Here is a 54751-nt window from a genome sequence, read left to right on the forward strand (position 1 = left end):
CGCCCATGTTCCGACCGATGCCGTAACCGGCTTTTGCGCGGCGACATCAGTACTTTCGTTCGTCTCACACCTCATGCTTGAACAGACGATTTGGCCGGAGGGCGCGGTTCAGTGGCTGGCGGTCCTCGGCCTTGGCCTCTTCCCGGTCGGCGCCGCCTTCTACGTCTGGGATTACGGCGTCAAGCACGGCAACATCCAGGTGCTGGGCGCAGCAAGCTATGCCGCGCCGTTGCTTTCGACCCTTGTCCTCATCATTGCCGGGGTGACCGAGCCGACCACGCGTGTCATGCTCGCCTGCCTGCTCATCACGCTCGGCGCGGTGCTGGCAGCCAAGGAAATGCTGTTCAAGCGCCGATAAAACGCATCAGGGTTCCCAGCCGGGCTCCGCAAGCTCGAACTGGGCAAAATCAAAGCCCGGTGCGACGGTGCAGCCGACGAGCGTCCACTCGCCGGTTGTTTGTGCACTCTGCCATTGTCCGGCCGGAACGACGGCTTGCGGCCGTTCTCCCGCGGCAAGATCAAGACCAAGGCGGTGGGTTTCGCGCGCTCCATCGGCAGATGCAATCGCCAGCGACAAGGGCGCGCCGCCATACCAGTGCCAGACTTCGGCGGCGTCCTTGACCCGGTGCCAGGCCGACACCTCGCCCTTTTCGAGGAGGAAATAGATTGCCGTCGAATGGCCGCGACCGCCAACCGGCCATTCGTTATTGTCGCGAAAAGTCTGCACGTAGGAGCCTCCCTCGGGATGCGGCGAAAGTCCAAGGTAGCTGCGGATGGCCTCGGGCGTCAGCGTCATCAGAACACGTCCTTGCGCTTGCGGATTTCGGCGAACGCCTCCTCGTCGCTGGCGTTTTCCATCTTCAGGTTCTTGCGGATAACGGGATCATGGGCGCGCAGGAATGGGTTGGTCGCCATCTCGCGCAAGATCGTCGTCGGCAAGGTCGGCAGGCTCGACTCGCGCAAGGCCATGATCTCCTTGGCCCGCTCCTTCAGCGCCGAATTGTCCGGATCGATTGTCAGGGCGAAGCGCGCATTGCTTTCGCTATACTCGTGTCCGCAATAGACCTGTGTGTCGCCGGGTAGCGCCATCAAGCGCTGCAGCGACTGAAACATCGTCGATGGTGTTCCCTCGAAAAGCCTGCCGCAGCCGAGCGAAAACAGCGTATCTCCCGTGAACACGACCTTGCCGTTTGGTATGTAATAGGAAATCTCGCCTGCCGTGTGCCCGGGCGTCGAAATGACCTCGACCTCGAAGTTGCCGAACGCAAAGCGCTCGCCATGCTTCAAGGCGCGATCGATCCCCGGTATTTTCGATCGCTCATCGGCTGGTCCGATGATTTCGGACCCGAAACGCTTCTTGAGGGCAAGGTTCGCCTCGACGTGGTCGCCATGATGGTGCGTCGTAAAGATGTGGGTCAGTTTCCAGCCACGCCGCTTCAGGGCATCGAGGATCGCCGCTTCTTCAGGCGCATCGATCGAAGCAGTGAGGCCGGCGTCCGGATCGTGGATCAACACGCCGAAATTATCGCTGCGTGCCGTGAATTGTTCGATTTGGAGATTGGACATGATCGTTCTCTTGGAGAAAGGGGAGCAGAAACAGGATAGCCTTGCTGCACAGCGGCGCAACCCACCTGTCCCTCTAAGTTTTATGTTCATGTTGGCGATAGTCGTATCTGCTTCTATTTAAGGTAGGAACGCTTTAGGTTGCCCGCATGCATCTCGACATTATCGATCTCCGCGCATTCTACGCATCGACGCTCGGGCACCTGACCGAGCGTTCGATTACGATGGCACTCGCTTCGATCTGGCCGAAACTGCCTGGAGAAAGGCTCGTCGGCCTTGGCTATGCCGTCCCCTATCTCGACCGGTTCCGCGGCGATACGGAGCGTACGTTTGCCTTCATGCCCGCGGGGCAAGGCGCCGCGAGCTGGCCGCCTGCGGAGCCTTCCGCCACGGCATTGATCTTCGAAGAGGAATTGCCGCTGCCCGATTCTTCCGTCGACCGGATTTTAATGGTGCATGCGCTGGAGCATGCGGAAGACCCGCGCGAAACGCTCAAGGAAATGTGGCGCGTGCTGGCGCCCAACGGCAGGCTGGTCATTGTCGTGCCGAACCGGCGCGGCCTGTGGGCGCGCTTCGAGCATACGCCCTTCGGCAGCGGCAGGCCCTATAGCGGCGGGCAGCTGACGCGGCTCCTGCGCGAGGCCAACTTCACGCCGGGTCCCTGGGCCGAGGCGTTGTTTTTTCCGCCGTCGTCAAGGCGCTCCGTCATGCGGCCGTCGCCGCTGTTCGAGCGGGCGGGCCGGCGCTTCTGGCCGATGTTCTCGGGCGTTCACATCGTCGAAGCGCAGAAGCGAATCTACCAGGGCCTGCCGGTTGCGCAGCGTTCCTCGCGGCGCGTTTTCGTTCCGGTACTGTCACCGTCAGGTACCGCCAGTGCCCGGCGGGATGGGATCTAACGCTTGAGCAGAAACACGGCCTGCTGGCCGAATAGGTTCCAGAATCCCCACGGCATGTTGAAGCCGAGCCGCTGGCCGAACGCATTGAGCGCGACGGCGGATTCGACCTCGGCCCCGACTTCCCTGGTCATATCGACAAAGTCGCTGATCGTGCAGAAATGGATGTTCGGCGTGTCATACCAGCTATAGGGAAGATCCTTGGTGACCGGCATGCGCCCGTTAAGGGCAAGCGAAGTTCGCACGCGCCAGTGGCCGAAATTGGGGAAGGATACGATTGCCCGCTCGCCGATGCGCAGGAGTTCGGTGAGGACGTTTTTCGGATTGCGGGTCGCCTGCAGGGTCTGTGACAGGATGACGTAGTCGAAGCCGGAATCCGGGTAATATTTGAGGTCGCTGTCGGCGTCGCCCTGGATGACGGAAAGGCCGCGGGCCACCGATTCATTGACGCCCTTTTGCGATAGCTCGACGCCACGGCCATCGACATTTTTTGCGCTCTGCAGCAGTTCGAGGAGTTCGCCATCGCCGCATCCTACATCGAGGACGCGGGAACCGGGTTTGACCAGCGAGGCGATCACTTCGAAATCGACGCGGGCATTGGTGTTGACACTCATTGGGCCAGGAGCCCCTTGGCGCGGGCCGCCGAGCGAATGAAACCGTTGATGGCCGAAAACATCTCCGGCTCATCGAGCAGGAAGGCATCATGGCCGCGATCGGATTCGATCTCGACGAAAGACACCGAAGCACCTGCGGCATTCAAGGCATGGGCGACAGTGCGGCTCTCGCTCGTTGGAAACAGCCAGTCGCTGGTAAACGATACGATGCAGAAACGTGTTTTCGACCCGGCAAAGGCGTCCGCAAGCCGCCCCTCGTGCTCGGCCGCCAGATCGAAATAGTCCATGGCGCGGGTCATGTAGAGATAGGAGTTCGGATCGAAGCGATCGACGAAGCTCATGCCCTGATAGCGCAGATAGCTTTCGATCTGGAAATCCGCATCAAAGCCGAACGTGACGTTTTGCCGGTCCTGAAGATTGCGGCCGAACTTTCGATGCAGGGCAACTTCCGAAAGATAGGTGATGTGCGCAGCCATGCGGGCAACGGAGAGACCCTTGCGGGGCACTGTACCGGCTTCAAGATAACGCCCTTCCTTCCACTCGGGATCGGCCATGACCGCCTGGCGGCCGACTTCGTGAAAGGCGATGTTCTGCGACGAATGCCGCGCGCCTGTCGCAATCGCCACTGCGGCAAACACCCGGTCTGATTGGCTCGATGCCCATTCGAGCACCTGCATGCCGCCCATCGACCCGCCAATGACGGCAAAGAGTTGCGTGATGCCGAAATGGTCGATGAGCATGGCCTGAGCCCGTACCATATCGGCAATGGTTATGACGGGCAGATCGAGCGCATAGGGCTTGCCTGTCTCTGGATTGATCGATGCGGGACCAGTCGATCCGAGGCAGCCGCCAAGGACGTTGGAGCAAAGCACGAAATAGCGGTCGGTATCGACCGGCTTTCCCGGCCCGACGAGCGTCTCCCACCAGCCGGGCTTTCCTGTCACCGGGTGCACGTTGGCAACATGCTGATCGCCGGTGAGCGCGTGGCAGATCAAAATGGCATTGGACTTGTCGGCGTTGAGTTCGCCGTAGGACTGGTAGGCCAGGCGGAACGGAGACAGCGACACGCCGCTATCAAGATGCAAGGGCTTGTCCGCCCCGAAATCCACCACAGGACTATGGGGATTGGTCGCCTCCTGAATCTTCTGATCGGTCGATGCTGATGCTCGGCTGGCTTTGGTCATCTTTACGCGAAAATTGAGCAAGATGCCGGTAGCTATGGTTGCGGTAGAGACAAAGTCAATGGTTACTTTGGGGCCAGCCATCATCCTCAGCGATCAAGGCCAAGAAGGAGAAATGCCATTTTTCTCGACATCGGCCCCGTGTGCGGCTATGTCCGCACGGTTGCTTTCCAGTGAACGACGAGCATTGCCCTCGAAACGTACGATGCCACGGAACATAGAATCATGACGACGACGCTTAAAGACCTACGCCCAACCCCCAAAGCCGGTGTGCTCGACATCGAGGCCTATGTGCCCGGCAAGGAACATGCGCCGGGTGTCGCAAAGGTCCACAAGCTCTCGTCCAACGAAACTCCGCTTGGCGCCAGCCGGCACGCGATCGAAGCCTATGGCGCCGCGGCGGAACGGCTGGAAATCTATCCGGACGGGCAGGCGACCGCACTGAAGAAGGCGATCGCCGAAATGCACGGCCTCAATGCCGGCAATATCCTGTGTGGCAATGGCTCCGACGAACTGCTCGGACTGCTCTGCCAGACCTATCTCGCGCCCGGCGATGAGGCGGTTTATACCGAGCACGGCTTCATGGTGTACAAGATCTACATCATGGCGGCTGGCGCAACGCCTGTCGTCGCCCAGGAAAAGACCGAGCAGGCGCATGTCGATTCCATTCTTGCCGCAGTGACGCCGCGCACCAGGATCGTATTCGTGGCCAATCCGAATAACCCGACCGGCACCTACGTGCCATTCGAGGAAGTACGCCGGCTGCATGCCGGGCTACCGAAGAATGTTCTTCTCGTGCTTGATGCCGCCTATGCCGAATATGTGCGTCGCAACGATTATGAAGCCGGGGTCGAACTCGTCTCGAACTTTGAAAACGTGGTGATGACCCGAACATTCTCGAAGATTCACGGGCTTGCCGGCCTGCGCATCGGCTGGATGTTCGCGCCCGCCCATGTCATCGATGCGGTCAACCGCATTCGTGGTCCTTTCAACTTAAACTCGGCGGCGATCGCCGCCGGCGCCGCAGCCATTCGTGACCGCGCGCATGTCGATGCGGCCGTCGCATTCAACGAGAAGTGGCTGCCGTGGCTGACCGAGCAACTCACGGCTCTGGGGCTGCGGGTCACGCCGTCAGTCGGCAATTTCCTGCTTGTGCACTTCCCGGACGATCCGGCAAAGTCGGCCGAAAAAGCCGACGCCTACCTGACGAGCAAGGGCTATATTTTGCGCCGCGTCGGCGGATACGGATTCCCCAACGCGCTGCGCCTTACCATCGGATCCGAGGAAGCCAATCGCGGCGTAGTCGCCGCACTCTCCGAATTTCTGAAGTAGACCATGTCCAAAATCCACTTTGACACAATCGCACTGATCGGCATCGGCCTCATCGGTTCTTCCCTTGCGCGCGTCATCAAGCGCGAGGGCCTTGCCGATCATGTCGTCATCTCCACACGCAGCGCCTCTACGCTTGCCCGGGCCAAGGAATTGGGGCTGGGTGACAGCTACACGCTCGACAGCGCCGATGCGGTGAAGCAGGCCGACCTGGTGATCATTTCCGTGCCGGTCGGGTCCTCCGGCGATGTGGCGCGCCAGATTGCCGGGTCGCTTAAGCCCGGCGCCATCGTCACGGATGTCGGCTCGACCAAGGGTTCCGTCATTGCACAGATGCAGCCGGAACTTCCCGCAAGCGTACATTTCATTCCCGGCCATCCGCTGGCGGGTACGGAGTATTCCGGACCGGATTCAGGCTTTGCCGAACTCTTCAACAATCGTTGGTGCATTCTGACGCCGCTCGAAGGCACCGACCGGGACGCGCTCGACCGGCTGACGAAGTTCTGGGAAGCGTGCGGGTCGCGGCTCGATACGATGGATCCTGTGCACCACGACCGGGTGCTCGCCATTGTCTCGCACCTGCCGCACATCATCGCCTACAATATTGTCGGCACCGCCAGCGACCTTGAGGAAGTGACGAATTCCGAAGTCATCAAATACTCGGCCTCGGGCTTTCGCGACTTCACGCGCCTTGCCGCTTCCGACCCGACAATGTGGCGCGACGTTTGCCTCCACAACAAGGAGGCGATCCTCGAAATGCTCGCACGCTTTTCCGAGGATCTATCCTCGTTGCAGCGGTCGATCCGTTGGGGCGACGGCGACGCCCTCTTCAGCCTGTTTACGCGCACCCGCGCGGTGCGCCGCGGCATTATCGACGCAGGGCAGGAAATCGATGCCCCCGATTTCGGCCGCCAGAAGGCAAGCCAGCCGGGGAGTTGATCGCCGGAATAGGTTATCGACAGCTAAGGCGCCAGGAAGACGAGAGACTCGTAGTCCTGGGCCCCGTTCAAGATACGTAGCACCTTAACGCTGGCCTCGTCGACGCGATAGAAAATCAGATATTCGCCATGCGGTCGACGGCGAACGCCAGTGTGCTCATAGCGGGTTACGATGGGAAATCGGCGCGGCATATCGCCTAGGCGCCGGCATCGTTCGACCAGTTCATTCACGAAGGTTGCTGCTCGCGCAGGATTATCGCGGGCGATGTAGTCGCCAATACGCTCAAGGTCGTCTTCGGCCTCCTGCGTAATAACAACGATCACTTCTGAGTTTCATCAATCATACGTTGGTATTTCGCGTTAAGCCTGTCGGCGACTTCTTGCAAAGGCCGGACGCGTCCCGCTTCAACGTCGGCGAGGCCCCGGGCAATAGCAGCATCCAGTGCCGCCAGGCGCTTTTCGCGCTCCTCTATCAAACGAACACCTTCCCGCAGAACTTCGCTGCGCGAGTTATAGCGCCCGGTCTTCACCAGGTCGTCTACGTAGGCCTCGAGCTTTTGTCCCAGATTTGCGCTACTGGCCATGGATATATCTCCTCCCAGAAACTAACATTGCTGATAACTGTTAGCAATGCGACTTTAGCTGCATGGAATGCGTAGTCACAGCGCCGGCAGGCGCCCAATACTAATGAAGCCGACGGACATTTTTCCGTTCTTCACGCTGATTGGCAGTGTCGGTGCACCGTCAGCGTCGCGCGGCGCAAAGGCAAGCGCCTGCAGCACGGTGGAAATCGTATTGCCGGCCTCGGGAACGATGCCCTGGACGGCCTTGGCGAAGCCCTCCGCATTGCGCAAAGTCACCCGGAATTCGCCGGTGATGCGCCCGTCTTCAGCCACCGAGAACGGCCCGGTAATGCCGACGCCGCTGCCGTCTTCAAAGGAGAGATCGACCTTGCGCAAAGTGCCCGATTGCCCGCGCAGGACAGTCAGGTTGCGCTCGCTTTTGCCGAGCAGCGCGAATCCATTGGCAAGTCCGATGTCCGCGGCGCCGGTAAGTTCAGGCAGCGAACGGTTGGGTACGACGTTATCGGCGAGTTTGAGCTTGTTGAAATTGAGCGTGACATCCATCTGCGGATCATTGGCGCGAAAGTCGAGCTGCCCGCTTCCCACGACGGCGATTGGCGCCGCGCCCGGATCACGCCCGCTCACGACGACATTCTTCCCGTCAATCGTGATTTCCTTCGGAAGCGGCCGGTCGAGGCGGATACTGGACGTCAGGCCGTCCCACTTGGCGTCAAGTGGAATAATCCCCGGCAGATCCAGCGCCGCAGGCCCCTCGATGACGCTGTTGATACGCATTGGATCGTAAAGCTGTGCCGCCGAGCGGAAGCTTCCGGCTGTCACCGAAAGATTTTTCGCCTTGTCGGCCCAGCCGACCTTGTCGCAATCGAGCCCGACGCGCAGGGGGAAGCCGCTGGCCCTTGCGTTCTCGCAAGTCGCGTCGATGCCTCTTTCCTTGAAGGCGGCGATGTTCGTCGCAACACGGGCCTCGAGCTCGCGGGCGAGGTAGTACCAGCCAGCCGTGTAGATCACGCCAAGCACGACAAGCCCGCCGATCAGAAATTTCAGCAGCCTGCGCGGTTTCTTGACAGTTTCGGGGGTGCTTGACGGCATGGTCCGGCTATCGCTATCGATCATGGGGAAGCTCCGCTGGGTGGGAGTACAGCTATCAGGATGGATATGGGCGATTTTTGGGTCTTTGGCTACGGATCTTTAATGTGGAAACCCGGCTTCGCTCATGTGGAGACCACTCATGCCCGCCTCCACGGCTATCGGCGCGCGCTTTGCGTGCGTTCTTATGTTCACCGTGGCACGCCGGAGCGGCCGGGCCTCGTCCTCGGGCTTGATCGAGGTGGGTCATGTCTCGGCATGGCGTTTCGCGTACCGGGAGAGCTAGAGGATGAGGTTGTGGCGTATCTGCGCGAGCGCGAGCTCGTGACGCATGTTTATCTCGAACGCCGGCTCGGCGTGCGCCTTGCGGATGGCCGCAAGGTCGAGGCGCTAACCTACATCGTGGACCGCGACCATGTGCAATATGCAGGGGCACTGTCCGTTGAAGATGCGGCAATGGCGGTTCGCGGTTCGGTCGGAAAATCCGGCCGCAACGAAGACTATGTGCACAGTACGCTTGAACATATGCGCAAGATGGATATTCGCGATCATTGGATGGAGGCAGTCGCTGCTGCTGTCGACCAGGGCTAACGCTGGTCCTCAGGCGAGGCTCGAGGACGTGGCAACCGCAATATGAATAATCAAACCTCGACGCCGAGTTCCTTCAGCCGCTGGACCGCCGTTGGCGGCATTGGCGGCGGATTGTCGGATTTCGCCGTTGCGATCAATAGCTCGTCGCATGCGGCTTCCGTGACCTCTTCCAGCTTTTTGAGGAAGGCGTCGTTGTCGAGACCCGGCTGGATCGGCGGCAGGATACGGCAGCGGATTAGGCCGGGGTAGCGCAAGAATTTGCGGCGCGGCCAGAAAAGCCCGGCATTATGGGCAATTGGCACCACAGGAACGCCGAGTTCGCCATAGATGTGGGCAACCCCGTATTTGTAGTGCGGCGGAGCACCAGGAGCCGTTCGGGTACCCTCTGGATAGATCATCAACTGCCGGTTGTCGGCAATGGCATCGCGAGCGCCACGTACGGCGGCTTTCATCGCCGCGGAACGCCTGCCACGGTCGATCGGCACCATTTTCATCTTGGCGATATACCAGCCGAAAAGCGGGATCCACGTCAGTTCGCGCTTGAGGATATAGACCGGGTCGGCGATGTGCGGCAGGAAGGCATAGGTATCCCAGAACGACTGGTGCTTCGGCGCGCAGATATAGGGGCCGTCCGGGAGGTTTTCCAACCCTTCGATCAGCGGCTCGGCGCCCGCAATGACCTTCTGCAGCCAGAGATTGGATCTTGCCCAGTTCTTGGGGATGATCCAGGCCTGCTTGCGCGGGCTGAGGAAGTAGAAGGGCGTGAAGATGATCATCTGGATGATCAGGTTGAGATAGAAGGCGGTGTTGAAGAGAAGTGACCGGATGATCGTCATGAGGGTCTCTGGTGCTGTCGGCTTGCGGTCTTCGTTATACCAATTCAGCGTGGCCGTGAACCGGCAAACCGGCGCCCGTGAAATTACCCCTTGAAACGGTGCAGAAGTGACGCGGTGGCATCGGACAGACTGTCGGGCAGATTGGAGCGCAGGACAGCGCCGAGATATTTGACGTATTCGACGAAGAGTACGCGCACGATCAGGCCGCGCGATATCCAGTCGCCATCACGCAGATTGGTGTTGATGATCGGATAGGGAATGAATTCAATATCCTGCGAGGCATGGGTGAGTTCGACCATGGTGCGCGGGATATGGTAATTGTTGGTAACGACGATCACCCGCTTGTAGTTGTTCGCATTGGCCCATTTGACGCTCTCTTCCGCATTGCCGATCGTGTCGAGTGCCGATCGGTCCAGATCGACGCAGCAGTCGAACAGTTCCGCATCGCCGCCCGTGACCCTCTGCAATTCAGCGCGGTTGGCCGAGGCGTGAACGCCGCTGATGAAAAGCCGCTTGCCGCGCTTGTTCTTGAGCAGGTCGAGCGCCCCCTCGATACGCGAATAACCGCCCGTGAGAACGACGATCCCATCGGCCGGCTCGGTCAAATCGGGCGGTTCCATCATCGTCACCCGATCGCTGAAAATGATGAAGCCGCCGATGAACAGTCCGAGAGCAAGAATTGCGAGGACGAACAAAGGCAAGACGATGCGATTGCGGACGAATGTCACGACCCGCCCATCACGTCTCATATCGTCGGAATCCTGGTTGCCGTTGCTGTCGTTCACGCCGTTCATCTTGCGCGCAAATTGCCTTGTCTGAGATATGTCTTTCAAAATGGAGGTCAACCGCGGCCTTGCAGGGGCCTTTTGCCAAATCCATGTTACTGAAACTAAATTAACAAAGTTAGGTTTCGTCGCGTCTGTCCACCTGTCTTAAATGTGCAATGACCGTCATTCGCGTTGTAATCATCGTGAGGACGCTGACCGCCAGAATAATAAGGACAACACCGGTATAGCCGCTCGATCCGATGGAAAAATTGCCGAAAAGCGCGGTCGCCTGATCTGCCTCAGGCGTGGCGAGATTGCGCGACGACCACCACGCAATCATCAGGAAAATGGCTATCGCGAGCGCGCCGCCACAGAGTGCTCCCTTGAGCGCGGTCCAGAAGAAATGCCGCTCGAACTGGCGGGCAACGAACTTCTGCTCAGCGCCGATGAAATGCAGCACCTCGATGATATGGCCGTTGCCCGCCATGGCGCCGCGCGTTGCGAAAATAACCGTAAGTACCGTCGCCGCCACGACGAGGGCAAGGACCGCGGTGCCGATGAGCACGGTCGAGCGGGCCATTGAGACGAGGCGGTCCACCCAGTTGCGGTGATCGTCGAAGCTTGCCCCCGGCACATCCTTGACGAGCGCGGCGCGGATGGCGGCAAAATCGGGCAGGGCGGCCTCGTCGAGCGTCACGACAACGAGGCGCGGCACCGGGAGTTCATCAATGTCGAGCCCGGTGCCGAGCCACGGCTCAAGCAGCCGCGCCGTCGCTGCCCTGTCGATGATCCGCGTTGCCTTCACGCCGGCGAAGCCTTGCGCAATGCCGCTTGCCTTGGCGAGCAGCGCTTCCATGTCCTCGCCCTCGACGGGGCGTATCTGGATGGTGGCTTCAGTCGAAATCTGGCTCTGCCAGGTGGCCGCCGTCGATTGGACAAGGCTGACGGCGCCTATTGTGAGGCAGGCAAGAAAGGTCATGATGGCAATCACGATCATCAGGGCATGTCCGACGACATTGCCTGCCGGAACGATCGGCGCCTGCCCATTGCCGCCGCGCACACGCGCGACAAGGACGCCGATGGCGGAGAAAGCCTGTTCCTTGAGGCGGGCGGCGTCAATCATAGACGTCGAGCCTCCCCTGATCGAGGATCATGCGCCGCGCATTGATCTGGTCCATCAGCGTGAGATCGTGGGTGGCGATGACAACGGCGGTGCCGGACCGATTGAGCTCGCCAAAGAGCCGCAGCAGCCGCCGCGCCAGCGGCGGATCGACATTGCCGGTCGGCTCGTCGGCAAGCAGAATCTCGGGCTGGTCGATGAGGGCGCGGGCGATTGCCGCGCGCTGCTTCTCACCGCCGGAAAGGACAGGCGGGAGCACGTGCATGCGCTCGCCAAGGCCGACCCAGTGCAAGAGTTCCTCGACTTCGGCGCGGTATGTCGCCTCTTCCTTGCCGCGCACACGCAGCGGCAGCGCGACATTCTGATAGGTCGTCATGTGATCGAGCAGGCGGAAATCCTGGAAGACGACGCCGATGCGGCGGCGCAGCAGTGGCATTTCCTTCGATGAGATGGTGGCAATGTCCTTGCCGAAAACCGTAATCAGACCGCGTGTCGGCTTCAGTGTCATGAAGAGGAGACGAAGCAGCGAGGTCTTGCCGGCGCCAGAGGGACCGGTCAGAAACTGGAACGAGCGGGGCGAGATATGGAGGCTGACATCACGCAGCACCTCCGGGCCCATCCCGTATCGCAGTCCGACATTCTCAAAGCGAATCAAGCGTAGTTTTCCAATCTCAAATCCATGCCCGTTTTATTTGGCGCGGACAGATTTGACCACCCATCAACATGCCTGAACAACAGCCGAAACGTTAATTTTTGCGCGCTAGGCTCCTGCGCATGATTCGGACAAACATGACTGCAACATGGCAGGGTGAGCGGAAAACCGGATGAATGCACAATCAGCAGGACCGCTTGCGAACGATGCCGTGAATATTTCGTCGGCGCAGGCCTTCGCCATGCCCGAAATCGAAGACGCTTCGTTCGAGACGATAATGCCAGGTGGAAGCGCGATCGACGCACATGCTGAGGTGCCTGCAACAGCAGGCGGCTTTGCGATATTCACTCCTGGGGTTTCGCGCCGTCCAACCCTTCCCGGCTTTGGCTATTGGCTCGTCGTCGCCTTGGCGGCCCTGTCGGCATTCTGGATCGCTGGCGGGCACGTGCTATTCATCGGACAGTAGCCGCCCGCACATGTTCAACTTTGCTTTTTGCCTCAGGATCAGGCTATAGAGCGCATCTGCGCAACCAGCCCGTATATGAAACTGGAAAGACACGCATGCCAAAGGTCAGCGGAAGAAACATCGACGTTCTATTCAGCGCCGAAACGATCGCGGAGCGGAACCTCGAACTGGCAAAGGCCATTGTCGGGCGCAACTTCCAGAACCTCCTCGTCATTTCGATCCTCAAGGGATCGTTCATCTTTGCAGCCGACCTTATCCGCGCCATGCACGATGCGGGCGCGGAACCCGATGTCGAATTCATAACCGTGTCGAGCTACGGCAAGGGAACCGAGAGCGGCGAAGTGCATCTTTTGCGCGATATCGACAGCGATGTGCATGGACGCGATGTGCTGTTGATCGATGATATTCTGGAATCGGGCAAGACTCTGAAATTCACGCGCGAACTGATGCTGGAGCGCGGCGCCCGCAGCGTTTCCATTGCCGTGCTTCTCGACAAAAGCGTCAAGCGCAAGACCGATATCGAGGCCGACTTCAAGGGTTTTGAATGCCCGGACTATTTCGTCGTCGGCTATGGCATGGATGTCGGCCACTCATACCGGCAACTGCCCTATGTCGGCGTCGTGACTGATGACGCTTAATCGAACTTCAATAGCCGCTCGAGATAGTCCTTTTCCATCTGCGGGCTCAGCGCATTGCCAAGCCTGCGGCGGATGGCGTCCAGGATTTCGCGCGCCCGCTGAATATCGATTTCGCCGGGGACCTTTGTGCTGGTGCCGTCGTCGATGCCGCCGGTGCGGCGCTCGCGGCCGAGCGGATCGAGCCGGCCGTTTTGCTGGCGGCCTTCCGGTCCGGTCTGGCCCTCTTGGCCCATCGCCTGCTGCATCTGTTTCATCATGTCCTGGCCGCCGCGGCGCAAGGCGTCGAGTGCATTGCTTTGCTGGTCGAGCGCCTGACCCCCATCAGCTTCGCCGAGCGACTTGCCGGCGTCGCCCATGGATTTGCCGGCATCGCCGAAGTCCTTGCCCGGATTGATGCCGAGGCCCTTAAGATCGTCCATCATCTGATCGAGATCGGACCTGAGCTTGTTCTGCCCTTCCTGCAGTCCGCGCAAGGCGTTCTCGATCTCCTGATCTGACATCTGGCCCTGGTTGCCCTGCTGGCCATTTTGCCCTTGTTGACCATTCTGGCCGTAATCCTGCTGCATGCCGTTCTGGCGCTGCTGCTCAAGCCGGTGGGTCTGGTTCATCATGTCCTGCTGGCGCCGCATCAACTCGCCGAGCTTGTCCATCTGCTGGCGCATCTGACCTTGCTGGCCGTTCTGACCACGCTGGTTCTGCCCCATCTGCAGGTTGTTGAGCATGTTCTCCAATTCGGAGAGCAACTGTTGCGCCTGATCGCGCGAACCCTGCTTGGCAAGATCCTCGATCTGGTCGAGCATGCGGTCGAGGTCTTCCTGGCGCAGTTCCTGCATGTTCTGGTTCGGTGTTTGCGCCATGTTGGGATTTTTCTGCGCCTTTTCAGCAAATTCGCGCAGATACTGGTTCATCGCCTGGCGCAGTTCGGCCATGCGGCGTTCGATTTCTTCCTGGCTCGCGCCCCGTTCCAGCGCCTGTTTCAACGCTTCCTGCGCTTCACGCAGCCGCCGTTCAGCGTCCGAAAGGGCGCCATCCTCTATGCCGCGCGCGACCTGCCACATATAGGCGACAACATCGCGCAACTGGTCATCGGTGCGGGCAATGTCGAGCCGTGTGTGGACGCTGCGCAAGGCCAGGTAATGCGAGGCGTTCTTGATGGTTTCTTCCGGCCACATCGTGATCGCGTCCAGCGTGTTGAGCACATCCTGCCGCGCGTTGGCATTCAGCGCCAGGTTGCGGCGCTGCTCGATTACCGCACGGGCCAGCGGATTGGCGAACGGCCGCTCCGGCATAATGAGGGTCTTCGTTTCGCTGCGCGCCTCCTGCTTGGCGTCATCGGTGGCGACAAGGGTCATGCGGATTTCGGAGCCCGCCCATGGATGCTCCGTAAGGTCCTTGGTAGTCTTGCTCTCCTTAGCCGGTTCGCCGCGGCGGGGCAGGGCAAGCGGAAGATCCGGCGCATTGTAGAGCGAACGGGCGTCATTGTCGGCAGGCTGTGCCTGTTCCATCTTGGCGACGGCACTTACCGCGCCGTAATCATCCTTGATTTCGTAGGTCACCTCCATCGTCCCGTTTGCCGCGCTCGACGGGTCCTTGGTGAAGCGGATCGAAGGCGGCTCATCCGGGATGACGGAGAAAGTCCATTCGGCGTTGCCGCGGCCATCGACGAATAGCGCGACGTTGCTGGTAGCGCCGAGCGACATTTCGAAATTGCGCGGCCTGTCTTTCACGGCTTCGCCTTCAGGCTGCTTGCCTTCCTGCTTGGCAGCAACGTCCGCGGCAATTCCGCCCTGTGGTCGCAGTGTCACCTTCTCCGTACCGTTTCCGCCAATGACGCGGATAGTGAGGATGCTGCCTTCCGGAACCGTGAACTGTTTCTCGGCGGTATTGGCTGCCGACGTCAGGAACAGCGGCGCGCGCCCGGTATAACGCGGCGGCGTGACCCAGGCATCGATGCGCGGCGGCGCCACGTTGCTACCGCCATGGCTGCGGAAAGCATCGCTGATATGGCCGCCCAAAGGCCCGCCAGAGAAGGCAAAAGCAATCACCAGAAACAGGCCGACGATCGCGCGTAAACCCCACGGGTCGATTTCGGGAACACGTGTCTGGGGTAGGTCGCTCTTGAGATTGCGAATGCGTTCCGCCATCCGCCGGCGGTGCTCGTCCCAGAGTGCGCGGGCGAAGGGGTCGGAGCTGCTCGTCGCCAGTTCTTCCGATTGCACGGTGATTGGCTGATGGTCGAGGGCATTGACCTTTTCGAGCCGTGCATCGATCTCCTCCTGATCCGGCAGGCGGAACTTCAAAAGGAAATAGAAGCACGGCATGAGTGCGATAAGGAAAAGCGCCAGCGTACCGAGGCGCAAGAGATCCGGCATCAGCCGGAAAATTCCAAACCAGGAAAGGCAGAGAAACACGCCGCCGAGCAGCAGGAACGGTAGCAAAAGCGGCCACAGGCGCTCAAAACTGATCGCGACCCATGTGGACAAACGGAGGCGATCGATACTCCTGAAAATATCGAACCTGACCCCTTCAGCGTCCCGTTGGTCGGGGTGTTGATCGGTCATACGCACTCCATCTCGGCAACATCGACGATGATGGCCCTAAAGAACAATAACATCCATCATGGCAAAGGCGAGGCCTTGGCCGAAAAAACCGATCATAGTTTTGTGTTTAGGTCTTTAAAAAACTCACAACCATTCAGGGATCGAATCAAGCCCGATCAGTTCCTCATAGCTCGTGCGTCGGCGGACAACATGGAATTGATCGCCACTGACAAGGACTTCCGGCACGAGCAGGCGCGTGTTGTAGGTGCCGGCTTGCACGGCTCCGTAGGCACCGGCCGTACCGATGGCGATGAGATCGCCTGGCGCCGGCCGCGGCAGGTCGCGGTCCAGCCCAAGATAATCGCCCGTCTCGCAAACGGGCCCGACAATGTCGGCGCGGATACGCGGCTGCGAAGCCGAAGCCTCCCTGACAGGCCGGATGATATGGAAAGCATCGTACAAGGTCGGGCGGATCAGATCGTTCATTGCCGCATCGACGATGACGAAGTTGCGCGCGTCGCCTTCCTTAACGAAGATTACCTCGCTGACGAGGATACCGGCATTGCCGACAATGAGCCGCCCTGGCTCGAAGATCGTCTTCAGGCCCAGCGGCTTGATGTGCCTCGCAACGATCTCGGCATAGGCATCCGGCAGCGGCGGCGGGTTGTTGTCGAAATGATAGGGGATGCCGAGGCCACCGCCGAGATCGACATGCTGGATGTCGTGCCCATCGGCCTTGAGCTGGGCGACCAGCTGGGCGAGGAGACGGAAGGCATTGTCAAAGGGTTCGAGATCGGTGATCTGGCTGCCGATATGCATGTCGACGCCGATGACCTTAAGTCCCGGGAGTTTTGCGGCCCGGGCGTAGACCTCACTTGCCCTTGCAAGCGGAATGCCGAACTTGTTTTCCGATTTGCCCGTCGAGATCTTCTTATGGGTCTTGGCATCGACATCTGGGTTGATGCGGAGTGATACCGGTGCAACCTTGCCCGCGGCCACGGCCCTGCTCGAAAGCAGTTCGAGTTCAGGCTCGGATTCGACGTTGAAGCAGTGGATGCCGGCAGCGAGGGCATAGTCCATCTCGCCGGGCTTCTTGCCGACGCCGGAAAAGACGATCTTTCCGGCGGGAATGCCGGCGGCAAGGGCGCGGCGCAGTTCGCCTTCCGAGACGACATCGGCGCCTGAACCCAGCTTTGCCAGTGTTTTCAGCACAGCCTGGTTGGAATTGGCCTTGAGCGCGTAACAGACGAGCGCATCCATTTCGGCAAAAGCGGAGGAAAAGACCTTGAAATGCCGTTCGATCGTTGCAGTCGAATAGCAATAGAACGGCGTGCCCACGACCCGCGCGATATCGGGGATGCTGACGCCTTCGGCGTGTAGAACGCCGTCCTTGTATTCGAAATGGTTCACGGCAATGGCCTAGATCAATGGGTCGAGTATGAAACGCTTGTCCTGGGCGGGAGGGGCGGCCGTTTTCGGCTCGCCCGGCGCGGAGGTTACGGAGGCTGGCGGCAATTCGAGCGGGCCCTTGCGGCCGCAAGCCGAAACGGCGCTCGCAATCGCCAGTGTGACCAGAATTGTCGTCAGAATGGAACGGCTTGCCATAGGTCTTGATCCTGTCGTCCGGAAGGGCGGTTGTCCTTGTCTAGTGCATGATGGCGACTTAGGGAAGGGTCACCCGCTACCTAGAGTTTTGCAATTCGCTTTTGCCAGAACTTGATCTGCTTGCGAACCTGTTCCGGGGCTGTTCCGCCATAGGATTTGCGGCTGCGCACGGATTTGTCGACGGTCAGAAAGCCGAACACAGCCTCAGTAATCCCCGGGTTAATGCCCTGAAGCTCGGCGAGCGACAATTTACCGAGATCGGATTTCTTCTGCTCGGCGAGGGCGACAGCGCGTCCGGTGACGTGATGCGCCTCGCGAAACGGCAGGCCGAGCTCGCGCACCAGCCAATCCGCGAGGTCCGTCGCGGTGGAATAGCCCGAGCCCGCGGCCTTCTTCATCGCCGCCACATTGATCGTCATGTCGCCGACCATGCCGGTCATCGCCGCAAGGGCAAGCTCGAGGGTTTCCGCGGCGTCAAACACTGCCTCCTTGTCCTCCTGCATGTCCTTCGAATAGGTGAGCGGCAGACCCTTCATGACGGTCAGGAGACCGACCAAAGAACCGGTGATGCGGCCGGTCTTGGCCCGCACAAGTTCCGCGGCATCGGGATTCTTCTTCTGCGGCATGATCGACGAGCCGGTCGAAAAGGAATCCGACAGGCGCACGAAACCGAACTGCGGCGTCGACCAGATTACGATCTCCTCGGCGAGGCGCGATAGATGCGTCGCGGCTATTGCCGCCACCGAGAGAAATTCGAGCGCGTAGTCGCGATCGGAAACGCTGTCGAGCGAGTTCCTGGTCGGTTCGCGAAAGCCGAGCGCCTTCGCGGTCATGTGACGGTCGATGGGAAAGCCGGTACCGGCAAGGGCCGCGGCGCCGAGCGGCGATTCGTCCAGGCGTTCAATCGCATCCTTGACGCGGCTGAGGTCGCGTCCGAACATTTCGACATAGGCCATGCAATGGTGGCCGAAGGTGACGGGCTGGGCAGTTTGAAGATGGGTGAAGCCCGGCATCAGCGTTGCCGCATGTTCTTCGGCGCGGCGAAGAAACGCTTCGATGAGCTTTTTCAAGGCGGACGCGACCTTTTCGAATTCCGCCTTTACCCACAGGCGAAAATCGACGGCGACCTGATCATTGCGCGAACGCGCCGTGTGCAGGCGGCCCGCCGCTGCACCGATGAGTTCGGCCAGCCTCGACTCGACATTCATGTGAATGTCTTCAAGTTTGCGTGAGAAATTGAACTTTCCGCTCTCGATCTCTGACAAAATCGTGTTCAGGCCGCCCGCGATCTTGTCGTAATCCTCTGCCGCGATTATGCCGGTTTTCGCAAGCATGGCAGCATGGGCAAGTGAACCTTGAATGTCCTGGGCGTAGAGTTTCTGGTCGAAACCGATGGAAGCGTTGATCTCTTCCATGATTGCGGCGGGACCGGAGGCAAAACGGCCGCCCCACATTTCATTGCTGTTCTTCTTGTCGGACATGATGCGCCTTGGTGAGTAGCGAAAAGAGTAGAAAATGGCAGGCAGCGACGAGACAGGCAAAACCCAACGGAGCAGCAGCAGGAGGATCATTTCCCTTGCCGCGCTCGCAGGCATCCTTGCCGGTGCGGTTGCGGTATACGTGATGGAGCGGCCCTCTGGCAATATTGCCACCGCGACAAACACCGGCGATCAATGTGCGCTGAAAACGGCCAATGCAAAGACGATCGACAAGTCGGCAACCGGTGCCGTGGCGGCGATGCGCGGCGCCGATACGCCGCAATCGATGACGTCGCTCAGCTTCACCGGTCCCGACGGGAAGCCGGTACGGCTCGAGGATTTCAACGGCAAGACGCTGCTGGTCAATCTTTGGGCTACCTGGTGCCTGCCCTGCCGCGAGGAAATGCCGGCGCTCGACGCGCTACAGGCGAAGAAAGGTGGCGACGACTTCAAGGTCTTGACGATCAATATCGATACGGGCGACGAAACGAAGCCGAGGACGTTCCTGACTGAAATCGGCGTCAAATCGCTGGAACTCTATCGCGATCCGTCGATGGGCGTCTTCAACGATCTGAAGCGCAAGAACCTCGCCTTCGGCCTTCCCGTAACAATGCTTGTCGACAAGGAAGGCTGCCAGATCGCCGCCATGAACGGCCCCGCCGAATGGTCGGGCGAAGATGCCGCCCGCTTTATCGACGCGGCAAAGGCTCTCTAAGTCAGGGCAGGGATGCTAGATGCTTTCCCAATATCCGCTAGCGCTGCCCTCGGGCTTGACCCAAGGTTCTATAAAGGCGGTGCGCCTGAATCCTCGGGCCAAGCGCCCGAGGATGACGGTGAGGGTGATGTTTTAGGATGTTGGCGTGGAGCGCAGAGCCCGATTTCGCCTCCACACCCATTGTTGTTTAAGGCAACTTTGGAATAGCGCGGCAATCCCCGCCTAGGGAATGGTGCCGAGACATCCGTGAGCATGTCAATAGCATCGCTCATGCTCCGCCCATGGCATTATTCCGCGAAGGCTGACGAAGACCGAAGACTGACGAACAAGGCAGCCCCGGCGTATCGCGTTATTATTCGCTGCCGCCAGCGGCGGCCTTGCGTGCCTTCTTGGCCTTGTACTTGTCAAAGCCATGCAACTCGCCGGGCTTGCGCTCCTTCGGCTGCTTTTTCGGCTTTTCGGTCGTCCAGCCTTCGGGCTTCGCCTTGGCCGGCTTGGCTGACCAATCGCCTTTCGGCTTGTCGTCGCGGCTGCGCGGCTTGTCATCCCAATCGCGCTTTTCGCCGAAGCTCTTCTTGCTCTTGTACTCGCCGCTATCGCTGCGGCGCGCACCAGCAGAGCCAGGGCCCTCGCTGCGGGTAATGTTCACACCCTTTTCGCCGCTGCCGTACTGCTTGATACGGGCGAGGAAATCGTCGGCCTTGCTTGCAGTAATCTCGAAACGCGTTTCGGTGTCGAGAATCTTGATCGATCCCACATCGGTCTTGGTTATATCGCCGGCCTTGCAGATCAGCGGCAGGAGCCAGCGCGGTTCGGCGCGCTGCTTGCGCCCGACGCTGACGGAAAACCACGCGCCACTTTCAAACTCCGTATTGCGCGCCGAGCGCGTTCCACGGTCAGCGCGTTCGCCGCGCTCCGGATGCTCGTCGAAACGGCTGCCCTTGCGCATTGGTTCGAGCACATGCGACGGCGTCGAAGACAGTTCCTCAGGGGCAGGGCGTGCGGCCATCTGCTGGCGCAGATAGGCGGCCGCAATCTGCTCCGGCGAATGCTTTTCAAGGAGTTCGCGCACGAAATCCGCCTCGTCCTCAGCGACGGTTTCGGTCAGTGACGGATCGTTGAGGATACGTTCGCGATTACGCTTGTTGATGGCTGCAGCATCCGGCGGCGGGACCATGGACGTCGCCAGCTTGGCACCCTGCAGCAGGCGTTCCGCCGTACGGCGGCGTGATGGCGGCACGATCAGGACGCAGACGCCCTTGCGTCCGGCGCGTCCCGTGCGGCCGCTGCGATGGAGCAAGGTCTCGGAATTATTGGGAAGGTCGGCGTGGATGACGAGGTCGAGATTGGGCAGGTCGATACCGCGGGCGGCGACATCGGTCGCAACGCAAACGCGGGCGCGACCGTCGCGCATCGCCTGCAAGGCGTTGGTGCGCTCGGCCTGGCTGAGTTCGCCAGAAAGCGACACAACGTTGAAGCCGCGATTGGAAAGGCGGCTCGTCAGGTGCTTGACCGCTTCACGGGTCGAACCGAAGATGATCGTGTTCTGCGCATCATAGTAGAGCAATGCGTTTATGATGGCGTTTTCGCGCTCGCGCGGCGCCACCGGCATGATGTGGTATTCGATGTCGCTATGCTGTTCCTTTTCGCTCGTGGCGGAAATGCGCAGCGCATTGTTCTGGAACTGCTTGGCCAACTGGGCGATGGGCTTCGGCACCGTCGCCGAGAACATCAATGTCCGGCGGTCTTCCGGCGCCTCGCCGAGGATGAATTCGAGATCTTCGCGAAAGCCGAGATCGAGCATCTCGTCGGCTTCGTCGAGAACGACGGCGCGCAGGTCCGCCATGTCGAGCGAGCCGCGGGTAATGTGATCGCGCAGACGGCCGGGGGTGCCGACGACGATATGGGCGCCGCCCTGTAGGGCGCGGCGTTCCTTGGTCATGTCCATGCCGCCGACGCAGGAGGCGATGCGCGCGCCGGTCTGCTCGTAGAGCCATTCGAGCTCGCGCCGCACCTGCAGCGCGAGCTCGCGCGTCGGTGCTATGACCAGCGCATAGGGCGCGCCGATGGATTCGAAGCGCTCAGCGCCATCGAGCAGCGTCGGTGCGATGGCGATGCCGAAGGCAACGGTCTTGCCGGAGCCGGTCTGGGCGGAGACGAGAAGGTCTGCGCCTTCTGCCTCGGGGGCGAGCACGGCGGTCTGGACCGGGGTCAGTGTCTCATAGCCACGGGCTGCCAATGCACCGGACAACGCCGGGGCGATAGAATCGAAGATGGTCATTTATGAACTTTCAAGTATGGGTTTGGGCTGGTGTCTGGGCTCGGCGTCAATGGGAGCACGAGCGGCACGCATATAGCTTTGTTGCGTCCTCGTAGAACTTATCGCGCATTTCGTCAATGGCGGGAGGCTCGCCGCGCGGACAATCCGCCTCGGCCATCTCAGGAAATCCTGCGATGATCAAGTTTTTTGCGTTGATGCCGTCCGCCTAAATATTGACCTGAGCGATGGTTTCTGCATTATCGCAAATGCATTTTCGCATATTTTTTTAGAGAAGATATTTTCATGAAACCTTTTTATCTCGTGGCGCTTGCCGCGCTGGCTCTCTCCGCCTGTGACAATTCGGATCCAGCCGCGCCTGAAAGTCAGAATACTACTGGCACATTTGTCGATGATGGCAGGCCGCCGCAAGTAGCCGTCGTGCCCGATCCTGGCCCAGCAGTTCAGGCTCCAACGGTCGAACCGTCGCAGATCGTTGTCGGACAACCTGAGTTGCCGCCCATTGCACCGCCGGTGCCATTGCCGGAAGTCGGCAAGCAGTTCGGGGTGTCGCCGACCGGTATCCCCTATCCGAAGCTGGCGTCGCTTTATCCCGGCCATAAAGGACCGGTGGTCGAAGACGGCATGATCCTCCCCTGGCTGTCGAAGCGCCCTCCCATCAAGTCGGAGGTGAAAATTGCGACGGCTGTAGATACCGATGCGGATGGCGAGCCGGACCGCATCGCATTGCGCATCGTGCAACCGGCCGAAGTTGCCGAAGGCCTGAAGACGCCGGTTATCGTACGCCCTTCGATTTATTATGAAGATCCTAACTACGCGATCAGAGATCGAGCCCCGTTCCTCGGCGAAGACCAATATCTGCGCATGGGCTACACAATCGTCTATGCAGATTCGCTCGGTTCAAACCAATCGGATGGTTGCCCGATGATCATGGACGGAACAGAGCGCCAGGTCATGGCCGATGTGGTCGCATGGCTCGTCAATGATCCTAAAAGCGTTGGGCTGAATGAAAAGGGTGAGGCAGCGCAGGCTCCTTGGTCGACAGGCCATATCGCCATGGAAGGCGTTTCCTATGGAGGAACTTTGGCCATTATGGCGGCGGCAACGGGCGCTGTTGGTCTGGAAGCGATCGTCCCGGTAGCCAGCATCAGCAGCGCTTACGACTACTTCCAGCGCTATAATGGCACTCAAATTACAGACACAGTAAGCGTTCCTGGGTTTGCGGAGGGCTACGTTACCAAGGCCAGGAAGGATATCTGCGCAAGCAACGTGAAGAAACTGAAGGAGGCTTCCGATGAAGTTTCGTTCGCCTACAACGATTTCTGGAAAGAACGAAATACGCTTCTTCTGGCGGACGATATCAAGGCCGCAACCCTGATCTCTCACGGTCAAGCCGACGATAACGTCAAAACACAAAATTCCGTTCAATTATACAACACGCTGTTGCAGAAAAAGAAGCCGGTTCAATTCTGGTTTCATAGCCGCGACCATGACGATCCCGCGTGGCAAAAGGAATGGCAGAAGCAAATCCTCCTTTGGTACACGCGTTATTTGTTCGGGGTTAACAATGGCGTCGAAAAGCAGCCAACCTACGTGCGAGAGACACCCGCCGGCGATTTGACGGTCGGTAAAGCATTCCACAAGGACAGTACGGAGTACACCTTGGTCGCGCACTGCCAGTCCGGGCATTCTGATGGGGACTGCATCCAGGAGGGCGAGCTCCTGGTAAAGGAAGACGCGTGGCCGGCCGTTGACGCCGTTTCCTATTACTTCCGTCGGGACGCGGCCAATGATGGCTTGTTGCTTACGCCGGATGCGACGGCTGGAGCTCTGCAAGCGCCGGTCACCTTTGATATCGGCGATGACAGTGGTGAATTCGTTACGCAGCCCTTTGCGGATGCGGTGCGCATTGCCGGTACCATCAAGGTCAACATCAATGCAAGTTTTAAAGGCGCTGCGACGGTTCTGAAAGCTACTTTAAAAGTGGACGATCAATTGATTACTTGGGGGTGGGCTAACCCGGTCTTCTACAAGGGACTGGAGAAAGCCGAGCCTATAGCCAAGGATACCAACTATGAGTTTACCCTGGAAATGATGCCGCGTGACTTCACTGTCATGCCCGGCAGCAAAATCACCCTCTGGGTCGAGCCCTATAAAGTTGGCACCAAACCCGTAGATCCAACAACGGTCGACGTCTCAAAAATGAAGGTCGAGTTGCCGGTCGTGCGCAGAACCGAGCCTATGGCGGTGATGATGCTGCGCTAGAAGCGCTGTTGCGGCGCGGGTTCGTTGGCTAAACGAACCCCGCCCGCTTCAGACGCACGATGGCAAGGTCGAGCGCTGAAAGAAAAGCCGAGCGGTCCTTCGGCGAGAAGGGCCGCGGGCCACCGGTGATCTGTCCCGCCTGGCGCAATTCCTCCATGAGGTTGCGGGTCGCCAGCGTATTGCCGATCGAGGCCTCGGTGAAGGCTCGCCCCGTCGGCGAAATCGCGTCGGCGCCGGCCTTGACGCAGCGGCTGGCGAGCGGAATATCCGCCGTGACAACAATATCGCCCCGGTGGACGCGCTCCGCAATCCAGTCGTCTGCGGCATCGAATCCGTCGCTGACAATGACGCGCTCGATCATCGGATCGCGCGGGATCGCCATGAAGGAATTCGACACGACATAGACCTTGACGCCATGGCGCTCGGCCACACGGTATATCTCCGCCTTGACCGGACAGGCGTCAGCATCAACGTAGATCGTGATCTTCGTGGTCTCTGTCATGGTTCAGCCGAAAATATGCAAGGCGGCAAGGCCCACGGAGGCGCCAAGGCCGATGGCAATGCCGGCAGCAAGCGCCGCAACGAGCAGGCCGGTGCCGAGCCACAATCCGTCCTGTTCGCCAAGCCCGATCGAAAGCAGAACGATACTCAGTGCCGGCATCTGGTTGATCAGGGGAAACGGCAAAATCACGATCAGCGACATCGCCAGCGCGACAATACTGACGACACGCTCGACAATGATCTGCGGCACCAGCCAGTAGCGGGGGCGAGCCAGCTTTTCAAACCGCAGCAGAATGGGCTGTATCCGGCCGATGAAGGCGCGGTAGGTTTCGATACGCATCGATTTGCGGCGGATGAAGGCGGGGAACCACGGGTTCTCGAAACCGATCAGCATCTGGATCGAGAGCAGCACGAGGGGAATGCCGAAGATTGTCGATGTTCCGGGGGGAAGCGGCACCAGGTTGAGCGCCGAAAACAAGATCAGGAGCGCGCCGAAGCTGCGCTCCGAAAGTGCGGACAGGATATCGTCGAGCGATATCCTGTCCGCCTGTCTGTCGCCAAGATGGACAAGAACGCTAGAGAGGCGCCGTTCGTCAGCAGACCCGGTCGGGTCCCAGTCGGACGGTGTTCCGTCAGCGTTCATCGCGTCCTCCCGCTCGATGGTTCAGACTTTCCCCGACGTGTCAGCGGCAGCTGCGGCTGGGGAGGGTTTTCCATCATGTGACAATCCGGCCTTATGCTCGTGCCGGGTGCTCCAAAGCGAACCGAGGATACCCGCGAGCAGTATGCCAAGCGTGATCGACAGTGACCACATCGGCGGTATCTTTGCCAGCCCCAATGCGTCGGCGACGAAAATCTTTCCGCCGATGAAAACGAGCACGAGCGAGAGCGCGTATTTCAGGTAAACGAAACGGTGGATGAGGCTCGCCAGCGCGAAATAGAGCGCCCGCAGGCCAAGAATTGCGAAGATGTTCGACGTAAAGACAAGGTAGGGGTCGGTGGTGATGGCGAAAATCGCCGGGATCGAGTCGACCGCGAAGATCACGTCGGCGAGTTCGACCATGACCAGTGCTAGAAGCAGCGGTGTGATCCAGGTCTGGCGTTTCATCGTCAGCGGGTCCGTGCGGCGCACGATGAACTTCTCGCCGTGCAGTTCCGGCGTGACGCGGAAGCGCTTGCTCATGAACTTGAAGACCGGGTTGGCCGAGACGTCATACGCCTCGTCGCCGGAAACCAGCATCTTGATGCCGGTAAAAACAAGGAAGGCCGCGAAGAGATAAAGGACCCAGTGGTATTCCTGGACGATGGCAGCGCCGGCTGCGATCATGATGCCGCGTAGGACGACGACGCCAAGGATGCCGTAAACGAGGACGCGGTGCTGATACTGCTTTGGAATGGCGAAATAGCCGAAGATCATCGCTATGACGAAGATATTGTCCATCGCCAGGCTTTTTTCGACGACGAAGCCGGTGAGATATTGCATGCCGGCCTCGGGGCCGAGTTCCCACCAGATGAACCCGCCAAAGGCGAGGCCGAGACTGATGTAAAAGGCCGAGAGCAAAAGGCTCTGGCTCATGCCTATGTCGTGATTTTTACGGTTGAGAACGCCCAGATCGAGGACGAGAAGAACGAGAACGAGGGTGAGAAAGCCAAGCCACATCCACAGGGGCTGGCCCATGGCGTCGGTAAATAGAAGCTCCATGTTGAAAAAGATCCGCCGGCATCGGTTCCAGATTACAGCTCCGACATCACGAGAGAGCCGGTAACTCCCGCCAGAGGGGCCCGGTGCTGCAATTCTGCCTCAGTTGGGAAGAGGCGGAGACCAATGCAAGGGTTTGATCGAAATATACTTTTGCGGCAGGCGGCTGGCGGACGATCAGCGTGTCGGCACGGGGTGTTCGCCGCGATAGTCGTAAAAGCCGCGTCCCGCCTTGCGGCCGAGCCAGCCGGCTTCGACATATTTGACGAGGAGCGGGCAGGGGCGGTACTTCGAATCTGCGAGGCCGTCATAGAGGACCTGCATGATCGACAGGCAGGTGTCGAGACCGATGAAATCGGCAAGTTGCAGCGGGCCCATTGGATGGTTGGCGCCGAGCTTCATCGCCGTGTCGATCGCCTCTACCGAACCGACGCCCTCATAAAGTACATAGATCGCCTCGTTGATCATCGGCAGCAGAATGCGATTGACGATAAAGGCGGGAAAGTCTTCGGCGACTGTAATCGTCTTGTCGAGGCTGGCGACGAATTCCCGCGCCGTCTCGAAGGTCACGTTTTCGGTGGCGATCCCACGAATGAGTTCGACGAGCTTCATCACCGGCACCGGATTCATGAAATGAATGCCAATGAAGCGCTCGGGCCGGTCCGTGGTTGCGGCAAGTCGGGTGATCGAAATCGACGATGTATTGGTGGCGAGGATCGCTTCCGGATTGAGATTGGGGCAAAGCTGGGCAAAAATCTTGCGCTTGACCGTTTCGTCTTCGGTCGCCGCTTCAATGGCGAGATCGACGCCGGCCAGATCCTCCATGCTCAGGGCAGGGCGAATATGCGACAGCGCCTTGACGCGGGCGGATTCCTCGAGTTTGCCATGGGAAACCGAGCGAGCCATGTTGCCGTTGACCGTGGCGATGCCCTTCTCGATCTGTTCGGCAGACTGGTCATGGATCAAAACATTGTAACCGGCGACTGCGCAAACCTGGGCAATGCCCGAACCCATTTGCCCTGCGCCAATAATGCCTACAGTCTTGATCGTGCCAGCCATGTTTCCATCCGATTGTTATATGTACCATACAAACTAAATGGCCGGGGTAGTATCGTCTACCCCGGCCAGATAATTTCATTTCAAATTTTGAAGGATCTCAAAGCGCTTTTTCGAGTTCCGGCAGGATGGTGAAGAGGTCGCCGACGAGGCCGTAATCCGCCACCTGGAAGATCGGGGCTTCTTCGTCCTTGTTGATGGCGACGATGACCTTCGAATCCTTCATGCCGGCAAGGTGCTGGATCGCACCGGAAATGCCAACGGCGATATAGAGGTCAGGAGCGACGACCTTGCCGGTCTGGCCGACCTGCCAGTCGTTGGGGGCGTAGCCGGCATCGACGGCCGCGCGCGATGCACCCACCGCTGCGCCGAGCTTGTCGGCAACAGGCAGGATCACTTCCTTGAACTTCTCGTTGGAGCCGAGCGCGCGGCCACCCGAGATGATGATCTTCGCCGAGGTCAGTTCCGGACGGTCGCCGCCCGAAAGCTTGGCTTCGATGAATTTCGACAGGCCGGGATCAGCAGCGGCGTTGACGCTTTCGACCGGTGCCGAACCACCTTCACCGGCGGCTGCAAACGTTGCGGTGCGCACGGTGATGACCTTCGTGGCATCGGTGGCCTGCACGGTCTGGATGGCGTTGCCGGCATAGATCGGACGCTTGAAGGTGTCGGGCGATACGACTTCGATGATGTCGGAGACCTGCATGACATCAAGGAGGGCTGCAACGCGCGGCAGGATGTTCTTGCCGTTGGTGGTGGCAGCGGCAATGATCGTGTCGTAGTTGCCGGCAAGCGAAACGATAAGCGCGGCGCTTGCCTCGGCAAGGCGGTTGGCAAGGTCGTCGCTGTCGGCGAGAAGAACCTTCTTGACACCGCCAAGCTTTGACGCCTGCTCGGCAACGCCCTTGGCGCCTTTGCCGGCGACGAGCACATGCACGTCGGGGCCGATGGCGAGGGCGGCCGTCAACGCCTTGGCGGTCTGGTCGGAAAGGGTCTCGTTGTCGTGTTCGGCAAACAGAAGAATAGCCATTTTATGTTCCTTTCCTAAATCCTAGAGAACGCCGGCTTCGTTCTTCAGCCTGGAGACGAGTTCAGCGACGTCCTTGACTTTGACGCCGGCCTTGCGACCGCCCGGTTCCTCGGTCTTGATGACCTTGAGGCGGGGCTTGGTGTCGACGCCGTAGTCGGCGGCCGACTTCTCGTCGAGCGGCTTCTTCTTCGCCTTCATGATGTTCGGGAGCGAGGCATAGCGCGGCTGGTTCAGGCGCAGGTCCGTGGTCACGATCGCCGGCAGCTTGATCTCGATGGTCTGGAGGCCGCCATCGACTTCGCGGGTCACCTTGGCGTCGTCGCTGCCGAGTTCAAGCTTGGAGGCGAAGGTTCCCTGGCTCCAGCCGAGCAGCGCGGAAAGCATCTGGCCGGTCTGGTTGGCATCATCATCGATGGCCTGCTTGCCGAGGATGACGAGCTTCGGCTGTTCGGCCTCGACGACACCCTTCAGGATCTTGGCAACGGCAAGCGGCTCGACAATGTCGTCCACTTTGACGAGGATGCCGCGATCGGCGCCCATGGCGAGCGCGGTGCGGATTGTCTCCTGCGCCTGCGCCGGGCCGATGGAGACAACGACGATTTCCTCGACCTTGCCGGCTTCCTTCAGCCGCAACGCTTCCTCGACCGCGATTTCGTCGAACGGGTTCATCGACATTTTGACGTTGGCAAGCTCAACGCCCGAGCCGTCGCCCTTCACCCTGATCTTCACGTTGTAATCGACTACCCGCTTTACCGGTACGAGGACTTTCATGGGGACTCCCTCTTCAAAAAAGAAAGGCAGATTTAACTGCCTCAATACAGTACCCGCTTGCCGGATGCCGACATTGAGGTGAAAAAAACGACACGTCAGGTGCCGGAATTGCGCCGGACCGTAAATATGAGGGAAGTAAAGGTCAATCGGTGCGGCGGGCGATTTTTAAGTTCAAACGATTGAATAAATCTCATGTCTCGGGTGCTAACGCCCCCACCGGACCGGCGGCACATTTGAGGTTGCCTGCTCGGGCGCCTTTTCGGTTATGACTGCCTTTGGAGACACGATCGCCCTGTCGAAAAGCGGCACGCCGCGGCGCTTCATGATGACGATCAGAAGCGCACCCGCAATGATGCCACCGACATGGGCCGGCCAGGAAACCTGTTCAGCGCCGCCGAACCCCAACATGAGAAATTGCGTCGCCACCCACAGCGCGAGCGGGTAGATAGCAGGGATGCGCAATGGGATTCGCCCGAAGGCCAATACCCATACGCGGACACGCGGGTGGAGCAGCAGATAGGCCGCAACGATGCCGGCGATTGCCCCCGATGCGCCGATGAGCGGCATTTCCGAAGCAGGCAGAATGACGCCGTGCAGAAACGCACCCGCCGCCGCACAAAGGAGATAGAAGATCAGGAACTTCACATGTCCAAGGGCGTCCTCGACATTGTCGCCGAACACCCAGAGGAACAGCATGTTGCCACCGAGGTGGAAGATATCGGCGTGCAGGAAGGCATATGTGATGTAGGTCGCATCCGGCGGCACGAAATCGTAATTCGCCGGGAGGTTGACCAGGTGGTGGATGACGGCGGGGATGTAGCCGAGGCCGATCGCGGCGGCCTGCGATACGTCGCCGGCAACGCTCATCACCGCGAAAACCAGGACATTGATGCCGATCAGGGTCAGCGTGACATATTGGACCTTGATATATTTGAGGCTGTTGGCGTCATGCAGTGGAATGAACATCGGCGCCTCTATCCCCTCCGCACTCAGCGATTATGCCCGGGGACCCATAGCACGTCCTTCGCGCCATTGTCATTGACGACCCGTGCGGCCAGGAAGAGAAAGTCGGAAACGCGGTTGATGTATTTGAGCGCCGCCGGTGTCACGATTTCGTCCGGCTTCTGCGACAGCGCAACCATGTGGCGCTCGGCGCGCCGGGCCACGGTGCGCGCCAGGTGAAGTGCCGCCGATGCCGGCGATCCGCCGGGAAGCACAAAGGAGCGCAGGGGCGCAAGGTTGGCGTTGAGCGCGTCTATGTCCGCCTCGACGCGCTGGACCTGACTGTCGATGATACGCAGCGGCTCGTAGGCAAGTGTCTCGCCGGTGTCGGGCGTTGAAAGGTCTGCGCCGAGATCGAACAGGTCGTTCTGGAGGCGTGCGAGCATTGCATCAAGCTCCGGAAAGGTGCCCGTGTGGATGCGCGCAAGCCCGATGCAGGAATTCGCTTCGTCGACGGTGCCGTAGGCTTCCACGCGAAGGTCATGCTTCAAGCGCCGCTCACCACTGCCAAGACCCGTGCTGCCGTCGTCGCCCGTGCGCGTGTAGATCTTGTTGAGCTTGACCATTGATGAAACCTAGCCTGCTGCGCGATGGAAATAGAGTGCGCCGACGATGAGGATGATGGCGATCAACTGCAGGAAGATACGCAGTTGCATCATCTTGTTGGAGAAGTTGGCATCGCCTCCCTTCATCATGTTGCGCAGTCCGATGAGAAGAACGATCGTGACTGCCGCAATGGCAACGACCGCCAGAAACTTGAAGATGATATCCATGATGCATTTCCTTTCAGACCGGCCAGACTATAGGCTGATCTCATTATGATTGGCGTGCAAGCATGGCGTATAGCGCACGTGCGCTGAGAAATCTGCTTGCGAATGCGCTAATTTTTGCCGGGCGAGTGACGATATAATGCGGCCTCGGGCGTGGATTTTCCAAGGCGTCCTTGAGCACCGCATAAACTGCGTCCGGACCAAGCTTGAAGCGGGATTTGGTTCCGCCACCGCCAAGCCGGCTTACGAGTTTGCGGTAGTCATCGCGATGCACCGATTTTTCCACATCGATATGCGTCTCGAATTGCTTGAGCGCATTCAAAGGAAACCGTGTTGCAATAGGCCCCGGCTCGATGAGGGACACCTCGATGCCGGATCCCGCAAGCTCCATGCGCTGCACGAGCATCAGGCCCTCGACGGCAAACTTCGAGGCGGCATAGGCGCCGCGCCACTTCATCGGCAACAAACCGAGGATGGAGGAGCAATGGACGATCCGTCCGTGTCCCTGTCGGCGCATGGCGGGAACCACCATTTGCGTCAATTCGTGCCAGCCGAAGAAATTGGCGTCGAACTGTTCGCGCAAGGCGGCAATGGGCAAGTCCTCGACCGCGCCGGGCAGCGAATAGGCGCCGTTGTTGAACAGGGCGTCGAGCTTTCCGCCCGTGCGGGAAAACACCGCATCGACAGTGGCGGCGATCGATTGCGGTTCCCGGTAGTCGAGGTAGAGGCCGGTGAGGCCGGCTTCATCGAGGGCTTCGATATCGGCCGGTTGCCTCGCGGTGGCGAACACAGTCCACCCGTCGGCCTTCAGCGCCCTTGCGCAATGCGCGCCGATGCCGCTGGAACATCCGGTAAGGAGAATCGTTCTGGAATCGGCCATGTTGCTGAATGTTTTCAAATTGTTCGTTTGATCCAAGACAAGAAAAGACTTCACATATTCGACCGCGCCTTGCAATCTTGGGCTTCACAGGGGGCAATCATCGCCGATGCGTAAAGTGTTTGGGTTTCTCCGGCGTGTGGTCGCCGATGCGCTGGGACATTTCCTGACCGACGACGGTTGGGCGCTTGCCAGCCATGTCGCCCTTTCCGGCATCCTGGCGTTGTTCCCGTTCCTCATTTTTGCGACGTCGCTTGCGAGCTTTCTGGGCGCTAGCGCCTTCACCGATACGGCCGTGCACGTCATCTTCGATACTTGGCCCGACGTCATCGCAAGACCGATCGCGCAGGAGGTCCGCAACGTCCTCAACGTGCAGCGCGGCGGACTACTTACGGTCAGCGTCATCGCGGCGGCCTATTTCGCCTCCAACGGCATCGAAGCGCTGCGCGTTGCCCTCAACCGCGCCTACCGCGTTATCGACACGCGTTCGATCATTTTCTGCCGGCTGCAAAGTCTCGGCTTCGTCATGGTCGCGACAATCGGCATCATGGCAATCAGTTTCCTGCTCGTCCTTGCACCGCTCGCTCTGCGCATTGCAACACGCTGGGTACCGGAACTCGTCCTCGTATCGGGCACGATTGTCTTCTGGCGCTATGTCATTGCTACGGCGGTGCTGGTCGTCGGCCTCCTCGTCGTGCACCTCTGGCTGCCAGCGGGGCAGAGGCGGTTTGTCGATATCCTGCCGGGCATTCTCATCACCCTGATCGCATGGACCGTTGGCGCGACCATTTTCGCAAGCTATCTCGAGACCTTCGCCTCCTATGTGACGACCTATGCGGGTCTAGCCTCGATCATGGTCGCTATCGTCTTCCTCTATATCATCGCCGCGATTTTCATCATCGGCGCTGAGGTCAATGCCGCGATCATCCGCTACCGCGAAGGCAAGGCAGCAGAACGTCTCTGACCCGTCGACAGCGCCACTCCGAGCGTGGCAATCGCCATGCCGATGAGCTGGAAATGCGTCAGCGTTTCGCCGAACAATACATAGGCCATGAGCGCGGTAACGCCCGGTACGAGATAGAACAGCGAAGCGACCTTGGAAACGGCGCCTTGCTTGATGAGGATCATGAGAAGCAGCACGGCACCGATCGAAAGCACGAAGACCAGCCAGAACATCGCAAAGGCAAGCGGGGCGGCCCAAGTGACTTGATGCGTTTCAAGGACCAGGGACAGCAACCCCATCAGCACCGCGGCGCCGAAATATTGCAGAGCCGTCCCTGCCTTCAGGTCGATAGCGCCGACGAAGCGCTTTTGCCATACCGTGCCGGCGCTGATAGCGATAACCGAGACGATCGACGCGGTAACAGTGGCGGGCGTGATCCCGTCCGCTGAAATCGAAAGCTTCGGCCAGAGCACCATGGCGACGCCGGCGAAGCCGACAGCCAGACCGGCCCAATGGCGGGGCTGGATAGTCTCGCCAAGGGCAACACCGGCAATCAGCGCGGTAATCAATGGCTGCAGTCCGACGACCAGAGCCGACATGCCGGCGGGCAGGCCCTGGTGGATCGCCCAGAACACGGCGCCGAGATAGACGCCGTGGATGAGACAACCGGCAATGATTGCATGCATCGCCCCGCGTCTGCCCGGCCATGCATTGCCCGTGAGCGCGACCCAGACGCCGAGGATCGTCCCAGCAATAAGAAAACGGAGCGTCAAGAACAGGAACGGCTCCATATAGGGCATCGCATAGCGCGCGCCAATGAAGCCTGTGGCCCAGAGCAGAACGAAGAGTGCGGGGAAAAGACGTACGGGCATGTCGGGAGACCGGCGGAACGAGGATAGCAGGGCTGTTTATACCCGAACGATGCGTAGCGAAAGGTCAGAGGCCGACCATGGCGAAAATCTGCTGACGCGTCACTCCCGCTTGGCGCAATTCCCGCAAAGACGTGTCCTTGCGGCTTTTCGACAGTTTCTCGCCGTCACGGTCAACAGTCAGCGTGTGATGGTGGTAGACCGGCGGCTCGATCTCGAGCAACTGTTGCAGTAGCCGATGGACGCTGGTGCTGTGGAAAAGATCCCTGCCGCGCACGACATCGGTTACCCCCTGCGCGGCATCATCGATGACGACCGACAGATGGTAGCTCGTCGGCACATCCTTGCGGGCAATAATGACATCGCCCCAATCCTGCGGACGCGCTTCGACACTGCTGTCGCCAGCACCTTGTTCGTGCCAGCTTAGCGGAGCCGGAATCGTCGCCACCGCCCGCTCCATGTCAAGGCGCAGCGCATAGGGCGAGCCGTCTTCGATGCGCCGGGTTCGTTTGTCCTGCGAAAGCTTCCGGTCATTGGGCGGATAGAGCAATGCGCCGTCGGGATCGCGCGGCCAATGCCGGATGCCGCCTTCAGTCGTTTCGGCAATCCGCCTGACCTCGCCGCGGCTGAGAAACGCCGGATAGACGAGACCCATATCGGTCAACCGCTGCAGTGCTTGCGCGTAGACCGGGAATTGCTCCGACTGGCGGCGAACTGGCTCCTCGAAGGTGATGCCAAGCCAGCGCAGATCCTCGATCATGGCCGCTTCGAGTTCCGGCGAGCAGCGCTCGCGGTCGATATCTTCCACGCGCAGGAGCAGGCGCCCCCCGCTTTCGCGCGTCATCTTCTGGTTGAGAAGTGCCGAATAGGCATGGCCGAGATGCAAGTATCCATTGGGGCTAGGCGCAAAGCGAAAGACAGGAACTGTCATGAGCGTGAACTGGTGTCCTTGCGTGACCATATGCGCGGGTTGATACTGTGTTTTCCCGACGATTCAAAGTGACGACATGCGCAGGATAGATACGCTCGATGACGTGGCCGAAGGCCTGACCGCATTGCTCAAGGCTCACCCCGAGCTCGCGGCAGTTGCGGAACGGGCAGGGCCGTTGCCGCTGCGACGCTCCGAGCCCGGCTTTGCTAGCCTTGCTTCGGTCATCGTTTCGCAACAGGTTTCCAAGGCGAGCGCCGCATCGATATGGTCGCGGCTCATAGGGCTCATCGACCCGCTGACGCCGCAAAACTACCTTGCGGCAGGCGAGCAGGCGTGGCGCGCAGCCGGGCTTTCACGCGCCAAGCAGGAAACCCTCGCGCGGATCAGCGAGGCGATCATTGCCGGGGATCTCGACCTTCTCGATCTTTGCGAGCGGCCGATCGAGGAGGCCATGGCACTGATGACGCGCATCAAGGGCGTGGGGCCGTGGACGGCGGAGGTCTACCTCCTGTTCTCGGCCGGGCATGCGGATGTGTTCCCGTCCGGCGACGTTGCCCTGCAGCATGCCTATGCCCACGCCTACAGCGAATCAGCCCGGCCCGATTCCAAGGCGCTGCAGCGTTTTGCCGAAAGATGGTCGCCCTGGCGCGGGGTAGCGGCCCGGCTTTTCTGGGCCTATTATGCCGCGACGCGTGGCCGCGACGGCACACCAATCGCATGAATTTGATATAGCGGCGTTTTTCGCTGCATAAGCGAGCAATTCGCTTCACATTCTTGTCACGTCCAGCTTACAATAATAGGGCCTGATGGTTGGATTGGAGTTGATTCCTTGACAATAGCCGTCTCGCCGGACGGGTTGCCGGCACTGGTGCTCAATGCGGACTATCGTCCGCTCAGTTACTATCCCTTGTCGCTCTGGTCATGGCAGGACGCGATCAAGGCGGTGTTTCTCGACCGTGTGAACATCGTCGCCGAGTATGAGCACGAGGTGTCCTCGCCTTCTTTCGCCATGCGGCTTCCCAGCGTCGTTTCGCTCAAGACCTACATCAAGCCATCGCGCAACCCTGCCTTCACCCGGTTCAACGTCTTCCTGCGCGACCGGTTCGAGTGCCAGTATTGCGGTTCGGAAGAAGACCTGACCTTCGACCATGTGATCCCGCGTTGCGCGGGCGGCGAGACGATCTGGGAAAATGTCGTCGCCGCCTGTTCGCCGTGCAATCTTCGCAAGGGCGGGCTGATGCCAGACCGCGCCAAAATGTGGCCGCGGCAGAGGCCGTTCCAGCCGACAGTGCACGACCTTCACAACAATGGACGGCTGTTCCCGCCAAACCATCTGCACGACAGCTGGATGGATTATCTCTACTGGGATGTCGAACTGGAGCCTTGAAGGGTTCCGGCAGTCGGCACCTGCGCCGCGCGCTATGCTATTTTTTGCTGAGCCCCTCTTCGCTGCCGGGGTGACCTAAATGCTCAGCAAATTGCCAGGCGCTTAACCCCGCCTCATCGCTCCACGAAACGCCACGACAACCAGAATGAGGCTGGCAATTGCGTTCCAGCCGGCAAATGACAGGCCGAGCACGCGCAGCGCCGCGGTGTCGCATGCCGGTGGATGCACTGCATTGAGGTCACTCAGGAGATTGCCGGCATCGGTGGTGATGGACATTGCGACCGCGGTGCAATCCGTCGGTCCCGCCCAGAACTTCCACTCGACGCCCGCATGGAAGATTGCAAGGCCGAGGCCGACCAACATGAGGATGCCGCCTAATGCGATCAGCAGCCGTGTCAGGCCTGACGGCCAGCGCAGGAGAGAGGCGACGACGGCAAGCGCCATGAGCGGAATGCCGGCATAGTAGGGATAGCGCTGCTCGAGGCAGAGCTTGCAGGGCAGGTAGCCGCCCACATACTGGAAGGCCAGCGCCGACCCGACCGTCACAATCATTGCGACGAGAAGGAACAGCGCGGTCCGGAAATGCGTCAAACTCATCGCGGGTGCCATTGCCATTGTCATGATGCGCGAAGCGTCCTCGAACTATAGATGATAATAGTGGAATACGGCGTAGAGCAAAATCAGTACCGCAGCGGCTGCACCGGCGATGAGGCCGAGCCGCTTTTCGATGAAATGGCGGATCGGTTCGCCATAGCGGCGCAGGAGCCAGGCGAGGAAGAAGAACCGCGCCCCGCGTGCAAGAATTGCCGAGGCGATGAATACCCAGATGTTGATTGCGGCAGCGCCGGAGAGGATCGTCACCACCTTGATCGGGGGCAGATGCGCAAGTCCGGAGGTGATGAGCAGCAAGAGGATTGCGTCTGCGCTGGTCGAGCCGCGCAGCGCCTCGAAAGCATCGAGCTTGCCGTACATTTCGAGAATGGGTTTTGCCAGCGTCTCATAGGCGTAATAGCCGAGAAGCCAGCCGGCAATGCCGCCGAGCACCGAGGCGACCGTCGCCACGAGCGCATAACGATAGGCGCGTTCCGGCCGTGCCAGCGCCATGGGAAGATAGAGCACGTCGGCTGGGACGAGGAAGACGGAACTCTCCACGAATGCGATGATGGCGAGCCAGACTTCCGCGGATTTGCGCGCGGCGAGCGACATCGTCCAATCATAGAGTTTGCGAAGCATATGGCGGTTCCTGTCCGGGGAAGTTGTTCGAGAAAGTCGGTGATCCTTAGAGCAAACTTCGTCCAAATGGAATCGCTGCAGTCGATTTTTGCCAGCCAGGCTGCTTCGCCTCTACTTGTGGCCTGCGCGACCGGCAACACACGAGTGCGTTATCGCGAGTAATTGGCGGAATGGTGTTGACCGCGGGCCGCTCCAGCATGTATTTGGCTTTGACGGTGCGGTTGGCCGCACCCGACGCTTTTGCGGCCCCCTTGGCGGAATTGGTAGACGCGCCTGACTCAAAATCAGGTTCCGAGAGGAGTGCTGGTTCGATTCCGGCAGGGGGCACCAATGCACCACCCGAACAATCTGGAAATTGCGTGCATCACCGGTTCTGGCATGTCCGACCGAGAGCACCAGCCATGCGACAGGTCATACCCTGTCGTCTACTCTCGGCGTGCAATTGGTGAAGACCCGGGCATTGATGTCCGTCGGCCTGTCGCAAAATCTGAGGGGGCTTACATTGCCGCTGGAGGTGCAACCCGAAAGGCCGATTAGTGTGAGTGCAAGGAGCATCGTCAAACGGATCATGTCTCAGGTCTCCCGCAATTTATGTGGCCTTACTTTGTGAACAGGAACGTGACCACAAAGCGTGCACCCCAACCATCAGGCCCATCTTTCGGGCTGGCGGCCCAGTAACGGACCCCGCCGCCGATGCTCACCGGCTGGTCGCCGATCTTCACCAGTTTGGAGACATCGAAGTTGATCGGGATGGACCACTCGCTGCTCTGCCAATCATAGTTCGACTCCGAGCCAAGTTCAAATGTCCATGCATCCTTGGTCGTATAGTCGATGAACGGCTGGACAAAGCTCGTGCTGATATCGGTCCGGTCCCTGTCGCCGGCAAATGACCAGAGATGGTTGGCAAGCAGGCCGTAAGTCCAGGACTGCGACTGTTTCAGCACAACGACTGTTGGGCCGGCACCCCATTTTTGACCGCCGAGAAGGTCGTCCGTTGCCGTGGGCAGAAGGAACATCGGGCCCGCACCCCAGATAATGCCGTCATCCGTTGGCCGCGGCGAGATAAAGAAGCTCTGGGTCGTGTCACCGAGGCCGAATTGCTGACCGGAATGATATGCAACATCGTCCTGCCAGGTAACAGGAAGAATGGAGCGCGAGATGACAGTCCAGTCATCGTTGAGGGTGAACGGGATCACCGGTTGGATATTGACCGTATATTTGCCGCCGTCGCCAGGGCCATAGCCGCGATCGTAATCGGCTTCGAACGGGACGCTGATCAAGGAGGAAACCGGATTAGAGAGCTTCCTGGCGAGCTCCGCGGTTGATTCCTCGGCATGAGCGGTGGATGCCGCGAACAAGAATAGATAAATCCAATATTTCGGAAATATTGACGTCATCCAAACATCTCCAGCTAAAATAATATCTTTCAAATCAATTTTGCATGCATGCAATGAGTGCAACCGTCATCGACGGCGGTCCCTGTCAGCGGACCACCGAGATCTTCCAGCCTGTCTATTTCCCCTTTGGAAACAGGAAAGTGACGACAAAGCGTGCGCCCCAGCCATCGGGGCCATTCTCCGGGCTCTCGGCCCAATAGCGCACGCCGGCCGTGAAGCTTACCGGCTGCTTGTCGAACTTGACCAGCTTGGCGACCGTCAGGTTGATCGGTACGGACCACTGGTCTTCATCCCAATTGTAGGTCGACTCGGTGTTGATGCCGAATGTCCAGGCATCGGGGGTCGTATAGGACAGGAAGGGTTGCAGGAAAGTCGCGTTAACGTCGCTGCGGTCGTCATCGCCGGCGAATGACCAGATGTGGTTGGCGAGCGCGCCGAAGGTCCAGGGGCCCTCCTGCTTGAGCACGACCCCGGTCGGACCCGCGCCCCATTTCTCCCCGCCGAGGAGATCATCGGTCGCCGTCGGCAGCAGGAAGGCTGGTCCAACGCCCCAGATAACGCCGCCTAGGCCCGGCTTCTTTGGTGAAAAGAAGAAGCTCTGCGTCGTGTCGCCAAGGCCGAATTGATGGCCAGAAGGCCCGGCAATGTCGTCCTGCCAGACAACAGGCAGGATGGTGCGCGAAATTACGTTCCAATCCTCGTTGAGCGTGAAAGGAATGACCGGCTGGATGTTGATCGTATATTTGCTGCCGTCTTCAGGTCCGTAGCCGCCGTCGTAATTGGCCTGAAACGGCACGCTGATCATCGCGGCCACCGGATTGGAGAGTTTCTTGGCGAGATCGGCGGTCGATTCCTGCGCCTGTGCGCCCAACACTGTTGTTGTCAGAAGGAGCGGGAGGATCAGGCCATGCGCAAATACAGGTTTCATATCACAACCCCCAAACGCAATACGTTACTAGAAATACATGTCAGAGGTTACATTAGGCAAGGCCAATGGATTTGCCAATAAGGTTCAAAAACGTTCCCGATAGGCTTGTGGCGTGATGCCGACATAGCGCAGGAAGCAGCGTCGCATTGTCTCGTCCGAGCCAAAGCCGCAATGTGCGGCCACACGCCCGACGGAGTTGCCTTGCTCCAGCATGCGACGCGCCGTTTCGAACCTGATTTGTTCGACCCCGCGTGCCGGCGTCAGTCCGGTCTCGCTCAGGTAGTGGCGACAAAAGCTGCGGGCACTCATGTTGGCTTGCTCCGCCAGCCGGATGAGCGAAAGGTCCGAGCGCAAATTTTCGAGGATCCAGGCGTGCAGGCGGTCGAAGCGCGTGGCGCTCTCCTGCAGGGCAAGTGTCGCGCTAAATTGCGACTGACCACCCGGGCGCTTGAAAAACACCACCAGTTGGCGGGCAACGGCGAGTGCTGCCTCACGTCCCAGATCAGCCTCGACGAGCGCGAGGGCGAGGTCTATTCCGGCCGTTACCCCAGCGGATGTCCAGATGGCTCCGTCCCTGATGAAAATCGGATCGGGTTCGAGCCTGACGTCAGGAAAGCGTTGCGAAAATTCGGCGCAACGCTGCCAATGGGTGACGGCTCGCCGGCCATTGAGAACGCCTGTCGTGGCGAGGAGAAAGGCGCCGCTGCACACGGAAACCGTGCGGCGCGCTTGCGCGGAACTCTGTCCGACCCATTCAACAAGCGCGGGGTCTTCGCAAGCGGCGTTGACGCCCCAGCCGCCGGGGATCACCAATGTGTCAAGGTCGCGGCTATGTTCGGGTAAGGGCTCGGCCGCCAGCACCAACCCTGAGCTTGTGCGTATTTGTGGCGACTTTCCGACGATTGTCAGCCTGTAGGGCGCCGGGCCGCTGCGGGCGGCGGCGAAGTCGTTTGCGCTCGAAAACACCTGGAGCGGACCAGATATGTCCAGCACCTGGGCGTCGGCAAACGCCAATATTTCGATATTGCGCGCGTTTGGCATGAAATGTGGGGCCTTTGGCAAACTTGCCAAAGTCTGATGTCGTAAACTGCCAAAAGTCAATAAGGAGTTCGCCCATGTCTTTTCGCTTTGGCTTTCTTGTTTTTCCAAATGTCCAGCAACTCGATCTCACGGGTCCATATGAAATGTTCGCCTCGGCCACGGGTGCGCAGATGCACCTCGTCTGGAAGGATCTTGCCCCGGTTCGCTCGGCAACTGGCCTCATGCTGACGCCGACACATACGCTCGCCGATTGCCCGCAGCTCGATGTGATCTGCATACCGGGCGGGGCCGGCGTCAACGCATTGCTTCTGGATGAAGACGTGCTGCAATTTGTGCGCGAACAAGCTGCAGGCGCGCGCTACGTGACCTCGGTCTGTACCGGGGCACTCGTCCTCGGCGCTGCAGGACTGCTAAAGGGGAAGCGGGCGACAACGCATTGGAATGCAGTCGATTATCTTGCGCGTTTCGGCGCGACCCATGTCGAAGCCCGCATCGTCAAGGACGGAAATCTCATCACCGCCGGAGGAGTGACCGCAGGGATCGATTTCGGGTTGGCGGTCGTTGCAGAACTCATGGGGCAGCAGGAGGCCGAACGCGTCCAGCTTTCGCTCGAATATGATCCGCATCCGCCATTTTCCTCAGGCACACCCCGGCAGGCTTCGCCGCAGCTCCTGGCCTTGGCTAGGGAGCGCATTGCTCCGTCGATTGCCGCGCGCGAGGCGATTATCGCCGAGTGGGAGAAGCGTAACTAAGAATTACTTCCGCCGGGTGAAATCACGTATCCGCTCGCGCAGGGCGCGGGCGAGGTTCTGGGTGCGTCGGTAGAGGTGGAGTTGCGACGCCGCCTGGCGGGCGGCGCGGTCAGCTCCGGGCGTCAGGCCGATCACCAGCGTCCCGATCAATTCGCGCTCGCGGAAGAGGCGGGAGGCGACGGGGTGGTCAGGGATGGCGCAAGAGTCGGTCCGGTCGATGTTCGGATCATCAAGGTGGTTCTTCAGCATCTCGATCATCAGGAGCACCCCTGGCGAATAGGCGCCAAGACTTTCATCGTATGCGGTTTTCCAGGTCCAGGCTTCACCGGCTTCGACAAAAACGACGAGAACGGCGATGGTCTTGCCGTCGAGTTCAAGCGCGTGGATGCGCGCCAGATCGCGTCCTGCGAGGTTGTTGACAGCTTCCCGGGCAAAGGCGGCGCGGAAACGATCGACAGCCATCGCCGAGCCCCGCTGGCCTTTCCAGCCGCTGGCTTCAAGGGCCAGGAACTCTTCGAGCTTCAGGCGAATGTCTTCTTCGCTGCGGCTGACGGTGTAAGTCAGCTTGCCCTTTTCTGCAAGGCGGCGCCACTGGCGCCGATACTCCTTGGCGTGGCGGTTGCCGATGGCTTCGCGCAGATAATCGTCGCCGTCGAGCTTGCTTTCGATGAAGGGGCGCTCGACCTGGTTGACGGTTTCGATCGTAAGGTCGCGGTCCATGGCAACCGAGCGGATCAACTGCGCAACCGGCCTGTTGAGCAGCATGTCGGGCAAGACCAGGATCTGCGGCAGCTTCAAATGCTTGCGGCCGATCATGTCGAAGAAATCATTGAGCACGCCGATCGGGTCATCGCGGTCGATCAATGGCGTTCCCTGCGGGCCGAACGATGTCGCCCAGCCGCGGATGATCGAGGCCGAAAGGGCAAAGCCAGGCCTTTCGATCGTATAGGGCATGACGAAGCGCAGCCGGCTCTTGGCGTCGTTTTCATCGCGAACGACCATCAGGCGCACCTGCCTGTCGTCAAGGCGAGGCATGGCCGGGGCAAGGAAGCGCGGATTGAAGAAGATATTCGGCTCGACGGTGCGGTAAGTCAGGTAGTCGAGTTCTTCGAGAAGTTCGAAGCCTGCGGACGCCGAATAGACCGAGAGCTTGCGCGGCACGCCTCGATTGCCTAGCGATTCCTCGATCTGCTTTGCCGCATCCGCCGGACTGTCGAAGCCGGAGAGCTGCGCAATGATCTGTGCGGACGGGCCTGCGGCCAATTCTTCGAGAAGGAGTGTGGCTGCCATCAGATCTCTTCCTTGGCGGGCTTGGCCTCAGACCTGCCGGCAAAAACAAACATTGTTATGCCCAGGCGATAATAGACGGTCAGTGACAGGGTCGCCGCTTCAAACACCATTGAGAATGCAGTGGCGCAGGCGGCGCCCGCCAGGCCGTAGATCGGGATCAAGAGCATGCTGAGACAGATATTGACGACAAGCGTCACTGCATAGACCGTCGCGCAGATATTCTGCCTGCCGGCCATATTGAGAAGGCTCTCCGCCGGGCCCACCGATGCACGGGCAACGACTCCGATCACCATGATAAAAAGCAACGGATAACCATCGGTGAACTGCGCGCCGAAAAGGTAGAGAAGCGGCTTGCCGGCAATGAGCAGCAGCATCGCCATGGCGAGGGACGGCCAGAAAGTCCAGCGCGCCGTATCGCGGGCGAATTGCCCGAGCTCCGCCTGGTTGTGGCTCTGCATCAGCTCGGAATAGCGTTGCGCCGCCCCGGCCTTTACTGAAAAATAGACGAAATGCACGAGCGCCAGAAGTTTCATGGTGGCGAAGTAGGTGGCGACTTTCTCGGGATCGAGGAAGCGGCCGACCATCAGGACATCTGCATTGGTCAGCAGGAAGAAGAAGCCTTCGACGAGGAAAATCGGCAGGGATACCGCAAACCAGTGGCCGAACTCGATGGTCCTTGGGCCGGGTTGGACCACCGACTTGAACCGGTGCCGGACAACCAGGAACTGGAACAGGCTCGTCGCATAGGTGGCGATGATCGCCGAGATGATGGCGGTCATCGCGGTCGGGGCAAAACCCGTCACATGGCCGATGCTCATGACGATGAGGGTGAGGATGGGGCGGACGATATAGGTCGGCGTGAGGGCGACAAGCGCCCACGAGCGCGAGCGCGCCGTGCCGTCGAGCGTATCGCCAAGTGCAATCATCGGCAGGCAGATAAAGCCCGCGATGAACGGCGCGACGTAGTAGGATTCGAGCCTGTCTCGGAAGATATAGACGCCGGCCGCGCCTATAAGCGCAACCAGGGTGGTAAGGCCGACGGCAAACGTCTTGCTGGTGAAGAGAATGCCGCGCAGATGGTTCAGCTGGCCGCGCTCTAGATATTCCGGGACAAAGCGGATGACGGTGGTCTGGAAGCCGAGGCAGGAAAGGTTTCCAAGGATGACCACCGTCACCCAGACGAGCACGAAGATGCCGTATTCGAACTGGCCCATCCAGCGCGCGAAGATCACCTGCGAAATCAGCGCGATCATGGCGCTGAAAATGCGAACGGAAAAAGCGATAAGCGAGACGCGCTGCGCAACGGCATGCTGGTTCGATCCGTCGAACAGCTGGTCGAGGCGTAAAAGCCACGGATTAAGCTGCTCCGACAGTCGTTTTGGCAATAGAAGGTCTGCAGTTCGTACCGCAGAAATTCGCAAAGGCCGCTCCACTTGTTCAACCCTGGGTATTAGTCCGTAAACGTTTAGAAACGGTTCGGAATGTCAACGCCCCGAAGGTGTGCGCTCACAGGAGAAAAAAGGCCGCGTGGTGAGCGCGGCCCTTTTCATAAGTCATTGATCGGGCGACTTCAGACGAAGGCGCCGTGGCAATGCTTGTACTTCTTACCGGAACCGCAAGGGCAGGCCTCGTTGCGGCCCACCTTGCCCCAGGTCTTCGGATTGTTCGGATCGCGGTCGGCGGGGTCTACCACCCGAAGATCCTCCTGCACCGCGAGGACGCTGCCTTCGCCAAAATCATCTTCGCCGGTGAAGCCGTCGATGTGATGGCCTTCCATGACCGGGAGCGCCGGTTCAGGGGCGGCTGCGGCTTCTCGCACGAGTTCGACACGCATCAATTGCGAGGTCACGTTCTGGCGCAGGTTGACGAGCATCGTCTGGAAGAGCTCGAAGCCTTCGGTCTTGTACTCGTTGAGCGGATCGCGTTGCGCATAACCGCGGAAGCCGACGACCGAACGCAAATGGTCGAGATTGACCAGATGCTCGCGCCAAAGCGCATCGAGCGACTGGAGGATTACCGACTTCTCGACATAGGCCATGATCTCCGGGCCGAATCGCTCGGCGCGATCCGCCGCTGCCTTTTCGACCGCCTCGGTCAGGCGCTCGCGAATGTCGTCCGGCGTAATGCCGTCCTCGAGCGCCCATTCGGTGACGGGCAGGTCGAGATTGAGGATGTTGCGGACGTCCTCATCGAGCTGCTTGATGTTCCACTGCTCGGCATACGCGCCTTCCGGCGCATGACGGGCGAGAAGATCGTCGATGACGTCCTCGCGCATTTCCCTGGTGGTCTGGCTGAGATCGGTGCCATCCATCAATTCGATGCGCTGTTCGAAGATCACCTTGCGCTGATCGTTCATCACGTCGTCGTATTTGAGAAGGTTCTTGCGGATGTCGAAGTTGCGCGCCTCGACCTTCTTCTGCGCCTTTTCGAGCGCCTTGTTGATCCAGGGATGGACGATGGCCTCGTCCTCCTTGAGGCCGAGCTTCTGCAGCATGCCGTCCATGCGCTCGGAACCGAAAATGCGCATGAGGTCGTCCTGCAGCGACAGGAAGAACTTCGAGCGACCGGGGTCGCCCTGACGGCCGGAACGGCCACGCAGTTGGTTGTCGATGCGGCGGCTTTCATGGCGCTCGGTGGCAAGAACGTAGAGACCGCCGGCGGCAAGCGCCTTTTCCTTCAGCCGCGCAATATCGGCGCGGATTGCGGCCTCCTTGGAAGTGCGCTCGTCGCCGGACGGCATGTCGTCCAGTTCGGCCTTGATCCGCATGTCGAGGTTGCCGCCGAGCTGGATATCAGTACCGCGACCGGCCATGTTCGTGGCGATGGTCAGCGCACCCGGTACACCCGCCTGCGCGACGATGAAAGCTTCCTGCTCATGGTAACGGGCGTTCAGGACCTGGAAGTCCTTGAAGCCTTCCTTGCGCAGGCGTTCGGCAAGCAGTTCCGACTTCTCGATCGACGTGGTTCCGACGAGGACCGGCTGGCCCTTGCCTGTCGCTTCGCGGATGTCACGAATGATGGCCTTGTATTTCTCCTCGACGGTCCGGTAGACCTCGTCGTCTTCATCCTTGCGCTGGACGGGAAGATTGGTCGGAATTTCGGTGACTTCGAGGCCATAAATATTGGCAAACTCTTCGGCTTCCGTCGAAGCGGTACCGGTCATGCCGGCGAGCTTCTTGTACATGCGGAAGTAGTTCTGGAAGGTGATCGATGCCAGCGTCTGGTTTTCGGGCTGGATCGTCACATGTTCCTTGGCTTCGAGTGCCTGGTGCAGGCCTTCCGAGAAACGGCGGCCCGGCATCATGCGGCCGGTGAATTCGTCAATGATGACGATTTCGTCGCCGCGGACGATGTAGTCCTTGTCTTTCTGGAACAGCTTGTGGGCGCGCAAGGCATTGTTGACGTGGTGCACCACCGCAACGTTCTCGATGTCGTAAAGGCCTTCGCCCTTGAGGTGGCCGGCATCGCGCAGCAGATTTTCGAGCTTCTCGGTGCCTTCTTCGGTGAAGATCGCGGTCTTCTGCTTTTCGTCGACTTCGTAGTCTTCCGGCTTCAGCGGCAGGATGAACGTGTCGATCAGATTGTAGAAGTCGGAGCGGTCGTCGAGCGGACCGGAAATGATGAGCGGCGTGCGCGCCTCATCGACGAGGATGGAATCCACTTCGTCGACGATGGCGTAGTTGTGGGGCCGCTGCACCATCTGCGCGCGCTCATACTTCATGTTATCGCGCAGATAGTCGAAGCCGAGTTCGTTGTTCGTGGCGTAGGTGATATCGGAATTGTAGGCCGCTGCGCGTTCCTCGTCGTCGAGACCATGAACGATGATGCCGTAGGTCAGGCCGAGGAAGTTGTAGACCTGGCCCATCCAGTGCGCGTCACGCGTTGCAAGGTAGTCGTTCACAGTCACGACGTGAACGCCCTTGCCTTCGAGTGCGTTCAGATAGACAGGCAGCGTCGCCACCAGCGTCTTACCTTCACCCGTACGCATTTCCGCAATGCCGCCATAGTGCAGCACCATGCCGCCAATCAACTGCACGTCGAAGGGGCGCATGCCGAGGACGCGCTTGGCCGCCTCGCGTGCAACCGCGAATGCCGGTACCAGCAGGTCGTCGAGCTTGGTGCCTTCGGCGAGCTTCGCGCGGAATTCCGCGGTCTTCGCCTTCAGTTGTTCGTCGGTAAGTGATGACATTTCCGCTTCAAGCGCATTGATTTCTTCAACGCGAGGTTTGAAGCCTCTGACACGGCGCTCGTTCGAGGAGCCGAAAATCTTGCGGGCAAGGCCGCCGAAACTGACCATCCCTGGTCCTCTCTAATCCGTTTTGCCAGGAAACCCGGCATTTAATGGCGCCCGCCGCCCGCATGAAGCATGCCTGTTACAATACGGACACCAAGCCAAATCTATAAGCGTATGGTTGCCAAGCTATCTGGACGCAAAGCCGATGGACAGATAAGAGGGGTCCCGAATTATGTCAATGTTGAAGCAGCAAGCGATTGATCGCTTCGCCATAGCAAAATTCTGCCGCATTCCTAGCACGTACCGGTCCTTCCGAGGAGAAATTGACCATGACGCATATACGTAAAACCCTTTCATTGATGACTGCTGCTTTGCTTTTGACCGGTGTTTCCACTCTGGCCATGGCTCAGGACGCAGGAAAAACAGAAGCTCCGAAGCCCGATGCGACCCAGGCAGAGCCCGCGAAAGTCGATCCGAACAAGGTTCTTGCAACCGTCAACGGTGAGAAAGTTACCGTGAAGGACGTAGACCAGATCGCCGCCGATCTTGATCCGCAGTTTTCGCGCCTTCCGGAGGAGCAGCGGCGTTTGGCCGCTCTTGCCGCAATTATCGACATCAAGTCGCTGGCGGCAAAGGCGGAGTCCGAGAAGCTCGACGAGACACCGGAATTCCAGGCACGCCTTGAATTCCTCAAGGATCGCGCGCTTCACAACGACTATTTCAAGCAGCAGGTCGTCGACAAGATCACCGATGCCGACATCCGCGCTCGCTACGACAAGGAAATAGCTGCCATGCCGCCGCAGAATGAGGTGCGCGCGCGCCACATTCTGGTGAAGACCAAGGAAGAAGCCGAAGCCATCATCAAGGAACTCGATGGCGGCGCATCGTTCGAGGACGTTGCCAAGGCCAAGTCGACCGATGGTTCGGCAGCCCAGGGTGGCGATCTCGGCTATTTCGGGCCGGGCCAGATGGTGCCGGAATTCGAAAAGGCAGCCAACGAGCTCGAAATCGGCAAGTATACCAAGGTGCCGGTGCAGACCCAGTTCGGCTTCCACGTGATCAAGCTCGAAGACAAGCGCGTGCAGCAGCCGCCGGCATTCGACCAGGTCAAGGAGCAGGTAAAGTCGATCCTCATTCGCGAGCGTTACCTTGACCTCGTAAAGAAGGACCGCGGCGACTTGAAGATCGAATATGGCGATCCTGAAACCGAAAAGGCCATGAAGGCCGCCATGGAAGCGCAGCAACAACAGTAATTTATCGGGGCCCGGCGTTCATGCGCCGGGTCCCAACGTCCTCCCACCTTGTCAAAAGCGCTTTTCGAGGTCGCCCAATGTCTACGTCTGTCTCGCCGCTGGCACCGAAACACTATCCTGCCATGCCGGATATCCATGGCGTCAGGATCGCCACTGCCGAGGCCGGAATAAAGTACAAGGGCCGTACCGACGTCCTTATGATCGTCTTTGACAAACCGGCAGCGGTCGCCGGCGTTTTCACCAGGTCTAAATGTCCCTCCGCTGCGGTCGATTTCTGCCGCGACAGCCTCGAAGGCGGGAAAGCGCGTGCAGTGGTCGTCAATTCGGGCAATGCCAACGCCTTTACCGGCAAGAAAGGCCGCGAATCGGCTAAACTCACCGCGGCAGCGGCAGCAAAGGCAGTGGGCTGCAAAACCGGGGAAGTGTTTCTCGCTTCCACCGGCGTCATCGGCGAGCCTCTGGACGCCGGCAAGTTCAGCCATCTCCTTGCTGATATGACGAAGAAGGCTGTGCCCGGCTTCTGGCAGGAAGCCGCAAGCGCAATCATGACGACCGATACATTCCCCAAGGTCGCGACGGAGACGGTCCTGCTTGGCGGCGTACCGGTCACCATCAACGGCATCGCCAAGGGCGCCGGGATGATCGCGCCTGACATGGCGACCATGCTGTCGTTCGTGGCGACCGATGCCCCGATCGAGTCGGATGTACTGCAGAAGCTCCTGTCGAAGTCCGTAGGCAAGAGCTTCAATTCCGTCACCGTCGACAGCGATACATCCACTTCCGATACGCTTCTGTTGTTCGCAACGGGCTCGGCAGCCGAACGCGGTGCCGAGCTTGTCACCAAGGTCAAAGACAAGCGGCTGAAAGATTTCAAGAAGGCGCTCGACCGGATCCTAAAAAACCTCGCCCTGCAGGTCGTTCGCGACGGCGAGGGGGCACGCAAGATGCTTGAGATCAACGTGACCGGCGCAAAGTCCGACGGTTCGGCCAAGCGCATTGCTCTATCGATCGCCAATTCGCCTCTCGTCAAGACCGCTGCCGCAGGCGAGGACGCCAATTGGGGCCGTATCGTCATGGCCGTTGGCAAGGCAGGCGAACCGGCCGACCGCGACCGCCTTGCCATCTGGTTCGGCGACATTCGCGTTGCCCGCGACGGTGAACGCGATCCGGACTATTCTGAAGACGCAACCTCTGATTACATGAAGAATGAGGATGTCAAAATCCGAGTCGATATCGGTCTCGGCAAGGGCAAGGCAACTGTTTGGACCTGCGACCTGACGAAGGAATATGTCGCCATCAACGGCGATTATCGCAGCTAGGCGGGCTTGCTCATACAAGGATAGCGAATGCAACTGGCGAAGATCAGACAGATTGAGGCGGTTGGATTCAGGGCTTGGCCAGCCTCCTCGGTTCATTACGATGGAAGCTGGGCCATTCGCATTACCGCGAGTCATCCTTCGAAACGGCTGAATTCGGTCAATCCGCTCGATCCCGGTGATATTGCCGATATGGAAAATCGTGTCGCGCGCGCAGCGCAGCGCTTTCGCGCCTATGGCAGGCCGCCAACATTCCGGCTTTCGCCGCTGGCGCCACAGGAACTCGATACATATCTTGAAAATATCGGTTGGGCGCGCTTCGATGAATCGATGGTCATGGTTGCCGACCTCGCGCATGTCGATGTCGGCGACGCCATCGATCAAATACCGCTCAAGGACATCGGCAGGTTCATCGATGCCTCGATCAAGGTCCAGGGAGAAGATCCTTCAGTGAAGCCCGGCCTTTTCGAAGTGATCAGCGGGATCAAACCTTCAAAGGGACTTTTTGTCATCGAGGAGAACGCCGAGCCGGTCGCAACCGCGATCGGCGTTCAGGACGGAGCTCTCGTTGGCCTGTTCAACATCAGCACCGCAGCCGAGCGCCGGCGCGCCGGGCTGGGGCGCGCGATCGTGCGCTCGGCATTGAAGTGGGCCGAACAGCACGGGGCAAAAAAGGCATGGCTGCAGGTCGAGGTCGAAAATACCGCCGCGATCGGACTCTACGAACAATTGGGTTTCAAGGAAGCGTATCGTTACGTCTACAGGCAGGCGCCCGATCATGAGTGAGCGCGTGTCGCATCCGATCCTTCTCGTTACGGCCTGCGCCCTTGTTGACGCCGACGGGCGCGTGCTGCTGACCCAGCGCCCTGAAGGTAAATCGCTCGCGGGACTCTGGGAATTCCCCGGCGGCAAGGTCGATCCGGGTGAAACGCCCGAAGAGAGCCTTATTCGCGAATTGCATGAAGAGCTTGGCATCACCGTCAAGCCAGCTTGCCTCGCGCCGCTTACCTTCGCGAGCCATACTTATGAGACTTTTCACCTCTTGATGCCGCTGTTCATCTGCCGCCGCTATGAGGGTATTCCTCGTCCCATGGAAGGGCAGGCGCTGAAATGGGTAAGGGCAAAAGACATGCGCGACTACCCGATGCCGCCTGCCGACATACCGTTGATCCCGTTTTTGATCGATCTCCTTTGAACACAACTGTAAATTGCCAAGTCTTCCAAGTGTTAATGAATCCTTCACCTGATTGAGCGACTTTTAGCCGAATTGGGGCAATGAAGTTCAGGTGGGGCATGGCGCGCAAGGAAGACTATCGCGAGGATGAACCGCGGCTGTCAGGTACGCTTATGAATGCGGGTACCGGGCTGCTGCGCATCACTTTGCTATTCGGTTCGGCCGCCATTGCACTGGCGCTGATCATAGCGCCGCTGGCCGATCGCGGGTCGCAATCCGTCGTCGATTATTCCGCCGGACGGTCTCTTGATGAGATGGCAACCGGCTCGATCCGGAAAGAGGATCCATCGACGAAGACCTATACGATTCACCGCAGCGTATTGCAGCGATCGCCAAATGCGGTTTGCATTATAAAAAGCGACGGTTCGCAAAGCGGCGACTGCTGATCGCTATTTCTTCTCGAGGTTTTCGACGCTGGTGAGAAAATCCGCGAGCTTGGCCTTGGCCGAGCCTGGTTTCAGCGGCTTTTGCTGCGACTCATGTGCGGCCCACCCGGACATCCAGATGAACGAGAACGTCGCCCTTATGCGCCCGTCCGGGTCACTGAAGCGTTCCGCGTAGATTTCCGCCACGCGCGCGAAGAAGCGCCGCGACACCGGCTTGCGCGAGCGCCCGAGGAGGACGTTCTGCATGCCCATGGCCCGCAAATCGCGCATCAGGTGAAACCCCGTGTCGTACCGGACCGTGTAGGTTTCGATATCGGTGACCGGCAGGGTGAAGCCGGCCCGCTGCAGCAGTGCACCGACATCGCGCACATCCGCAAACGGCGCGACGCGCGGGGATGCGCCGCCATAAATTTCACTCTCGGCCGCGAGCAGGCATTCGCGCAGTTCGCCAAGCGTGTTCTCACCCGCCATGGCACCAAGGAAGAGGCCGTCGGGTTTGAGGGCCCGCCTTATTTGCAGCAGCGTGCCGGGCGTATCGTTGGTCTGGTGCAGCGAAAGCAGGGATATGATCAGGTCTATGGACCCCGCCTTGAGCGGCAATGCCTCCTCGTCGGCGACAACCCCGGGAAACGACCGATCAAGAAAGCTTGCATCATGTTCAACGCGCAAGATGCTCTCGACCTTGCCCGAGCGCAGCAGCGCCTGCGCCCCGAGGCCATTATGGCCAGCGAGATCGACCGCCACATCGAAGCGGCGCTCGACAGCCGAAAGACGTTCTTCGAGATCATCGGCTGCCCGCCCAAGCAGAAAATCGGCGGAACTGCCGTGCTGGCGTGCCGCTCGCAGGCGCCGTTTCAGCAACAATGCCCGATCGAAAACCTGATGCCGTTCCATTCCGAATTTCTCTGATAAATGTATAGTCAACGGGTAGATGCGTCGCCTTGGAACGAATTGCAATGAAAACCCGAGCGGAAACCTTCAGGCAGACGGCGCATGGGCTTGCGAAAGGGCTGACACGCCAGTTTGCCACACTGTTGTTTCCGCCGGTGTGTTCGGGCTGCGAGAGGCTTGTAGCGGAGCCCGGCAGTCTTTGCGGTGCATGTTGGGCAAAGGTTCGCTTTATCGAGAAGCCGTATTGTCCTGTTCTCGGGACGCCGTTCAGCCACGACCTTGGCGCCGAAATCCTGTCCGCGGAAGCAATCGCCGATCCGCCGGCTTTCGAGCGCGCCCGCTCGGTAGCCGTGCATGAGGGCGTTGTGGCCGAGATGGTGCAGGGGCTGAAATATAATGACCGAACCGATCTTGGACCCTGGATGGCGCGCTGGATGCTGCGCGCCGGCACCGAGCTGCTTGAGGGTTGCGATATTATCGTGCCGGTACCGCTCCACGCGCGGCGCTTCTGGTTTCGCCGGTTCAATCAATCGGCCGAACTCGCCCGGCATGTTGCGCGTCTTGCCGGCAAGACCTTCGATCCTGATGCGCTCAAACGTGTGAAGCGCACGCGCCAGCAGGTCGGTCTCGGCTCGAATGCGCGCCGGCTCAATATGAGCGGCGCCTTCAAGGTGCCCGAGGCGCAGGAAATCAAGGTCCGGGGCCGCAGCATCCTTCTCATCGATGACGTCTATACAACCGGGGCCACCGTCAAGGCTGCGTCACGCGCATTGCTGCGCGGGGGTGCGTCAAGGGTCGATGTTCTCACTTTCAGCCGTGCGCTTGCAAAAGAATTGCCCATCTGACGGCGAGGTGTCGCAAAGTTCAGGTCTTTCCGCGTTGATTTTTCATGCCTATATAGGGAGCAACGTGGAGTATTCGAATGGTTGATGTAACAATCTATACGCGCAATGGTTGCGGCTATTGCACGGCGGCCAAGAGCCTCCTTGCGGAGAAAGGCGTCGCCTTCGTCGAGCACAATGCAAGCCTCGAGCCGTCGGCCCGTCAGGATATGCTGGCGCGTGCCAATGGCCGCACGACATTCCCGCAAATTTTCATCGGCGAGACTCATGTCGGCGGATGCGATGATCTCTATGCGCTTGAAAACCAGGGCCGGCTCGACACACTGTTGAAGACCGGCGAACTCGCTTGAGGATGATCCAATGACGTCATTTCGTGCAGCCGCCATCCAGATGCGCTCCGGCGTCGATCCAGAGCGCAATGCCGCTGACCTTGCCGAATATGTGGCGGATGCGGCCGGCAAAGGCGCGGTCTACGTGCAGACGCCGGAAATGACCGGTGCCTTGCAGCGGGACCGCAAGGCGCTGGCAAGCGTGCTCAAGGGCGAAGCAGACGATGTAATCGTGCGAACGGCCTCGGCGCTTGCCGCGAAACATGGCATCCATCTTCACATCGGATCGACGGCGATCGCCCGCGATGACGGCAAGATTGCCAACCGGGCATTCGTATTCGGTCCAGACGGCAAGATCCTGACGCGCTACGACAAGATCCACATGTTCGACGTTGATCTTGATAATGGTGAAAGCTGGCGCGAATCCGCCGTCTATGCGCCCGGCGCTGATACCGTCGTCATCGATCTGCCGTCTGCGCGTCTCGGGCTTGCCATCTGCTACGACGTGCGTTTCCCGCAGCTTTTCCGCGCCCAGGCGCTTGCCGGTGCCTCGGTTATATCGGCTCCGGCGGCCTTTACCCGGCAGACAGGCGAGGCGCACTGGCATGTGCTGCAACGGGCCCGGGCGATTGAAAACGGCGCCTTCATGATCTCGGCTGCCCAGGGCGGCGTGCATGAAGACGGGCGCGAGACCTTCGGCCACTCGCTGATCGTCGCTCCCTGGGGTGAAGTTCTCGCAGAGGCTGCCCACGCCGATCCCGCGATCATTGTCGCCGATATCGATCCGGCACTCAGCGCCGCCGCGCGTGCGAAGGTACCGAACCTCAAGAATGCGCGTCCGTTCGGATTGATCGTCGAAAATGACGGCGAAAAGACAAGGCTCGACGTCGCATCATGATCCGGTTTTCGCTCCATTGTGAGCACGACCATGACTTCGAAGGGTGGTTCCACAGCAATGACGACTTCGATGCCCAGGTGGAGAAGGGACTGGTAGCCTGTCCGGCTTGCGGCTCGCACAACATCGGCAAAGCGCTGATGGCGCCATCGGTGACAACCGGGCGCCAGAAGGAGAAGATCGCCGTTGCCATGAGCAAGATGGTCAGCGAGCTCAAAGAAATGACCAGAAAGGTGCGCGAGAATGCCGATTATGTCGGCAGTGACTTTGCCGAGGAGGCGCGCAAGATCCATTTTGGCGAGGTGGAAAAGCGCGGCATCTACGGCGAAGCTTCCCAGGAGGAGGTCAAGTCTCTTCTCGACGACGGTGTCGATGTGATGCCGCTTCCGGTCTTTCCCGAAGAGCGCAATTGATCTTGCTGCGTTGATGCCAACGGCTAAGGTTCACCTCTCCAGACCGAGGTGATTCTTCCATGCAATTATTGAACTCCGCCGCCGTTCTGCTGGTTCTGACCGGCGCCTTCCTTGGGCTGACGCTCCCCTTCGGCAAGCTCGCATTCGTGGCAGGTGTTGCGCCGTCGCTCTGGGCATTCGTCATTTCACTCGGCGCGGGGACGGTGCTGCTGACGGCCTTTCTCGTCATGGGCAAGCGGCCGCAGCTCAATGCGCACATGCTGCGCTATTACGTTATCACCGCACTCGTTTCCTATGCCGTTCCCAACCTGATGACGCTTTCGGCCATCCCGCATCTCGGAT

At 59.7% G+C, this 54751-nt stretch carries 60 protein-coding genes and 1 tRNA gene (2 of these 61 cut by a window edge); 24 read left to right on the forward strand and 37 right to left on the reverse strand.

Going from position 1 to position 54751, the window contains the following annotated elements; genetic code table 11:
* Positions 1-358 carry the end of an EamA family transporter gene (locus tag GF108_RS06065; RefSeq protein WP_153667356.1) on the forward strand. It extends 470 nt beyond the left edge of the window, so 358 of the gene's 828 nt are visible here — the last part of the coding sequence; its start codon lies off the left edge, out of view; it ends in the stop codon at positions 356-358.
* A 6-nt stretch (positions 359-364) separates the two neighbouring features.
* On the opposite strand, the gene GF108_RS06070 is transcribed toward GF108_RS06065, so the two are convergent.
* Positions 365-796, reverse strand: coding sequence for a cupin domain-containing protein (locus GF108_RS06070; protein WP_153667217.1), 432 nt, complete (start codon positions 794-796; stop codon positions 365-367).
* The gene (gene gloB / locus GF108_RS06075) at positions 796-1566 is read right to left on the reverse strand and encodes a hydroxyacylglutathione hydrolase (protein ID WP_153667218.1); all 771 of its coding nucleotides are present in this window, start codon (positions 1564-1566) and stop codon (positions 796-798) included. The genes GF108_RS06070 and gloB overlap by 1 nt, the downstream gene beginning before the upstream one ends.
* Positions 1567-1712: 146 nt before the next feature.
* On the opposite strand from gloB, the gene GF108_RS06080 reads away from it, so the two are divergent.
* On the forward strand, positions 1713-2459 hold the full coding sequence (locus GF108_RS06080) for a class I SAM-dependent methyltransferase (protein ID WP_027231333.1): 747 nt from the start codon (positions 1713-1715) through the stop codon (positions 2457-2459).
* Here the strand turns inward: GF108_RS06080 and metW are convergent.
* On the reverse strand, positions 2456-3070 hold the full coding sequence (metW, locus tag GF108_RS06085; RefSeq protein WP_153667219.1) for a methionine biosynthesis protein MetW: 615 nt from the start codon (positions 3068-3070) through the stop codon (positions 2456-2458). The genes GF108_RS06080 and metW overlap by 4 nt on opposite strands.
* Complete coding sequence (locus tag GF108_RS06090) at positions 3067-4254, reverse strand: homoserine O-acetyltransferase (RefSeq protein ID WP_153667220.1); 1188 nt, start codon at positions 4252-4254, stop codon at positions 3067-3069. The genes metW and GF108_RS06090 overlap by 4 nt, the downstream gene beginning before the upstream one ends.
* A 222-nt stretch (positions 4255-4476) precedes the next feature.
* On the opposite strand from GF108_RS06090, the gene hisC reads away from it, so the two are divergent.
* A complete protein-coding gene (gene hisC, locus GF108_RS06095) occupies positions 4477-5583 on the forward strand; it encodes a histidinol-phosphate transaminase (protein ID WP_153667221.1) in 1107 nt (368 codons plus the stop codon).
* A 3-nt stretch (positions 5584-5586) separates the two neighbouring features.
* Entirely contained in the window at positions 5587-6519 is a 933-nt protein-coding gene (locus tag GF108_RS06100; protein WP_153667222.1) for a prephenate/arogenate dehydrogenase family protein, read from the forward strand.
* Between the two features lie 23 nt (positions 6520-6542).
* Here the strand turns inward: GF108_RS06100 and GF108_RS06105 are convergent, their stop codons facing one another.
* The 3 genes from GF108_RS06105 to GF108_RS06115 form a co-directional block, all read right to left on the reverse strand.
* Positions 6543-6842, reverse strand: coding sequence for a type II toxin-antitoxin system RelE/ParE family toxin (locus GF108_RS06105; protein ID WP_370462082.1), 300 nt, complete (start codon positions 6840-6842; stop codon positions 6543-6545).
* Positions 6839-7102 carry a type II toxin-antitoxin system ParD family antitoxin gene (locus tag GF108_RS06110; protein WP_153667223.1) on the reverse strand — a complete coding sequence of 88 codons (264 nt, stop codon included), beginning with the start codon at positions 7100-7102 and terminating at the stop codon, positions 6839-6841. Before GF108_RS06110 ends, GF108_RS06105 begins: the two co-directional genes overlap by 4 nt.
* A 75-nt stretch (positions 7103-7177) precedes the next feature.
* Positions 7178-8215, reverse strand: a complete 1038-nt coding sequence (locus tag GF108_RS06115; RefSeq protein WP_153667224.1) for a DUF2125 domain-containing protein — start codon at positions 8213-8215, stop codon at positions 7178-7180.
* A gap of 42 nt (positions 8216-8257) precedes the next feature.
* Between GF108_RS06115 and GF108_RS06120 the strand changes: the two genes are divergently transcribed.
* Complete coding sequence (locus GF108_RS06120; protein WP_027231340.1) at positions 8258-8779, forward strand: gamma-glutamylcyclotransferase; 522 nt, start codon at positions 8258-8260, stop codon at positions 8777-8779.
* A gap of 50 nt (positions 8780-8829) precedes the next feature.
* Here GF108_RS06120 and GF108_RS06125 read toward each other — a convergent pair whose 3' ends face one another.
* From GF108_RS06125 to ftsE, 4 genes are all read right to left on the reverse strand, one after another.
* The gene (locus GF108_RS06125; protein WP_153667225.1) at positions 8830-9615 is read right to left on the reverse strand and encodes a 1-acyl-sn-glycerol-3-phosphate acyltransferase; all 786 of its coding nucleotides are present in this window, start codon (positions 9613-9615) and stop codon (positions 8830-8832) included.
* An 83-nt stretch (positions 9616-9698) separates the two neighbouring features.
* Positions 9699-10400, reverse strand: a complete 702-nt coding sequence (locus tag GF108_RS06130) for a YdcF family protein (RefSeq protein ID WP_244506674.1) — start codon at positions 10398-10400, stop codon at positions 9699-9701.
* A gap of 118 nt (positions 10401-10518) precedes the next feature.
* Complete coding sequence (locus GF108_RS06135; RefSeq protein WP_091921253.1) at positions 10519-11505, reverse strand: ABC transporter permease; 987 nt, start codon at positions 11503-11505, stop codon at positions 10519-10521.
* Positions 11498-12157 carry a cell division ATP-binding protein FtsE gene (ftsE, locus tag GF108_RS06140; RefSeq protein WP_091948362.1) on the reverse strand — a complete coding sequence of 220 codons (660 nt, stop codon included), beginning with the start codon at positions 12155-12157 and terminating at the stop codon, positions 11498-11500. The genes GF108_RS06135 and ftsE overlap by 8 nt, the downstream gene beginning before the upstream one ends.
* A gap of 169 nt (positions 12158-12326) precedes the next feature.
* Between ftsE and GF108_RS06145 the strand changes: the two genes are divergently transcribed.
* Both GF108_RS06145 and hpt read left to right on the forward strand, forming a co-directional pair.
* On the forward strand, positions 12327-12620 hold the full coding sequence (locus GF108_RS06145) for a hypothetical protein (RefSeq protein ID WP_153667226.1): 294 nt from the start codon (positions 12327-12329) through the stop codon (positions 12618-12620).
* Positions 12621-12715: 95 nt separating this feature from the next.
* Entirely contained in the window at positions 12716-13258 is a 543-nt protein-coding gene (hpt, locus tag GF108_RS06150) for a hypoxanthine phosphoribosyltransferase (RefSeq protein ID WP_153667227.1), read from the forward strand.
* On the opposite strand, the gene GF108_RS06155 is transcribed toward hpt, so the two are convergent.
* The 4 genes from GF108_RS06155 to argH form a co-directional block, all read right to left on the reverse strand.
* Positions 13255-15819 carry a TIGR02302 family protein gene (locus tag GF108_RS06155; RefSeq protein WP_153667228.1) on the reverse strand — a complete coding sequence of 855 codons (2565 nt, stop codon included), beginning with the start codon at positions 15817-15819 and terminating at the stop codon, positions 13255-13257. The two genes, hpt and GF108_RS06155, sit on opposite strands and share 4 nt — an antisense overlap.
* A 123-nt stretch (positions 15820-15942) precedes the next feature.
* The gene (lysA, locus tag GF108_RS06160; RefSeq protein ID WP_370462083.1) at positions 15943-17208 is read right to left on the reverse strand and encodes a diaminopimelate decarboxylase; all 1266 of its coding nucleotides are present in this window, start codon (positions 17206-17208) and stop codon (positions 15943-15945) included.
* A gap of 9 nt (positions 17209-17217) precedes the next feature.
* Positions 17218-17403 carry a lipoprotein gene (locus GF108_RS06165; RefSeq protein WP_091948373.1) on the reverse strand — a complete coding sequence of 62 codons (186 nt, stop codon included), beginning with the start codon at positions 17401-17403 and terminating at the stop codon, positions 17218-17220.
* 80 nt (positions 17404-17483) lie between these two features.
* On the reverse strand, positions 17484-18884 hold the full coding sequence (argH, locus tag GF108_RS06170) for an argininosuccinate lyase (protein ID WP_153667229.1): 1401 nt from the start codon (positions 18882-18884) through the stop codon (positions 17484-17486).
* A gap of 34 nt (positions 18885-18918) precedes the next feature.
* Between argH and GF108_RS06175 the strand changes: the two genes are divergently transcribed.
* Complete coding sequence (locus tag GF108_RS06175; RefSeq protein WP_153667230.1) at positions 18919-19596, forward strand: TlpA disulfide reductase family protein; 678 nt, start codon at positions 18919-18921, stop codon at positions 19594-19596.
* 352 nt (positions 19597-19948) lie between these two features.
* Here GF108_RS06175 and GF108_RS06180 read toward each other — a convergent pair whose 3' ends face one another.
* The gene (locus GF108_RS06180; RefSeq protein ID WP_153667231.1) at positions 19949-21877 is read right to left on the reverse strand and encodes a DEAD/DEAH box helicase; all 1929 of its coding nucleotides are present in this window, start codon (positions 21875-21877) and stop codon (positions 19949-19951) included.
* A gap of 282 nt (positions 21878-22159) precedes the next feature.
* Between GF108_RS06180 and GF108_RS06185 the strand changes: the two genes are divergently transcribed.
* Positions 22160-24139: a CocE/NonD family hydrolase gene (locus tag GF108_RS06185; protein ID WP_210386055.1), complete on the forward strand. Its 1980-nt coding sequence runs from the start codon at positions 22160-22162 to the stop codon at positions 24137-24139.
* A gap of 28 nt (positions 24140-24167) precedes the next feature.
* Here the strand turns inward: GF108_RS06185 and GF108_RS06190 are convergent, their stop codons facing one another.
* From GF108_RS06190 to GF108_RS06235, 10 genes are all read right to left on the reverse strand, one after another.
* The gene (locus GF108_RS06190) at positions 24168-24641 is read right to left on the reverse strand and encodes a YaiI/YqxD family protein (protein ID WP_153667232.1); all 474 of its coding nucleotides are present in this window, start codon (positions 24639-24641) and stop codon (positions 24168-24170) included.
* A gap of 3 nt (positions 24642-24644) precedes the next feature.
* Positions 24645-25283 carry an exopolysaccharide biosynthesis protein gene (locus tag GF108_RS06195; protein WP_091921269.1) on the reverse strand — a complete coding sequence of 213 codons (639 nt, stop codon included), beginning with the start codon at positions 25281-25283 and terminating at the stop codon, positions 24645-24647.
* Positions 25284-25304: 21 nt separating this feature from the next.
* The gene (locus tag GF108_RS06200) at positions 25305-26342 is read right to left on the reverse strand and encodes a TerC family protein (protein ID WP_153667233.1); all 1038 of its coding nucleotides are present in this window, start codon (positions 26340-26342) and stop codon (positions 25305-25307) included.
* A gap of 174 nt (positions 26343-26516) precedes the next feature.
* Complete coding sequence (locus GF108_RS06205; protein ID WP_027231353.1) at positions 26517-27398, reverse strand: 3-hydroxybutyryl-CoA dehydrogenase; 882 nt, start codon at positions 27396-27398, stop codon at positions 26517-26519.
* Positions 27399-27495: 97 nt separating this feature from the next.
* On the reverse strand, positions 27496-28425 hold the full coding sequence (locus GF108_RS06210) for an electron transfer flavoprotein subunit alpha/FixB family protein (protein ID WP_153667234.1): 930 nt from the start codon (positions 28423-28425) through the stop codon (positions 27496-27498).
* 21 nt (positions 28426-28446) lie between these two features.
* On the reverse strand, positions 28447-29196 hold the full coding sequence (locus GF108_RS06215; protein ID WP_091921275.1) for an electron transfer flavoprotein subunit beta/FixA family protein: 750 nt from the start codon (positions 29194-29196) through the stop codon (positions 28447-28449).
* A gap of 204 nt (positions 29197-29400) precedes the next feature.
* Positions 29401-30162: a rhomboid family intramembrane serine protease gene (locus tag GF108_RS06220; RefSeq protein WP_153667235.1), complete on the reverse strand. Its 762-nt coding sequence runs from the start codon at positions 30160-30162 to the stop codon at positions 29401-29403.
* A 23-nt stretch (positions 30163-30185) separates the two neighbouring features.
* On the reverse strand, positions 30186-30764 hold the full coding sequence (locus tag GF108_RS06225; RefSeq protein ID WP_153667236.1) for a cob(I)yrinic acid a,c-diamide adenosyltransferase: 579 nt from the start codon (positions 30762-30764) through the stop codon (positions 30186-30188).
* Positions 30765-30773: 9 nt separating this feature from the next.
* The gene (locus GF108_RS06230) at positions 30774-30971 is read right to left on the reverse strand and encodes a twin transmembrane helix small protein (protein WP_027231357.1); all 198 of its coding nucleotides are present in this window, start codon (positions 30969-30971) and stop codon (positions 30774-30776) included.
* 43 nt (positions 30972-31014) lie between these two features.
* Entirely contained in the window at positions 31015-31848 is an 834-nt protein-coding gene (locus GF108_RS06235; protein ID WP_153667237.1) for an SDR family oxidoreductase, read from the reverse strand.
* A gap of 106 nt (positions 31849-31954) precedes the next feature.
* On the opposite strand from GF108_RS06235, the gene GF108_RS06240 reads away from it, so the two are divergent.
* Positions 31955-32809, forward strand: coding sequence for a YihY/virulence factor BrkB family protein (locus GF108_RS06240; protein ID WP_153667238.1), 855 nt, complete (start codon positions 31955-31957; stop codon positions 32807-32809).
* Here the strand turns inward: GF108_RS06240 and GF108_RS06245 are convergent.
* Both GF108_RS06245 and gluQRS read right to left on the reverse strand, forming a co-directional pair.
* On the reverse strand, positions 32776-33660 hold the full coding sequence (locus tag GF108_RS06245; RefSeq protein ID WP_153667239.1) for a DMT family transporter: 885 nt from the start codon (positions 33658-33660) through the stop codon (positions 32776-32778). The two genes, GF108_RS06240 and GF108_RS06245, sit on opposite strands and share 34 nt — an antisense overlap.
* A gap of 64 nt (positions 33661-33724) precedes the next feature.
* Positions 33725-34588, reverse strand: coding sequence for a tRNA glutamyl-Q(34) synthetase GluQRS (gene gluQRS / locus GF108_RS06250; RefSeq protein WP_153667240.1), 864 nt, complete (start codon positions 34586-34588; stop codon positions 33725-33727).
* A 76-nt stretch (positions 34589-34664) separates the two neighbouring features.
* On the opposite strand from gluQRS, the gene GF108_RS06255 reads away from it, so the two are divergent.
* Both GF108_RS06255 and GF108_RS06260 read left to right on the forward strand, forming a co-directional pair.
* Positions 34665-35309 carry a DNA-3-methyladenine glycosylase gene (locus GF108_RS06255; protein WP_153667241.1) on the forward strand — a complete coding sequence of 215 codons (645 nt, stop codon included), beginning with the start codon at positions 34665-34667 and terminating at the stop codon, positions 35307-35309.
* Positions 35310-35417: 108 nt separating this feature from the next.
* Entirely contained in the window at positions 35418-35975 is a 558-nt protein-coding gene (locus GF108_RS06260) for an HNH endonuclease (protein WP_153667242.1), read from the forward strand.
* Positions 35976-36077: 102 nt separating this feature from the next.
* On the opposite strand, the gene GF108_RS06265 is transcribed toward GF108_RS06260, so the two are convergent.
* Together GF108_RS06265 and GF108_RS06270 are read right to left on the reverse strand one after the other, a co-directional pair.
* On the reverse strand, positions 36078-36596 hold the full coding sequence (locus tag GF108_RS06265; protein ID WP_370462084.1) for a disulfide bond formation protein B: 519 nt from the start codon (positions 36594-36596) through the stop codon (positions 36078-36080).
* A gap of 21 nt (positions 36597-36617) precedes the next feature.
* On the reverse strand, positions 36618-37208 hold the full coding sequence (locus GF108_RS06270) for a YqaA family protein (protein WP_091948414.1): 591 nt from the start codon (positions 37206-37208) through the stop codon (positions 36618-36620).
* A gap of 245 nt (positions 37209-37453) precedes the next feature.
* On the opposite strand from GF108_RS06270, the gene GF108_RS06275 reads away from it, so the two are divergent.
* A tRNA-Leu gene (locus GF108_RS06275) sits at positions 37454-37538 on the forward strand.
* A gap of 269 nt (positions 37539-37807) precedes the next feature.
* On the opposite strand, the gene GF108_RS06280 is transcribed toward GF108_RS06275, so the two are convergent.
* From GF108_RS06280 to GF108_RS06290, 3 genes are all read right to left on the reverse strand, one after another.
* On the reverse strand, positions 37808-38605 hold the full coding sequence (locus tag GF108_RS06280; RefSeq protein ID WP_153667244.1) for a transporter: 798 nt from the start codon (positions 38603-38605) through the stop codon (positions 37808-37810).
* Positions 38606-38720: 115 nt separating this feature from the next.
* Positions 38721-39533, reverse strand: coding sequence for a transporter (locus tag GF108_RS06285; RefSeq protein WP_153667245.1), 813 nt, complete (start codon positions 39531-39533; stop codon positions 38721-38723).
* 84 nt (positions 39534-39617) lie between these two features.
* On the reverse strand, positions 39618-40574 hold the full coding sequence (locus GF108_RS06290; RefSeq protein WP_153667246.1) for a GlxA family transcriptional regulator: 957 nt from the start codon (positions 40572-40574) through the stop codon (positions 39618-39620).
* 74 nt (positions 40575-40648) lie between these two features.
* Between GF108_RS06290 and GF108_RS06295 the strand changes: the two genes are divergently transcribed.
* A complete protein-coding gene (locus tag GF108_RS06295; RefSeq protein ID WP_153667247.1) occupies positions 40649-41326 on the forward strand; it encodes a DJ-1/PfpI family protein in 678 nt (225 codons plus the stop codon).
* Positions 41327-41329: 3 nt separating this feature from the next.
* On the opposite strand, the gene bspF is transcribed toward GF108_RS06295, so the two are convergent.
* The 3 genes from bspF to secA form a co-directional block, all read right to left on the reverse strand.
* Complete coding sequence (bspF, locus tag GF108_RS06300) at positions 41330-42616, reverse strand: type IV secretion system effector crotonyl transferase BspF (RefSeq protein WP_153667248.1); 1287 nt, start codon at positions 42614-42616, stop codon at positions 41330-41332.
* On the reverse strand, positions 42616-44037 hold the full coding sequence (locus tag GF108_RS06305; RefSeq protein WP_153667249.1) for a lipopolysaccharide biosynthesis protein: 1422 nt from the start codon (positions 44035-44037) through the stop codon (positions 42616-42618). Before GF108_RS06305 ends, bspF begins: the two co-directional genes overlap by 1 nt.
* A 149-nt stretch (positions 44038-44186) precedes the next feature.
* The gene (gene secA / locus GF108_RS06310; RefSeq protein WP_153667250.1) at positions 44187-46913 is read right to left on the reverse strand and encodes a preprotein translocase subunit SecA; all 2727 of its coding nucleotides are present in this window, start codon (positions 46911-46913) and stop codon (positions 44187-44189) included.
* Between the two features lie 266 nt (positions 46914-47179).
* Here secA and GF108_RS06315 point away from each other — a divergent pair, with 266 nt between their 5' ends.
* The 5 genes from GF108_RS06315 (at position 47180) to GF108_RS06335 (ending at position 51039) form a co-directional block, all read left to right on the forward strand.
* Entirely contained in the window at positions 47180-48103 is a 924-nt protein-coding gene (locus GF108_RS06315; RefSeq protein ID WP_153667251.1) for a peptidylprolyl isomerase, read from the forward strand.
* A gap of 77 nt (positions 48104-48180) precedes the next feature.
* Positions 48181-49422: a bifunctional glutamate N-acetyltransferase/amino-acid acetyltransferase ArgJ gene (gene argJ / locus GF108_RS06320; RefSeq protein ID WP_153667252.1), complete on the forward strand. Its 1242-nt coding sequence runs from the start codon at positions 48181-48183 to the stop codon at positions 49420-49422.
* Between the two features lie 27 nt (positions 49423-49449).
* The gene (locus GF108_RS06325; RefSeq protein ID WP_153667253.1) at positions 49450-50205 is read left to right on the forward strand and encodes a GNAT family N-acetyltransferase; all 756 of its coding nucleotides are present in this window, start codon (positions 49450-49452) and stop codon (positions 50203-50205) included.
* The gene (locus tag GF108_RS06330; RefSeq protein WP_153667254.1) at positions 50198-50614 is read left to right on the forward strand and encodes a (deoxy)nucleoside triphosphate pyrophosphohydrolase; all 417 of its coding nucleotides are present in this window, start codon (positions 50198-50200) and stop codon (positions 50612-50614) included. The genes GF108_RS06325 and GF108_RS06330 overlap by 8 nt, the downstream gene beginning before the upstream one ends.
* 80 nt (positions 50615-50694) lie before the next feature.
* Positions 50695-51039 carry a hypothetical protein gene (locus GF108_RS06335; protein WP_348271821.1) on the forward strand — a complete coding sequence of 115 codons (345 nt, stop codon included), beginning with the start codon at positions 50695-50697 and terminating at the stop codon, positions 51037-51039.
* A 3-nt stretch (positions 51040-51042) separates the two neighbouring features.
* Here GF108_RS06335 and GF108_RS06340 read toward each other — a convergent pair whose 3' ends face one another.
* Positions 51043-51933, reverse strand: coding sequence for a methyltransferase domain-containing protein (locus tag GF108_RS06340; protein WP_153667255.1), 891 nt, complete (start codon positions 51931-51933; stop codon positions 51043-51045).
* A gap of 62 nt (positions 51934-51995) precedes the next feature.
* Here GF108_RS06340 and GF108_RS06345 point away from each other — a divergent pair, with 62 nt between their 5' ends.
* The 5 genes from GF108_RS06345 to GF108_RS06365 all read left to right on the forward strand — a co-directional run.
* The gene (locus GF108_RS06345) at positions 51996-52775 is read left to right on the forward strand and encodes a ComF family protein (protein WP_153667256.1); all 780 of its coding nucleotides are present in this window, start codon (positions 51996-51998) and stop codon (positions 52773-52775) included.
* A 77-nt stretch (positions 52776-52852) separates the two neighbouring features.
* Positions 52853-53122: a glutaredoxin 3 gene (gene grxC / locus GF108_RS06350; RefSeq protein WP_091921308.1), complete on the forward strand. Its 270-nt coding sequence runs from the start codon at positions 52853-52855 to the stop codon at positions 53120-53122.
* Positions 53123-53132: 10 nt separating this feature from the next.
* Positions 53133-53999, forward strand: coding sequence for a carbon-nitrogen hydrolase family protein (locus GF108_RS06355; RefSeq protein WP_153667257.1), 867 nt, complete (start codon positions 53133-53135; stop codon positions 53997-53999).
* A complete protein-coding gene (locus GF108_RS06360) occupies positions 53996-54409 on the forward strand; it encodes a DUF1178 family protein (protein WP_153667258.1) in 414 nt (137 codons plus the stop codon). Before GF108_RS06355 ends, GF108_RS06360 begins: the two co-directional genes overlap by 4 nt.
* 59 nt (positions 54410-54468) lie before the next feature.
* On the forward strand, positions 54469-54751 hold the 5' portion of the coding sequence (locus GF108_RS06365) for a DMT family transporter (protein WP_153667259.1). 632 nt of this gene lie beyond the right edge of the window; the window shows 283 of its 915 coding nt (coding positions 1-283); its start codon is at positions 54469-54471; its stop codon lies off the right edge, out of view.

Origin of the sequence: Phyllobacterium sp. SYP-B3895, from assembly GCF_009647635.1 — a bacterium.
Taxonomy (GTDB): domain Bacteria; phylum Pseudomonadota; class Alphaproteobacteria; order Rhizobiales; family Rhizobiaceae; genus Phyllobacterium; species Phyllobacterium pellucidum.

Excerpts from the sequence above, each read along its gene's own strand:
- GF108_RS06070 (WP_153667217.1), bottom strand. The coding sequence starts at position 796 with ATGACGCTGACGCCCGAGGCCATCCGCAGCTACCTTGGACTTTCGCCG.
- gloB (WP_153667218.1), bottom strand. The coding sequence starts at position 1,566 with ATGTCCAATCTCCAAATCGAACAATTCACGGCACGCAGCGATAATTTC.
- GF108_RS06080 (WP_027231333.1), top strand. The coding sequence starts at position 1,713 with ATGCATCTCGACATTATCGATCTCCGCGCATTCTACGCATCGACGCTC.
- metW (WP_153667219.1), bottom strand. The coding sequence starts at position 3,070 with ATGAGTGTCAACACCAATGCCCGCGTCGATTTCGAAGTGATCGCCTCG.
- GF108_RS06090 (WP_153667220.1), bottom strand. The coding sequence starts at position 4,254 with ATGACCAAAGCCAGCCGAGCATCAGCATCGACCGATCAGAAGATTCAG.
- hisC (WP_153667221.1), top strand. The coding sequence starts at position 4,477 with ATGACGACGACGCTTAAAGACCTACGCCCAACCCCCAAAGCCGGTGTG.
- GF108_RS06100 (WP_153667222.1), top strand. The coding sequence starts at position 5,587 with ATGTCCAAAATCCACTTTGACACAATCGCACTGATCGGCATCGGCCTC.
- GF108_RS06110 (WP_153667223.1), bottom strand. The coding sequence starts at position 7,102 with ATGGCCAGTAGCGCAAATCTGGGACAAAAGCTCGAGGCCTACGTAGAC.
- GF108_RS06115 (WP_153667224.1), bottom strand. The coding sequence starts at position 8,215 with ATGATCGATAGCGATAGCCGGACCATGCCGTCAAGCACCCCCGAAACT.
- GF108_RS06120 (WP_027231340.1), top strand. The coding sequence starts at position 8,258 with ATGGGCGATTTTTGGGTCTTTGGCTACGGATCTTTAATGTGGAAACCC.
- GF108_RS06125 (WP_153667225.1), bottom strand. The coding sequence starts at position 9,615 with ATGACGATCATCCGGTCACTTCTCTTCAACACCGCCTTCTATCTCAAC.
- GF108_RS06135 (WP_091921253.1), bottom strand. The coding sequence starts at position 11,505 with ATGATTGACGCCGCCCGCCTCAAGGAACAGGCTTTCTCCGCCATCGGC.
- GF108_RS06145 (WP_153667226.1), top strand. The coding sequence starts at position 12,327 with ATGAATGCACAATCAGCAGGACCGCTTGCGAACGATGCCGTGAATATT.
- hpt (WP_153667227.1), top strand. The coding sequence starts at position 12,716 with ATGCCAAAGGTCAGCGGAAGAAACATCGACGTTCTATTCAGCGCCGAA.
- GF108_RS06155 (WP_153667228.1), bottom strand. The coding sequence starts at position 15,819 with ATGACCGATCAACACCCCGACCAACGGGACGCTGAAGGGGTCAGGTTC.
- GF108_RS06165 (WP_091948373.1), bottom strand. The coding sequence starts at position 17,403 with ATGGCAAGCCGTTCCATTCTGACGACAATTCTGGTCACACTGGCGATT.
- argH (WP_153667229.1), bottom strand. The coding sequence starts at position 18,884 with ATGTCCGACAAGAAGAACAGCAATGAAATGTGGGGCGGCCGTTTTGCC.
- GF108_RS06175 (WP_153667230.1), top strand. The coding sequence starts at position 18,919 with ATGGCAGGCAGCGACGAGACAGGCAAAACCCAACGGAGCAGCAGCAGG.
- GF108_RS06180 (WP_153667231.1), bottom strand. The coding sequence starts at position 21,877 with ATGACCATCTTCGATTCTATCGCCCCGGCGTTGTCCGGTGCATTGGCA.
- GF108_RS06185 (WP_210386055.1), top strand. The coding sequence starts at position 22,160 with ATGAAACCTTTTTATCTCGTGGCGCTTGCCGCGCTGGCTCTCTCCGCC.
- GF108_RS06190 (WP_153667232.1), bottom strand. The coding sequence starts at position 24,641 with ATGACAGAGACCACGAAGATCACGATCTACGTTGATGCTGACGCCTGT.
- GF108_RS06195 (WP_091921269.1), bottom strand. The coding sequence starts at position 25,283 with ATGAACGCTGACGGAACACCGTCCGACTGGGACCCGACCGGGTCTGCT.
- GF108_RS06200 (WP_153667233.1), bottom strand. The coding sequence starts at position 26,342 with ATGGAGCTTCTATTTACCGACGCCATGGGCCAGCCCCTGTGGATGTGG.
- GF108_RS06205 (WP_027231353.1), bottom strand. The coding sequence starts at position 27,398 with ATGGCTGGCACGATCAAGACTGTAGGCATTATTGGCGCAGGGCAAATG.
- GF108_RS06210 (WP_153667234.1), bottom strand. The coding sequence starts at position 28,425 with ATGGCTATTCTTCTGTTTGCCGAACACGACAACGAGACCCTTTCCGAC.
- GF108_RS06215 (WP_091921275.1), bottom strand. The coding sequence starts at position 29,196 with ATGAAAGTCCTCGTACCGGTAAAGCGGGTAGTCGATTACAACGTGAAG.
- GF108_RS06220 (WP_153667235.1), bottom strand. The coding sequence starts at position 30,162 with ATGTTCATTCCACTGCATGACGCCAACAGCCTCAAATATATCAAGGTC.
- GF108_RS06225 (WP_153667236.1), bottom strand. The coding sequence starts at position 30,764 with ATGGTCAAGCTCAACAAGATCTACACGCGCACGGGCGACGACGGCAGC.
- GF108_RS06230 (WP_027231357.1), bottom strand. The coding sequence starts at position 30,971 with ATGGATATCATCTTCAAGTTTCTGGCGGTCGTTGCCATTGCGGCAGTC.
- GF108_RS06235 (WP_153667237.1), bottom strand. The coding sequence starts at position 31,848 with ATGGCCGATTCCAGAACGATTCTCCTTACCGGATGTTCCAGCGGCATC.
- GF108_RS06240 (WP_153667238.1), top strand. The coding sequence starts at position 31,955 with ATGCGTAAAGTGTTTGGGTTTCTCCGGCGTGTGGTCGCCGATGCGCTG.
- GF108_RS06245 (WP_153667239.1), bottom strand. The coding sequence starts at position 33,660 with ATGCCCGTACGTCTTTTCCCCGCACTCTTCGTTCTGCTCTGGGCCACA.
- gluQRS (WP_153667240.1), bottom strand. The coding sequence starts at position 34,588 with ATGACAGTTCCTGTCTTTCGCTTTGCGCCTAGCCCCAATGGATACTTG.
- GF108_RS06255 (WP_153667241.1), top strand. The coding sequence starts at position 34,665 with ATGCGCAGGATAGATACGCTCGATGACGTGGCCGAAGGCCTGACCGCA.
- GF108_RS06265 (WP_370462084.1), bottom strand. The coding sequence starts at position 36,596 with ATGACAATGGCAATGGCACCCGCGATGAGTTTGACGCATTTCCGGACC.
- GF108_RS06270 (WP_091948414.1), bottom strand. The coding sequence starts at position 37,208 with ATGCTTCGCAAACTCTATGATTGGACGATGTCGCTCGCCGCGCGCAAA.
- GF108_RS06280 (WP_153667244.1), bottom strand. The coding sequence starts at position 38,605 with ATGACGTCAATATTTCCGAAATATTGGATTTATCTATTCTTGTTCGCG.
- GF108_RS06285 (WP_153667245.1), bottom strand. The coding sequence starts at position 39,533 with ATGAAACCTGTATTTGCGCATGGCCTGATCCTCCCGCTCCTTCTGACA.
- GF108_RS06290 (WP_153667246.1), bottom strand. The coding sequence starts at position 40,574 with ATGCCAAACGCGCGCAATATCGAAATATTGGCGTTTGCCGACGCCCAG.
- GF108_RS06295 (WP_153667247.1), top strand. The coding sequence starts at position 40,649 with ATGTCTTTTCGCTTTGGCTTTCTTGTTTTTCCAAATGTCCAGCAACTC.
- bspF (WP_153667248.1), bottom strand. The coding sequence starts at position 42,616 with ATGGCAGCCACACTCCTTCTCGAAGAATTGGCCGCAGGCCCGTCCGCA.
- secA (WP_153667250.1), bottom strand. The coding sequence starts at position 46,913 with ATGGTCAGTTTCGGCGGCCTTGCCCGCAAGATTTTCGGCTCCTCGAAC.
- GF108_RS06315 (WP_153667251.1), top strand. The coding sequence starts at position 47,180 with ATGACGCATATACGTAAAACCCTTTCATTGATGACTGCTGCTTTGCTT.
- argJ (WP_153667252.1), top strand. The coding sequence starts at position 48,181 with ATGTCTACGTCTGTCTCGCCGCTGGCACCGAAACACTATCCTGCCATG.
- GF108_RS06325 (WP_153667253.1), top strand. The coding sequence starts at position 49,450 with ATGCAACTGGCGAAGATCAGACAGATTGAGGCGGTTGGATTCAGGGCT.
- GF108_RS06330 (WP_153667254.1), top strand. The coding sequence starts at position 50,198 with ATGAGTGAGCGCGTGTCGCATCCGATCCTTCTCGTTACGGCCTGCGCC.
- GF108_RS06335 (WP_348271821.1), top strand. The coding sequence starts at position 50,695 with ATGAAGTTCAGGTGGGGCATGGCGCGCAAGGAAGACTATCGCGAGGAT.
- GF108_RS06340 (WP_153667255.1), bottom strand. The coding sequence starts at position 51,933 with ATGGAACGGCATCAGGTTTTCGATCGGGCATTGTTGCTGAAACGGCGC.
- GF108_RS06345 (WP_153667256.1), top strand. The coding sequence starts at position 51,996 with ATGAAAACCCGAGCGGAAACCTTCAGGCAGACGGCGCATGGGCTTGCG.
- grxC (WP_091921308.1), top strand. The coding sequence starts at position 52,853 with ATGGTTGATGTAACAATCTATACGCGCAATGGTTGCGGCTATTGCACG.
- GF108_RS06355 (WP_153667257.1), top strand. The coding sequence starts at position 53,133 with ATGACGTCATTTCGTGCAGCCGCCATCCAGATGCGCTCCGGCGTCGAT.
- GF108_RS06360 (WP_153667258.1), top strand. The coding sequence starts at position 53,996 with ATGATCCGGTTTTCGCTCCATTGTGAGCACGACCATGACTTCGAAGGG.